This window comes from Pelorhabdus rhamnosifermentans (assembly GCF_018835585.1).
Classification (GTDB): Bacteria; Bacillota; Negativicutes; order UMGS1260; family UMGS1260; genus Pelorhabdus; species Pelorhabdus rhamnosifermentans.
Genome location: NZ_JAHGVE010000017.1, coordinates 57,672 through 109,221, shown reverse-complemented (window position 1 = coordinate 109,221; position 51,550 = coordinate 57,672). Strand labels below are relative to the sequence as shown.

Below are 51,550 nucleotides of genomic sequence, written 5' to 3'. Positions count from 1 at the left end.
TTTGGGGCAAAAGGTTACGCAGATGCCGCAGCCTTTGCAGCGTTTTGTTTCGATTTTTAAGCTCATACTTTCACCTCCTAAAAAATTTTCATCATTACAAACATCATTAGTAATTTTCATGGCCCACTATGAGCTTCTATTACTATTTTGAAGGCTATTGCGGAAAAGTTCCACAAAATTCAGCCTAAATGTAATAATCAGTTACTGAACTGCACGATAACATACTGAGTGACACATAACGACAACTCATTCTAGGTCCATTCGGCACAGGAACAAAAAATCCTTGCACCATGATCTTCCATCATGATACAAGGATTTTTTCGAACATCAATAGAACTGATTAACAAACACCTGAATCTACCTGTTTGCCTTGATGAATAAATAAAATTTGATCCCCCATATTCTGAGCCTCAGCAAAATCATGGGTAACTAGGACAAACGGAATATCCCACATTTTCTGCAAATGTTTCAGTTCTGACTGTAACTCAGCACGTGTGGTTTGATCTAATGCAGATAGCGGTTCATCTAACAATAAAATCTTAGGTTCTGCCATCAAAGCACGTGCCAGTGCTATTCGCTGCTTTTCTCCACCCGATAATTGCCCAATGGAACGCTTTTCAAGCTGTTCAATTTTTAATAATTTCATAAGCCTCTGATACATAGTGTTAGCTTGTTCCCCCCCCTGCTTGACTCCATACCAAATATTTTTCTTCACGTTCATATGGGGAAACAGAGCATATTCTTGAAACATATAACCGACGTTTCGCTCGCGTGGTGGAACAAAGGTCGCATTCTTGGAATCATAGAAAATCTGATTATCCAAACAAATTTTTCCTCCATCCGGTTTGGCAAGACCGGCAATACAACGCAGCGTCGTTGTTTTGCCACAACCTGATGGCCCAAATAGCACCAGAATTTCCCGACTAATTGAAAATTCAATGTGCAATAGAAACTCAGGCAACTGTTTTTGGATGGAAATTTGAAACATCAATATCCCCCCCGAAAGGGCCAGGTCTTAAACCTAGCTTGTGCCCAAATATTCATTCCAAAGATTAATAAAAAGGTCAATACGCTAATGATCATGACATAAATTCCGGCAGTGGTTAAATCATTAGATTCAGCGGCAAAATAGATTGCTAAGGGAATAGTTTGCGTTTTGCCAGGAATATTCCCGGCAACCATAATGGTCGCACCAAATTCTCCAAGAGCCCGTGAAAAAGATAAAACCATCCCCGCTACAAGACCTGTCCAAGCCAAAGGCATCGTAACCGTCCAGAATACTTTCCATTCATTGGCCCCGAGCGTGCGGGCTGCATCTTCCAAACTGGTGTCAACACTTTGAAAAGCAGCCTTCATACTGTGATACATTAACGGAAAAGCTACAACCGTGCCCGCCAGAACCGCCGCATAAGGCGTAAAAATTATTTTGGTATGAAAATGTTCTGACAATAAGTAACCAATCGGTCCATTTTTACCGACCAACAAAAGCAATAGAAAACCTGTAACAACAGGCGGTAAAACAAGGGGCAGGGCAAAAATAGCTTCTAATGCATTTTTGCCCCAAAAGTTGCCTTTTCGCATCATAGCGGCAAATAGAACACCGAAAATAGTAACAAAGATTAACGACAGACCTGCAACTTGCACAGATAAAATAATGGGTTGCCACTGAATCATAGAAATCACCCTATATCCCTCCATGCCTCACCAAAATTCCCCCTCTTAACATCAACCTATCAGAACAATTGGCTATTTATCATTCTTACTCATAACAAAGCCATACTTTTCAAATATAGCTGCGCTTTCAGGATTTGTAAGATAAGTCAAAAAATCTTCAGCCGTTTTTGCTTGTTTTGTTGCTGATAAAATCGCCATAGGATATAAAATCGGTTGATGCGTTCCTTCAGGAGCCGTTGCAACAATTTTTACTTTATCACTTGATGCTGCATCTGTTTTATAAACAATACCTGCTTCAACATTGCCTGTTTCTACATAAGCTAAAACTGTTCGAACATCTTTCGCCAAAACAGCTTTGGCTTGTACGTCATTCCAAATACCCAGCTTTTTCAGCACTTCTTGGGCATATTGGCCAGCAGGAACGACAGAGGGTTCACCCATACTCCATTTTTGCACACTTGCCTGCGTAAGATCTTCGTATTTACTAAGAGCCAATGTGGAATTTTGCGGAACAATCAAAACTAATTTATTTTCCACTAAATTCTTGCGTGTAGCCTTATTGATAAGATTTTTTGCCTCAAGCTCATTCATTTGCTTAGGCGCCGCCGAAATAAAAATATCGGCTGGTGCGCCTTGTTCAATCTGCTGCTGCAAAGAACCTGATGCTCCAAGGTTATACACAATCTTGACATTCGGATGCTTTGCTTGATAGTTTGCTTGAATCTCAGCTAATGCATCCTTCATACTCACAGCTGCTGATATGTTGAGTTCAATCGGTTCTGTCTGAGACACATTTTGCTGCGTCCCACCACCACAGCCTGTGATAAATAAAGCAACAAATAATAAACTGCTTACTAAACAAACTAACCTGTTTTTCATCATCTGCCTCCTCATATGAAACTCATTTTGGTAAAGAACTAAACTCTTACAGGGAAAAAATTTATGATAAATTGTTACTAACAACCCCAACAAAATATAAATAAATAAAAAATTTCATTATCTTCACCAATCAGCTTAAAATACCTTCAATTTTTATAACTAGAACGAACATAAACAAACAAAACCTATATACCATGTATTATAGGTTTTGTTATAATATAATTGCAAGAATTTTTTTATCCAAATGCATCATATTTTTTACTCACTACTTGCAAATACAAAGATCGGAGTGCATAAAATGACTGAAATTATTTCTTATACACCAGATGAAGTTGCCAAGATTTTAAAAATATCACGATTTACTGTGTACGAAATGATTAAACGTGGCGATTTACGGGCCTATCACATTGGTCGCAAAGTACGTATTGAAGCCCCTGATTTAGAAATCTACATCAACAATTCAAAAACTTCTTTACCTTCACTACCAGCGCAACCTGCTCCAACTGATCCATTCCCTATCTCAACTGATCATGATCTGATATTATGCGGTCAAGATATCATTCTAGATATCTTGACAAGACATTTAAAAAAAGTCATGCCTAACGTCCGATTTTTGCGTAATTACATCGGCAGTATTGACGGGTTGCTTGCTCTCTATCGTGGTACGGCCAATGCCGTAACAACCCACTTATGGGATAGTGATACAAATACGTATAACACGCCTTATGTTCGACGTTTATTACCTGGCCATCAGACCCTTATTGTCAATCTAGCTTATCGAATTGAAGGCTTTTATGTCGCCAAAGGCAACCCCAAAAATATTCTAACTTGGCAGGATCTTACCAAACAAGATGTGCGTTTTGTCAATCGCGAGCGCGGCTCAGGTGCCAGAGTGTTACTTGATGAAAAATTGCACAGTTTAAATATTGATCACAAAGCCCTGCAAGGTTATGAATGCGAAGAAATGAGTCATTTAGCCATCGCCAGCTATGTAGCCCGCGGCGAAGCCGATGTCGGTTTGGGAACGGAAAAGGCTGCCATGCAAGTAGCCAATATTGATTTTATTCCTTTGCAAAAAGAACGCTATGATCTTGTTATTCATAAGGAAGACGCAGATCTTCCACTATTCAAAGCCCTTTTTGCCATTCTTCAATCAAACAATTTTCAAGCAGAAGTAGCAGGCATGGGCGGCTATGATCTCTCCCATACTGGCAGAATTATGGCCGAAGCATAAAAAAAACGGTTTATTTCTTCGCGCGACTGAAAATAACACGGAGTCCCAACAAAAAAAGCATGGTGCTTGTAAATAAAAATACTGGCTTAATACCGATCCAAGAACTCATAAATCCTCCCACAAGAGGCCCCACCATGGAGCCCAACTGATTCGCTGTTGTCATAAGACCGAAAATACGGCCTTGAAAATTCGTTTCAATCCCTGTAACAGCAATCGTGTTAATAGCCGGAAACACACCGACAATAAATAAGCCAAATAAAAATTGCAACACACTAAACTGATAAATATTGCATGCAAAAAACTGTCCGAAATTAAAACAACCTGCACCGAAAAAGGCAGCAGCCAATATTTTCATAAATCCACGTGTCTGCCCAACTTTCCCCCATGTAGGAGCCGCAATGGCACCAGCAATTCCCGCCAAGCTATAGACAATTCCTGCCGTCAATGCAACGCCTTCCATGCTTCCCTGTAGTTCGGCAACATAAAGAGCAATAAGCGGCTGCAACGTCATGGTGACCATTTGAACGGTAAACAATAGCAATAACATATTGCGTAGTTTACGATTTTGAAAAGCCATTTTTACATCTTCTAGGATGCCACCATCTTTTGACACCTGAGCACTAGGCGGTTCTGTTACAAAATACCCCACTGCCAGGGTAGCTAAAAAGATAATACCCGCCGCAATAACAAAGGATAAACGCATACCAAAAAGGTGAGACAACGTCCCACCCAAAAGAGGACCTAAAATTCCACCACTTACTAAGGCTGTTTGCATAAATCCCATGCTGAAACCCATTTTATCTTTAGGTGTTGACGAAGTAACAATGGCCATTGACGCAGGTACAAAACCATTTGCAAAACCTTGTAGAACCCTGACAATGAGTAACTCCAAAGGACTCCGAACAAAGGCACCCAAAAAATAGACGATGGCCAAACTAAAACCCGCTCGCATAACCATTCGACGCTTGCCTGTCCGATCGGCATAACGTCCCCAGTAAGGCGCCATCACACCTGCCACAAGAAAAGTTGCTGAAAAGATGATGCCTGACCACATATTTACACTAGCAGGACTCACACCGATATCAAGTAAATATAATGGTAAAAATGGAATAACCATAGTATAACTAGAACCGGATAATAGCACGGCAATAGATAAGGTCCAAAGATTTTTCTGCCAATTCAACATAGAACTCCCCCAAAAGCAACTAAAATTTCATGATTAATCATACCATAGGACAATAAAAAAGCCTACACTCCATACTCGCTTAGATACAATCAATCGTCAGGAGATGGACGTATGAATAGCCTTACTCAACTAAAACCCAAACGTCTCTGCCCCGGTGATACAATTGGCGTAATTACTCCCGCCAGTCCAGGTAACTTAGAATCCGCTAAACAGGGAATTCTTTGGCTCGAAAATCAAGGATTCCATGTGAAATTAGGCAAATCAGTCAATCAAGCCGACGGTTATCTGGCCGGAACGGATGCTGAACGGGCGGCTGATATCCATGACATGTTTGCAGCACCTGATGTAGATGGAATTATTTGTATGAGAGGCGGTTATGGTACCATGCGGCTCTTGGAACAGCTGGATTATTCGCTCATTCAGTGCCACCCAAAAGTATTTGTCGGCTACAGTGATATTACCGCCCTCCATACAAGTATTGGTCAACGTACAGGGCTTGTCACATTTCACGGGCCCATGGTATCGTCTGACATTGGAAATGACTTAACTGATTATACAGGAAATGCTTTGCTCCGTGCCATTACTTCTGCGAAACCACTCGGACTCATTGACAATCCGCCACTTTTCCAAGCACCAGAATTTATCGTACCTGGAATAGCGGAAGGCTGTCTAACGGGAGGAAACTTAAGCCTGATCACCTCCACACTTGGAACGCCTTACGAAATCAATACACAGGGTAAAATTTTTTGTCTGGAAGACGTGGGCGAAGAACCTTATCGTATGGACCGTATGTTAACGCAGTTATTACTGGCCGGAAAACTGCAAGAAGCGGCAGGTATCGTAGTGGGCGTCTGCGCTGATTGTGATCCTAAACCCGATGCCAAACCGCCTAATATTCAGCTGGAAGAAGTGCTGCAAGAACGGTTAGGGAACTTAAAAAAACCCGTCCTCTATCAGTTACATTTTGGGCATACGGAAAATCAGGTGACACTCCCCTTTGGTGTCACAGCCATATTAGACACAAATGGCTTGGTTATTACGGAAACAGCCACAAGCTGCTAACGGTCCAATAAGTTAAAAAACCCCCGTAGTACGCAACTCCTGCCAAAAGCAATCGCGCACTACGGGGGGTAAACCTACTGAAATCTTTAAAGATCCATTGCTGCCTGTGCCAACTTTTGAGCAATGCTAGTCATTTCTTCAATACTCGCATTGACTTCCTGTGTTGTCGCCGCAGTCTCTTCCACTACAGCTAAGGTAGACTCCGAAGCAGTTGCTGTCTCATGAATTGATTTTTGAATTTGCTCCGTAAGTACTCTAATTTGGGCCACTGTTTTTTTGGATGAATCGGATAACTTACGAATTTCTTCAGCAACGACACTAAAGCCCCGACCCATTTCACCAGCTCGCGCCGCCTCAATGGCCGCATTGAGCCCTAACATATTTGTTTGTTCAGCTATTTCCTTAATAAAAGTCATAACATCATTAATTTTTTTCACTAACTCTTCCACTTGTCGAATTTCATGATGCAATTGTTGCTGATTGCCACTCACATCATTCGTTGCCGACGTAATTTGCTGTACAGACTCCGATACTCCTGTCAGACCTTCATCAAGAGAAATGACAATCTGTTGGAGATCATAAGCTAATTTTCTTGGCAAAGCGAGTCCAAAACAACCAACAGCTTCACCACTTTCGTCATCAATCAAGGGAGAAGCAACGGCACGAACAGGAAATCCATAAACAGACTCATCCACTTCTTGTAAAATAGATTTTTTTTGTTTCACAGCCTCATCAGCTGTGCTCCCCGTCCTAACCTGCGCACCCACTTGCAAATTAGGCATATCAAACTTAGATGATGCTTGCCTTTTTACAAATTTTTCTTTATCTGCTACATATAAAAATCCACCTTCAGGCAATAAGTCTGCCAATACAGGTGCAAATGAATCAAAAGCATTCACAATTTTATGCTGACGGGGAACTGTCAAAACCCAGGCACCGACAATTTCTGTATCGCTCTCATTCCAGATAGGTCCCGCGACAGCGAACAGACGAACGCCGTAAACATTGCGCGCAATACGCACAGAAACGACTTTTCCGGCTGCTATGGTCTGAGCTGCAGGTCCACTTTGACTAAATGGGGCACCTACTTCCATCCCCTGAATAGTGAACTTATTCTCCAGCTTAAAAATTACTTGGTTCAAATCGGTAATAAAAAAAGAGGCTCCATCTTCATAGGATAAAATAGCAATATTTAAAAAAGACTTTAAAAACTTTAACTCATCCTGATGTACAGACAGATTCGTTAACTCCATTTTTATATCACTCCTTTTATCGTGATTATCCTATTCGATAATTAATTATCTATTTATTCTGCTATTATAATTCGCTGTCATCCCAAAAAATTCCTTGTTTACCAGACAAACAATTACATTTCTTCCAGCTTTTTTACTATTCATACAATATTCGTCTTTGAACTGCTCGATATTTGCAAAAAAAAAAACACCTATGCTACTATAAGGAACATAGGTTATTGGTGAATGAATCAGTTTCTAGCGTAGTATTATCCGAGCTAGAAGGTCTTGCCATGTCAGGAAAAAAAGAATTTAATTGTTTAGCCCAAGTCCGGGTAAATAAAAGATTTCCCCTCATACACCGTTCGAATGACCCGGACAAGCATTCCTGATTCAATATCTTTTAATAGATAGCCGGAAGCGCCGGCTTCGATCAATTCCAACACATCATTTTCATCACTATTAATTGTTAAAATAATCACTTTGCTTCGTGAGTGTGACAGCATTAATAGCTTCGTCACTTCAAGACCATTGAATTTTGGCATATTCATATCAAGCAAAACAATGTCTGGTTTTTTTCCCTGAACTATTATCATCGTCTCTTCTCCGTCAGCTGCTTCACCGACAACACGCATATCAGGTTCTAATTCCAGGACACTTTTGATACTCTGCCTTAGCAGCACATGATCATCAGCAATAACAATGTTAATAGACATAATTGTACCCCTCTTTACTAAAAATATTTCAAGAATGCTTTACGATCGGATTTCACCTAATCCCTCTATCCTTTCTTGGGACTAATCATAGATATAAGTTTAGAATTAAACCTAATACGCCTTAAATGCGGCAGTCTAAACCAATACCAACACCATTTTTCGTACCATTATGCCTTACATTGCGATAATTGAAATTAAGAGATACAGAATCTGATATTTTACTAGTAGCTCCCAACTGGAATTCTTGAAGATTTGATCCAGCAATCAGAGATGTATAAGCGTCCAATCCTTCAGCCAAAGGAACTGTAATACCCACACCTCCATAGGTTGTGGCCCCAGTCTTTAAGTCTCTGCTGCCAATGATTAGTTGCGGAACGCCACTCGAATTGCTTGGATTATCTGAACTTAATCCATTAGAAAGAGCTATTCGTCCATAAAAATCAATATCACTATTGATAGATTGAATTCCTATCGTTACATTATTTGAAACCTTATTTTCAAGATAGTAACAATTGGTGGTATTTCCACCTACGATACCGATAGACATCTGTCCTTGATCCAGGGTATTGATGGGAGCTGCAAAACCATTGCTGCCATTCATAAAAAGAAATACGATCAAACTTAATATTATTTTTTTCATTTAGAAAAGCCTCCTCTGTCTGTGCGTTATTTCACAAATCAATAAAGTTTACCATCCGCTGTATGGGGTAGGCTTATCTGTTTGTTCGTAACATTTTTTTTCCTTTTCTACTATGAGCGATTTCATGTAAAATTGAACTAAATGTTCATCCCCTGATATTGTCAAGACTATTTCAGCTCTCGCAGTTCTCCAAACCAATCGATTAAAACATGGATTAGTTTCTATCAAGGTTGGATTTCCCAGTCTCTTTTTAATAAATTCAGCTAATTCATCAAATTTATCATAGCCTTGACTATAAGCACTAACAGCTTCAAATTTATTTTGCCAAAAGAAATAGAAAATATCGAACGAACTAACTCCACCAATGACATTATCATGATTAAATCGTTTATATGCGAATTCGTCCTTCCCTAATTCCTTGCCTCGTAATGGTACAGATACGTCCTGCATACTATTCTTTTCTGAAAAATCATTCAAGGTTTGTCCCCAAACTAAGCCCTGAAATCCATTTGCTAATGATGATTTAGCATGTACAATCGTAATTAAATTGAACATCAGCAGAATGCAAAACAAGAAAGAAAGCTGGATACGTTTCAAATTTATCTCCTCTTTAAGTAAAATCAACTATTCATAAATAAACTAAAAATTGTAGACAAGTCCACCGTAAGGCCCCTTTACAGTAATATCATCAGAGGTCAATCCTTTATAGTTTGCGTTGCGGTAGTCCAAGTTAAGTTCAATATTTTGAGCGAAAGTATATCCAATACCCATTTCATAGCTATCCACATAGGTACCAGTACTTACAGTAGCATAGGCGTGAGTGTTTGGCATAATAGGTACAGTACATACAAGACCTGCAACTATACCATTTTTCGCGATATCACCAATTATTTGAGTCTTAGATTCTCCTATAAAAGCTGAGATATTGCCAAATTTATTCACTTGATTAGTAAGTAGATTGATTTGCTGTGCTCTGATTTCGCGGATGCCGTTGGGAGTTTTTGGTTTGAAATCATTATAAATGTATTGCCCGGCAAATCCAAATCCCATACCTGCTGTAACATTATAACTGGGATTCAGATTTGCCGTCGAACTCCAATTATTAGAAGTTAGACTCGGAGTTCCAAAGTTTACGTTGATTGATACTTTTCCTAAAGAATAGTCAGTCAATGGACTAGCCAAGCAAATAGTAGATGCCATAATAAGTAAGATAATTATTAATCCAGCTATTTTATTCATCACGAAATCATCCTTTCTTTATATTTTTGCTATTTCTTTATAAATTTCTTTAGGTTTTTGCACTTACGCGCTTAATTATTTTTTATAGATTTGCGCTTAGATTGACAAAATTCGGCTTGGCATACATTACTGTCAGCTTGCAGACAATAGCCAAAGCCTCGCACTGTTTTAATATAACGTGCACCCAACTTTTTGCGAAGATTGTAAATATAGAAAGTAGTGATCAGGTTTAAAATTATTTTTTTCATTTAGAAAAGCCTCCTCTGCTTGCGGGTTTGTTGCACTTACGTCCTTAACTATTTTTTCATGGATTTGCGCTTAGGTTGACAAAATTCGGCTTGGCATACATTACTGTCAGCTTTCAGACAATAGCCAAAGCCTCGCACCGTTTTAATATAGCGCGCACCCAATTTTTTGCGAAGATAGTAAATATAGAGATTAACATTATCTATTGCAATATCCGAATAATAACCCCAGACTCTTTCCAAAATACGCTCTTTGCTCAACACGATACCATAATTACGCATTAACAATTCTAGGAGTGATGACTCTTTGACAGTCAGTGTAATATGTTCCGTACCCTTTGTTACCCGACCTGATAGGGGCTCTAATATCCAACCAGCTGCTTCCACTTTTTCATTTAACAGATTTTGATTTTTCCGACGAGTTAAAACACGAAGACGAGCAAGCAACTCATCTACAGAAAAAGGTTTAACAATATAATCATCCGCCCCCGCGTCTAGAGCTTTGACACGATCTTCGGGGGCATCTCTTGCCGTTAAAAAAACGACAGGCGTGTCCAAATTGGAACTACGGAATTCCCGCAAGAGCGACATGCCATCCCGTTTGGGAAGCATATAGTCTACAATTAAAATATCATAGTCACCTTTGAGCGCCATGTCTAAGCCTTTATCCCCATTCACCGCTTGATCAACTTTATAACCTTTTTCCCTCAAAATATGGGATACCGCTTCTAACAAACACTCTTCGTCTTCTACTAAAAGAATTTTCATGTTCACACCTCTCCATTACTATAAAAACGTGCTAAAGATCTATACACACCCTACCGGTCAGATCAACTATATAGATGTATAAATGCTATTATAAAAGTGAGCCAAAAAGATTGTTGTTGCTCACGAAAACCGGAGCAGCTTAATTTCCAATCCTTTGCAATAGATATGTAAATATCTATTGTAGGAACGGACTTGGCATTTCTCGCAATACTGTCCGGAAATATTTCGAGAGTAATACCATGCCGAGCCAACATTACGAATATCATCGAGTTGCACTTGTCATTAATAAACTTTATCCAAAACAGCATACCAGTATGCTGTTGTACTTTTGCAAGATGAACTCAGCTATCTGAGTTCATCTTGCAAAAGTCGGAATTATTATTTAAGATAATTTCTGATCGTTCGGAAAGATCAAGCACAATTATATTTACCAATTTAAAACAAATAGTATTTTACCCATTAGCTTGTTTTAAATTGGTCTTTGATTCATGGGCTACGCTACAAATACCGCCATGATTATTGTGTAAAAATGTCATGAAACATTCCAGCTCTTCACACAAAATAGGTTGTTGCTCTAATAGTTCTATGGCATGAGAAAGTTCCAGTCCAGAAAAGTACAAAATTTTATAAGCTTTCTTTAAAATTCGGCGATTTTTTTCAATAATACCTGCGCGTTTCATACCAATATTATTAAGGCCAAAAGCTTTTACCGGATTACCACTAACCATAAGAAAAGGGGGTATATTTTCAACGACTTTAGAAATACCGCCTACCATAACGCCCCTTCCGATTTTTACATAGCTATGAATAGTTGTTATCCCGCCGATTGTTGCACGATCCTCAATGGTCACGTACTCTGCAAGATTTACAGCATTCGACATGATCACAGAGTTTCCAATAATACAATTGTGAGAAACATGACTATAGGCTGATAATAGACAATTCGAGCCAATCTGTGTTTCTTGTCCACTTCCAATAGATCTAGTAATCGTAACATATTCACGAATTTGTGTATTATTACCTATTCTGACAGAACCTTGCTGATCCTTAAAATTTGGATTTGACGATTCAGAACCAATGGATACATGTGAATGAATAACGCAGTTTTTTCCTATCGTTGTCTGACCATCGATAACCGCGTATGCCCCAATTTTAGTACCATTTCCGATAATAACGTTTTTCCCAATGATAGTGCCATGACCAATTTCAACATTTTCCCCAAGCATAGCACCAGGGCAAAGTATCGCTGTTTTGTTTACTTTAGGAAAAGCCAATGCCATTTCCATATATATTAACACGCACCTCATCTTATAAATTTCATTATAACTGTTGACGCTGAAGAAGTTTTAGTGATTGGCCCCATAAGCTTAAAGCATTTAATTGTGTTTTAGTCAGTAAGGGAGTTAAATTTGCAAATATATTGATATTGTTTAATTTCTTTCTTCTGACTTCCCATGAGAGTGATTTATCTGAAACAATAGACCAAACTTGTTTTTGTGAGAGCATTAAAGATTGAATAACTAATAACTCTTGTTTCTCAGAAAAGTCTAAATTGAGTAACCCTGCCGTTGATATGTTTTGTAATTGCCGTTGCTTTTTTAACTGGCTGTCAAATATGTTTTGTTGTTCTACAGACAGTACTTGCATGATATCGTCATTTACGCGTGATCGTCTGTCATTAAGAAGACTTTCATACTCCATAATGTCAAACATATTGGTGATTACGGATTTTTTTTGAATATTTTTTACATCATGACCTGCTTCTCCAATGATTTCGTCAATTTGTTTTCTCTGCTCCGGCGTAACATCTAAACTGATCCACAATGTTTCTTCATAAATTGAACAAGTATCGACATTCGTTGAGCAAGTTCCAATATTCATATCAAATAAAATGCAACAAAAACAAATAATACATATCATTGTCTTTTCTTTGCTTAACATAACATAAACATTGTCTCCCTCCCTATTTATTGTAGTTTATTGTAATTTGTTGAAGAATTTTGTAAAAGAATGCACTAAATAATTAAGGCATATTATATAATATGATGATTTGAAACCCATTTAAATTTAATTTGATTAATTGATTTATTAATTTATTGATTTATTTACATAATTTTGATATTTTTTCTTGCAATACGATATGAATAGAATTTTTAAGTTTAATGATATGCCGCAACAAAAAGAAGACCCGCCTCTTGAAGAAACAGGTCCACCAGAGTAAAATTTTTCTGTTAAAGCCTTGCCTTCTGGCGCTATTATCTTTCAGTCATCCAGGTCACAAGGAAAGAAAGTGACATTTAAAGTGTGGTTTTCTTCAGAAAATTACTAGTTTATTTTACCAATACGGAATTTATGGGTTCTACTTTTTGTAAATACATGTTTTGCACAGATGCAATGATTTTGTAAGGTATAGTATAATCTCTAAAGCGCTCCCCTTCAGATGTAATATAAAAAAATTTTACGGAAACATCTTTTTTCGTGTCTAGTAAAGCTTGGATTAGAGAACCAGGAAGAAGCCAGGTAAATTGAGCGATACCGTCGCTAGTAAAAGTACCAGAAGATGCCGATGTTATTTCCCAACTCTTCCCGTTTACATTGAATTTTATCATGGGGCGAATGGATATGACATCATACTGAGACGTATCATATTGTAACGTAAAATTTTCTAACGCGATGGTACTACCTTTCTCATAGACCGAGCTAAATATTGTGATTAATTGGTAATGGTTGCTGAAATTAAAGATACTTGATGACTCAGTGTCGATAACAAAATAGGTTCTTGTGCCCTTATAGTCTTCACTACTTTCAATGGTAGCTGCGAATGCTACTGAAGCGAAGAAAAATAAAAATCCGATTATTAAAATACATTTCCTTTTCATAGAATCATCCCTTTTAAATTTATAAACGTTCACGTTAACTTTATTCTGGTATTTTTTTGATAGCAAACATCCCCTTTAGGAGAAATGGGGGCCACTAATTTACTTGATATTCATGAGGAAAAAAGGAGTCGCCTGTGTTGATACACAGACGACTTCAAGAACAAAACAAAAATTCAACTACCAAAAGTATAACTCAGTAAAGCAGTCGTGCGCGTTGACTTCGCTATTTAGCAACATCTATATGTGTACCAAGTGTTTTACTTTTAAATGCCTTAGAATTCAATGGGTTATTCTTCTGATTCGTACTTAGTTGCTTTTGCGTATTATAGGCGATATTTGGATCTAATGCAGGCCAAATTACATGGAAGTGCTTTAACGGTGTATTCGTAGGATCATAAATATCTGGAATGACTGACTTGGCTGTTCTGACAGGGCCATTGTCTGCAGCTTCTCCACCTATTCCTCCAGTATCTCCATCGTTCACTGCGTTTTGAAATTCACCCGCAATATCTAGGTTGTGAATAAATTTTTCTCCATTGCCATTTGTTACATAATCAGTAATAAATGCATGTGTGTTAGCGTAGTTAGAGACATGGCTTAAAGCCTGATCAAGGTTTTCCGTCGGATTATTTTTTAAATTCGTTAATAAATCTTTAATGCCGCCACTATGACCTGCCGCCTCAATCTGCTTATGTAGGTAACGCACTGCCATAGTGGCGGCTGAGTAATGCAAAGAATCACTGACCCAAGTATTATTGGTTCCATCACCTAATGCATTTTGAATGGCTGCCGCACCTTCTATTCCACCACCCTTACGGGATAAATCCGTTGCTACTCTTTCATCAGCTCCGTGAATAAATTCTGCAGTTCCTTCTGCGAACCAAGTAGGCAGAGATTCAAAATTCATCGTTCGCCCCATAATCGCATGAACCATTTCGTGGGTTATAACGCGATCGTCGTAATTTGGAGCTTCTCCGCCGTTAGGCAACGTGGAAGGAAGGGCAGTTGGCACAACAACATGTAAAGATTCATTGTACGCTTTTCCATCAGAACCGAATTCAAAGTTGGTAGAAGCAAGATAGGCCTCCGGATTATTCTCCAAAACGACACTTAAATCTGATCCATCTCCTGTTAGTCCATAGCGTTGAGAAATTACATCTTCCGCTTCTTCTAACCAATCATCTTTTAAGCAGTTAATAATATTCTGATCATCCTGAGCCAATGACAATGCAAAAGATGGATTGCTATTCACAGTTTCCCTTTGCGGCGAAGATCTACCCTCTTGAATGGCGGTTGATTGTTGTGTGGAAATTTGATGCTGCTTTATTATGTTTTCAGGTATCTCGAGTGTAACAGCATCAACAGAATTCAATTTTTCTTTTAAATCAAAATCTTGTCCAGTATTTGAATCTTGTTTATTTTGATTTAATAAAGAATCTGAAGATCCATCTTTGTTTCTAATTGATGTTTCCATCCGCGTACTTGTTTTGGAAAATTTTTGAATTAACACAGCCATAGAATCAGACCCCTTTCACTTATATAATTCTTATAACGAAACAATACATTTGAATTGCATTCGAAATACATTTAAATGTAATTTAAACTACATTTAAATTACATTTTTTTTAGAAAGGCTTGATTAGATTGTGTTATAAAATAAGCATTTTAGAAAAGAGGCTAGAACTCTCTTCTAAAACGCATGTCACTTGTTGAATCATACGCATTAAAAGTACTGCTCTTTTTTACGAATCCATGCATCAGCCCCTGAGCAAGCGGCAAATATCAGCTAACTCCAGAAAAAATTCCACCTAAAAAATATTTCGAACCGTCAGCTTTTTGTGACAAAATACGCCAAGCCCCCGCTTCCATTCTCATAGAGCGGGGGCTTGCGCCATTCCTTAAAGTGATTTTTAGTCTGTCCAGTGGATGTGGTAATTCAAACATTTAGAATTCTTATGTGATATTTCCGGAAAAAATTTGGGCATGATAGTAAGTACAATAATAATACTGCTTAGAATTATAGTGAACGTAGGATAGTTATGATATAGTGCGAAAGTAATAAACATACCAATAAAGATTAATATCCACTTTACGCTGCCAAGAAACTTATAAATCATGGAGAAAATGATTCCTACTATAACTAAACCGAAAAAGATGCCTGTTGCATAGTCGAGTAATTCTATGATGCTCATCTCCCTAATTCGTATTTAATAATTACATCGAATTAAGTTATTTGTAATGCATTTGTAAAGCATTTGAAATATCATTAACTCCAACTTTCGCAGTAAGAAATAAACAAGCCTTGATATAACTGGGCAAGGCAGCCAACATTGGCCTTATCATATAATGAAAGAAACAGACCTCTCAGACTGCAAGAGACTGTTTTAGGTGTGAAAGTTGAGTTCATAAGTAGTTAATATATACTGGATTAGTGTAAAATCTCATGCTAATTACAATTAGATTCATGCTGCTGATTGAAAATATAAAGCTAGCCTAAGTTTGCTCTGAATTAGTATAGGATCCATTAATAGAAAAAAAAGATTAGAGTCTATAGGTAACGAAAGTCCAGCAATGCAATAGCGAAAAGAAAACATAATATAATCAATGGTTTGCACCTCCTGAATTAATACCATTTTATACTAAGTTTGTGACAAAATTATGTCAAAAGGTAATAATAGACGTCACATTTTTGTTATAAATATAAGTTAAAATGGAAAGAAATTGATTCATTTTCTTTTATTCAAGGTGCTGCCGCATTAGCGATATAATTCTTTTACATAAAATAGGCTATCCTTCTCTCTAAAAAAGAAGGATAGCCTATTTTTATCGATGTAACACAAATTGCTTTTTACATTATGGCTTAACTGTTTCCTTAAACATCTGTTTTCCGTCTTTCATTTCAATAATCACGACGTTTTTAACAGCATCATGTGTATCATTAAGCGTCGTGGGCCCTGTCACAGCTGGATAATCTTTCGTAGCAGCAAGTGCTTCGCGAATTTTACTAGGTTCTGTGCTATTCGCCCGCTGAATGGCATCAATCAGAACATTAGCAGCATCATAGCCAAGCACAGCCAAAGCATCTGGTGCCTGTCCATATTCTTTCTTATAAGCTTCAACAAAATCCTGCGAAGCAGTACTCGTGTCATCTACAGAATAGTGATTCGTAAAATAAGTATTATTCAAAGCCGCAGCCGTTCCAACTTCAACGAGTTTCGGTGAATCCCAGCCATCACCACCAATAATAGGTACAGTAATACCAAGCTCACGAGCCTGCTTTACAATCTTACCGACTTCTTCATAATAACCAGGGACATAAATCACTTCTGGATTTAAGGCTTTTACCTTCGTTAAAATGGTCTTAAAGTCCTGATCTTTCTGTAAATAAGCTTCTTCACCTAATACAGTGCCGCCGCCCTTCGCAAAAGCCTCTTTAAAGAAGCTAGCCAAACCTTTACTGTAATCACTACTGTTGTCAACTAACATCACAGCTTGTTTCAATTTCAACGTATTCAATACAAAATTAGCACCGACTGTTCCCTGGAAGGGGTCAATAAAACAAACACGGAAGGTATAATCTCTTACTTTATTCGTTTTTTCATCAAGCGTTACTTTGGGATTTGTAGCACCCACAGCAATAAAAGGAACTTTCGTTGCTTCAGCTACACTGGCAGCTGCAATGGCATCAGAACTAGAAAATACGCCTGTCACTGCCACAACCTTATCCTGACTGACTAATTTCGTCATGGCATTGGCCGATTCAGAAGGCTCGCTTTTATTATCAGCAACAACTCCCTGAATTTGTTTACCAAGCACACCGCCTTTGGCATTGGCCTCTTTAATGGCCATTTTCGCCCCATTGGCAGCGGATGTACCCATAGTAGCATTGCCACCTGTCATTTCATTCAAAATCCCGATTTTAACATCCTTTGATGATGAACCTCCGCACCCCGCCAATATTCCAGTCATAAATAAAGCAACGAGTCCGACTGCTACAACTTTAAAGCCTCGATTACGCATAAAATTTTTCTCTCCTTTTCTTTTCCTTAAAGCTCACTGTCTACACCTGTACTCTGCAACCCGAATTTTCATGCGCATCAAAACAAAAGAGTCAAATCATAAGATGATTTGACTCTGGACAAACAACAATAAATACCCTTAGGCATTTCATTGCTACACTTCCAAAGATAGCGAGTATTCTTTGGATTGGTTTTGTCTCTGTCCTTTTGCCTGAGAGCTTTGTCAGCAATCTACGATTACTGTATTTCACCTTCGGCGTCCTAAATCAGGATCTCTCCAGAGTCTCGTCCATTTACGGTTCTACTTCACAATCAAAGTACCTGAGAGTTTTACTCCTTCGGTGGGCCCTAAGCCACTCTTCCGCAAATATCATCCGAAAACACATATGTAGTTGTAAAAAGTACATATAAAACAGATTTTATTATAGAACAATTTCATCAATTATTCAACAGAAATAGCTAAAGTTTTTATTATTCTTTTCCTAAAGCTAAAATACTCCTTGCGAGTACTTCTACTCCCTTTGTAAGGATAGATTCATCAAAATCGAAAGAACCATTATGATGTCCAGCAGCTAAATCAGATCCAAGCAAAGCATAAACAGACTGCCCGCCCTGTTGCTGCACGCGATTCATAAAAAAAGTAAAATCATCACTGCCACCCATATTTGCTTGAGTGACAACCTGGCTAAACAATCCCGATGATTCAGCCACTGACTTTAATACAGTGGCCAGTTCCTCGTTGCCATGACCGCCTAAGGCGGCACCCATCTTGGTTATTTGTGCCTCCACGCCATACATGGCAGCAGAACTTTGAATAATACGAGTAGCCTCTTGCTGCATATATTCGTTAAGTGCTGAATTTTCACCCCGTGTTTCTAGTTTTAACAGAGCATCTTGCGGAATAACATTGCGCCCAGTCCCAGCCTGTAAAATGCCGACATTTACCCGTGTCATCCCTGCACCATGCCGCGAAATACCATGTAAATGAAGAGAAGCTGTTGCAGCTGCAAGCAAGGCATTGCGTCCTTCCTGCGGCGCAAAACCAGCATGAGCGGGCTTACCATGAAAACAGGCATCAAGCTTCGTCGTAGCTAAAAATCCCCCTGCACTACACACAAACTGCCCGGTCTGATTTGCAGCCGTACCAAGATGCAAACCAATAGCGTAGTCCACATCGTCAACAATACCAGATTCCACCATGGCCCGAGCTCCGCGAACGCCTTCCTCGGCTGGCTGGAACACAAGTTTCACCGTACCAGAAAGTTCATGACGCAGCAACATAAGCAGCTTAGCCAGCCCCAGGCCAATCGTCGTATGCCCATCATGACCGCAAGCATGCATGGCTCCATCATGTACCGATCGAAACCCCTCGCGGCAAGGCCGATGAGTTATGGCTTCATCCTCAACAACATCGTTGGCATCCATATCAAAGCGTAAAGCAACCGTTGGACCGGTTTTTCCCGTGTTTAAAATACCCACGACACCCGTTTTCCCACCTGCCATTTGATCCAGATAAAAGGCACTGGCTCCCTGTTCTTCAGCTTGCTTTCTACACTTTAACAACACAGAAGCATCAGGAACCCCCATCATGGCCTCTTCCTTTATAACGGCATCACCTAACTTCACCTCATAACCTAGGGCAGTCAATCTTTCCGCAACAATCGAGGCCGTACGAAATTCTGTCCAGCCCGGCTCTGGATATTTATGAAAATCACGGCGAAGTTTAATCAGTTCTTCTGCCATATCCGTTACATTTTGATGAATATCTTGTGTCAAAATCATTCAGCTCCTCATGGATATCTCCCATTCTTCTTTACTTATTCTATCACAGTTGCCACTTTTTTTTCCATTACATAACTTTTTTGGTTACAAAGCATACTAACAAAAATAAATAAGGAGGTTTTTATATGACATCCTGGATCGTCGGTGCGATCATTGGCATTATTGCCGGATGGCTAGCAGGAACTATCTCACACAATCATGGATTTGGCATTTGGGGCGACTTGATTGTCGGCCTAGTAGGATCATTTGTTGGAAATTTTCTGTTGGGCATGCTAGGCTTTGCAGTCTACGGCATTATAGGTTCCATTATTGCTTCAACACTTGGTGCCTTAGCCTTTCTGTGGCTCATCCGTCTCTTCCATCCGCAAGTACCAGCCTATAAAAAAAACTGAAAACTGGATAGTGCCCTCTTTTCTTGTTAAAGAAAAGAGGGCACTATTTTTTTATGATTGCGTCACCTGTGGACCGCTTAAAAGCTTACTTGATTGAACATTTTTTTCAACAGCCCGCTCCTTTACATCTTGTGGAATCACGACATCGGGTGCACTGTTATACTGTGAAAAAGTAACATCCATGATGAATTTCATATTTTGAAACATTTCTGTTATAGCCTGCTTTTGCTTTTCTGTCGTCTTCATTTTATCAGCCATATGAGTACCAAATTGAGCCATAAAGTCAGATAAATCCATATGGCTCGCGGAAATGTTACCCGTGCTCTTATCAATGGTTATGGAGTAGGATAGATCCTGAATATCTGCTAAAAAATCATCTGATACAACAAGCTTATTCATTCCCATAAGCGCCATTTTTTGTTTCAGCGTATTTTTTAAAACTTCGCCACTTGCAACAACACGAATTACCGTTGAATTATCGTCATCACTCTCAATTTCAGCGCTCTTAATCGCTTTTATATAACTCCCATAATCACGAAGGGAATCAACACTTTCTTTAGGAAAACTCTGCTTAATCCAAGAATTATCAACATTAGAATAAATGATGATCTGATTACCGGATTCTTCTATGTATTGCACAAGATTTTTATCTAATGTTTTAGAATCCGTATAAACACGAATGTTCATATCCCCTTTGCTTAGCATGGGCTTCGCTTGTATATCAAATCCACCCTCCATTGCCATACGAATATTTTTTCCTTGAACCGACATCGTTGCAGTAGAGTCTAATGCCATATGGTAATTATTAAAATTCAACATTTTTTGATAGGCTGTAACAACCATTTCTTTGGCATCTTGCGGTGCTGCTGCAACCAAACTATACATGCTGCAAATAGAAATAAATACAGTCATGACACAAAGGATAAATAATCTCGATACCATTGAAAATTTTCCCATCGCTCTCATTCCTTTCTATCCTTAAATAACTTACTTGGTTTCTATTATAGCATTATTAAGACACGTCGAGTAATTATATAAGTATCTTCGTATAAAATTCCGTATCAGAATAATCACTATTTTTTATAAAAGTAAAAAAAAAGAGGGAATTTAAAAAGAACGTCAAATATCCTTTGTGGAGAAATTATTTTTCATTCATGATATGTATGAAGATTTTCTCCGGACGTTGGAGGTGATAGATTTGTCTCTGTTTACACGCATTCGATTGCAAAGTAATCGCTTTACACCGGCCCATGAACGCATTGTACACTTTTTGCAGCAACATGCACAAGAAGCACTGACTATCCCCATTAACGAACTGGCCAAACACTGTCAAGTGGGTGATGCCACAGTGATTCGATTCTATCGATTACTTGGCTACGAAAATTATGCTATGTTCCGGATTGCTCTCACCAAAGAATTAGCCGAAAATGAGATTCGCCCTATCTATGAAGAAGTAGAGAATCAAGATGATTTGCCTGCCATTATTCGAAAAGTCATTCATTCTTCTGTCCAAGGAATTGCCGATTTAGAAAAACAGCTTTCTGTCTCGGCCTTACAAGACATGGCGGAGCATTTCAAAAAATCTTCTCTCATCCACGTCATCGGTCTGGGCGCTTCTGGTGTCGTGGCCCAAGATGCCATGCATAAACTCATGCGATTAGGGCTAAAAATCAATGCCTATAGTGATTCTCATCTCATGACCATTGCGGCCTCTGTAGCACAAGCTGATGAAATTTTTTTTGCTATTTGTCATTCCGGTGAAACAACAGATATTCTCTACACGTTAGAATTAGCCAAACGACAAGGTTGCTACACTTGTGCCGTTACAAGCTCTATCAATTCTAGCATTACAAACAGCGTATCTGCCTACCTATTAAGCTGTACTCGAGAAACGAAAATGCGGTCTGATGCCATGACTTCCCGCATCGCTCAACTCATCGTCATTGACATTCTCTATGTCAAACTAGCCCTCGACATCGGCGACGCGGCCATTGAAAGAGTCCATCACTCTCGTATGGCCTTAAAACATCACAGGACAACGCATTAAGTATGCCCAGACTATATACAATAAAAGGACCTGATGCTTTTGAACGAACAAGCCAAATCCATGATCATTATTGCTGACGATTTAACTGGCGCAAATGATACAGGAGTACAATTCGCCAGACAAGGAATGCACACTGAAGTGCTATTAGAAGGCACGACTTTATCCGCTTCTTCTGACGCAGCTATTATCGTTATCGATACAAACACTCGCGCTAGTGTCGCTGATAAAGCTTACAGACAAGTACAACAAATTGCCAAACAGGCCCGGGCGGCTAGATTTTTACATTACTATAAAAAATTGGATTCCACCCTGCGTGGCAATATAGGCGTGGAATTACAAGCTATTCTTGATCTTCACCTCCATGATTTCGCCTTCGTCATGCCAGCTTTTCCAAAGAATGGTCGCACCACCGTGGGCGGAAATCATCTGCTCCATGGTGTTCCTCTATCAGCAACAGAAATAGCCAAAGATCAGAAAACTCCTGTGTTTGAGACAGTTCTACCAGAACTTTTGCGCAAACAAACAGGTGCAAAAGTTGGACATATTGGCATTACTGATCTTTGTCAAGGTCAAGCTGCTATCACAGCCTCCATAAGACAACATTTAGCAGCAGGGTGCACTTTCATTAGCTGCGATGCCTGGTTAGAAGAACATTTTCTTTTAGCGGCTCAAGCAGTCCTAGAAGTATCTGATCACATTCTTTGGGCAGGCTCAGCTGGTCTTGCTGAATGTCTGCCACAGCTCTTTGGTTGGAAGGAAAAGCAAAAACCTCAATACCCCACTCTTGTTGTGGCTGGCAGCATCAGTGCCATTACGCGAGACCAAGTAACTCAATTGTTGCTTAATGATTATGAATTAATCGAAATAGATGTGGCTAATTATCTTGAACAGCCACATCTCCCTCTTCCGTGCCTCGAAAAAGCACTGGCGCTCCTTAAACAGGGTAAAAACATTGTACTTGCCTCTGGCTACCATCTGCAAGCTATTGAAAGATCCAAAGCAGCAGGAGCCAAACGTAGTATGTCAGCCTTCGAAGTCAGTGAAGTGACTGCGAAAATTCTCGGTGAAACAGGAGCCGCCATTTTACGTCAACAAGACGTCGCTGGCGTCATCCTCACCGGCGGTGACACAGCCAGTGCGGTCTGCCAAGCCCTTGGCGTCACAGGCATTCGCATTCTTGAAGAAATAGCACCAGCCATTCCCCTCGGTAAAATGAAAACACCTGAGGGAAAGTCATTCTGGGTCATTACCAAGGCAGGCGCTTTTGGTAACTCTGATGCATTAGTCAAAGCATCACAAAAACTTACAACAAGAAGGTTACCATAATGAATAAGAAAAATGTACGACCAATTTTGGCAATTACCATGGGGGATGCCGCTGGTTGCGGACCCGAAGTCATCGCTAAAGCGCTGACCAATGCACGCATCTATGACGCGTGCCGTCCTCTCGTCTTTGGCGACGCCAAAAGAATGGAACTTGCTGCAAAGATTGTAAAAAGCCCACTAACGATTAAAAGCCTATCGAATGTAAAAGAAGGGTCCTATCAGCATGGCGTCATTGATGTCCTTGATTTTGCAAATATTCCAGCTGACCTTCCCTTCGGCAAGGTAGATAGAAGGGCTGGGCATGCCGCCTTTACATACATTGAAGCCGCCATTGAGCATTCCATAAATAACAACGTAGCAGCCATCGTCACAGCCCCCATCAATAAAGAAGCCCTTCACAAGGGGGGACACTTGTTTCCTGGTCATACTGAAATTTTAGCTGAACTTAGCCATACAAAAGATTATGCCATGATGCTTGTCGGCGATGTGCTACGCGTGATTCATGTCACCACTCACGTATCCATGCGACAAGCTGCTGACCTCATAAAAAAAGACCGAGTCCTACGCGTCATCCGACTGGCACATCGCACGCTGCACCAATTAGGGCTGGAACAACCGCGCATTGCTGTCGCTGGCTTCAATGCTCACGCTGGGGAAAATGGCTTATTCGGACGTGAAGATATTGATGAAATCGTCCCGGCCGTACTTGCAGCACAACAAGAAGGAATCAACGCCACTGGCCCCATTCCACCTGATACGGTTTTTTTCCGCGCCGTGTGCCGCAAGGAATTTGATATTGTCGTTGTAATGTATCATGATCAAGGGCATATCCCTGTCAAACTGCTTGGTTTTGATAATGGCATCAATGTGACTGTGGGCCTGCCTTTTGTCCGCACCTCTGTTGACCATGGTACAGCCTTTGACATTGCCGGACAAGGCGTTGCCGATGAATCCAGCATGATTGCTGCCCTTAACTTTGCCAGTCATCTAGCCAAGGGTACTCAAAAATAATTTAGAAAGAAATTTGAAAGGAAGTCTGCTTATGTCGAGTGTAAAAATAGTCCTACCTTATGGTTCTGACAACATGGAAGTGTCTGTTCCGGAAAAAAATTTAATTGGTATTTATTCGCCTCAGGATATCGCCAGTGTGCCTGATGTCAAACAAGAAATTATGCGGGCCCTCAGGCATCCGATTGGTACCCCCTCGCTTGCTGAGCTTGTCCATGGGAAAGAAAAAATCGTCATTCTAGCTGACGACAACACCCGTTTAACACCAACAAAACAAATTATTCCACTCTTGCTTGATGAAATGAATGCAGCAGGAGTTAAAGACGAACAAATTACCATTATTATTGCCCTTGGCACACATCGCTTTATGACACAAGAAGAAATCGTCGAAAAATTTGGTAAAGCTGTCGCCGAGCGTGTTACAATCAAAAATCATGACTTCAAAAATCCCAACGCTTTAATCGACCTTGGCAAAACAGCCAATGGTACCAGTGTCTGGGTAAACCGTGAAGCCTATGAGGCCGATTTCAAGATTGGCATCGGCAGTATTGTCCCTCACCATATTCCAGGTTTTTCCGGGGGTGCCAAAATTGTTCAGCCAGGTATTTCAGGTGAAAACACGACAGCTGAAACACATTTGCTCAGCGTAAGATCCCCACGCTCCTGCTTGGGAATGGAAGACAGTCCCGTTCGTCGTGAACTCAATCTGATGGCTGAAAAAATTGGCATGAATACCATTTTAAATACCATCCTCAATCGTCACGGCGAAGTTGTGGGTGCTTTCTTTGGTGATATGGAAGCTGCCTTTAAGGAAGGCGTTGCCTTATCGCAAAAAATTTATGCTGTAGAAATTCCTGAAGAAGCCGATATTGTCATTTCCGGTTCCCATCCTTGTGATATTGAATTTTGGCAAGCACATAAGACTCTCTATCCTTCCGATTTAGCTGTCAAGGCAGGAGGCACGATTATTATTGTCACTCCCTGTTATGAAGGTGTTGCTGTAACTCACTCGGAAATCGTAGATATTACGGGCTATTCCTCAGCAGAACTCAAAAAGCTTGTGGATAACAAAAAATTGCCTGACGAAGTGGCAGCAGCCTTAGCCATTGCCTGGGCACAAGTGAAAGAACGCGAAACAGTCTATATCGTCTCACAAGGAATTGCTCCAGACGATGCAAAAAAACTAGGCTTCGTTCCATTTTCTTCAGTAAATGAGGCGCTCCAATCGGCCTTTGCCGAACAGGGTGCTCATGCTAAAGTCACTGTTCTCACTCATGCCCCAGACATGCTCCCCATTATTTCTTCCAAAAGCAATATAAATACAACTAACGCGTCTAGCGGAAAGAGGAACTAATTATGGATCAGTCATTCTACATGCTCGCCACTCTCGGAATTGCCATCCTGATGATCATCGTTCTTAGTATTAAGTTTCGTATTCACGCCTTTATCTCCCTCACAGCAGCCTGTTTTTTAATTGCTTTTGCCACAGGCATGCCACTCGCTAAAATCGGCCCCTCCATTGAAGCAGGGATGGGAGGAACCTTAGGCTTCCTGGCCCCGATCCTGGCTCTCGGTGCCATTATCGGAAAAATGATGGAAATATCAGGCGGTGCAGAAAAGTTATCGCGTACATTGATTAACTTCCTTGGTAAAAATAAAGCTGCCTGGGCTATGATGATTGTCGCCTATATTTGTGGCATTCCTGTTTTCTTACAAGTTGGCATTGTGCTATTAACGCCTATTCTCTTTTGCGTTGTCATTGAATCGAAACAACCGCTAGTACAAGTCGCTTTATCCATGCTTGCTGCATTGACTGTTGTCCACTGTGTCATCCCACCTCATCCAGCTGCCATGGCTATTGCTCTCGCCCTCAAAGCCGATGTAGGTAAGGTCATCTTTTACGGACTTTTAATCGGTCTTCCCGCTACAGCTATTGCAGGTCCCTTCTTCGGCAAGATTATTTCAAAGAAATATGATTTTCAGCCACCTGACCGCTACTGCAACATTGAGCGTGTGCCAGACTCAGCCTTGCCGCATTTTGGCGTCACACTCTTTACAATTTTATTACCGCTTCTGCTCATGATTGGCAAAACAATTATCGAACTTGTAGCTGATAAAAATGCTCCCTTTATGCCCATCGTCAACTTTATCGGCAGCCCCATTACAGCCCTATTTATCGCCGCCATCTTATCCTACTATGTAATGGGCTGGAAGCGGGGTCACAGTTTAACTGAACTCGCCAAACAAATTGATTCCGCCATGGGACCCATGGCATCCATTATTCTTGTCATCGGTGCTGCCGGTGCTTTTAATCGTGTCATCCTTGACAGCGGTATTGGTGATGTACTCAAACAAGTTTTAACAACCATTCAAATCAGTCCGTTAATTATGGCCTGGGTCATTGCCATTGTCATGCGCTTTGCCATTGGCAGCGCAACAGTAGCCATGATGACATCGGCTGGTTTTATTACACCCGTTCTTGCTGTATATCCCAATCTTGACCCCGCTTTAGTTGCCATTGCCATTGGTGCCGGTGCTATCGGTGCTTCCCACGTAACAGATCCTGGTTTCTGGTTTGTAAAAGAGGCGCTAGGCATTCCAATGAATAAAATGTTCGGTATTTATACGGCATCAACAACCATTGCATCTGTCGTCGGATTGATCGGTGTCATGATCCTTGCACAATTCTTAGGATAACCAGGCACTTGTTAAATAAATTGTAACAAAAACAGCCTTTGCTTGATTTAAGCAAAGGCTGTTTTTTATTGTAACCAAACAATAACTTTAGTTGTTCTCACTTGTTTTTAAAGCAACAGTCAGTTCACGCACACCTTCAAAGACACAATCAGGCTGAACATCGGATTGCTGCAAATCGCTAAAATTCGTTTCGCCACTTAGCACTAAAATACCGCAAACTCCCGAATCTTTGGCCATTTTAATATCCGTGTAAAGACGATCCCCTACCATCGCTGTTTCTTCTCGCTTACAATCCATCTTAGCAATTAAGACATCAACAATTTCACGATAAGGTTTACCAATAATTTTGGGTCTCACGCCTGTGGAAGCATAAATCAGTTCCAACATGGCTCCGACATCAGGAATATAGCCAGACCGTTCATCTGTTGGGCAGTTAATATCAGGATGCGTGGCAATAAACGGCACGCCCTCGCGAAGTAAATGACAGGCTTCAGTCAACTTAGCATAAGTAAGAGTCTGATCAAATCCCAAGACTACATAATCTGGCTGGGCGTTTGTCAAGACAAAGCCATGAGCTACAAACTCTTGCTCTAAATCGAGTGTTCCCAATAAAAAAATGCGTGCTCCCGGTTTGATCTGATTCAGATACAAAGCTGTCGCTTCACCAGAGGTTAATATTTGTTCACTCGTGGCTGCAATTCCCAAGTTCCGTAACTTTGTCACATAAGATTGTTTATTTTTCGAAGAATTATTGGTTAAAAACATATACGGCCTACCGCTTTGTCTTAAATACTGAAGAAACTCCAGAGCACCAGGCAGAAGTTTCTTACCCAAATAGATCGTACCATCCATATCTAGTGCAAAATATTTTACTTTACGTAACCATTCGCTATTTTGCGGTATCATTATACTATTTCTTTCGGCTTTGCATTCCATACCAGCAGCGCCAATAAACAAGAAACGACGGCGGCGCCTACCCAGAAATCACCTGCAAGCGTAAAGTCATAAATTCTTTCGCCATTAACAATTGTCATATGCGCATTAATAAGATATCCACTAATAACTTCCTGTAACGCTGCGCCCGCGTAACTTAAAAGACCAATCATCCCCATTGCAGCACCTGTTGCACGTTTAGGAACAATATCGACTGCCATAAGGCCACCCAAGTAACATACAAGAGCTCCCATCACCCAGCCGTATAAGCACAAACTAAACATATCCATAGCTATACTTGGTGGTGCCCAGAGGAAAAGCATAACCGATATAATATATATAATACCATAGATCAATGCTGGCTTATTGCGTTTATGATTGAAGAATTTATCGGATACAAAACCGCAAGTCAATGCCCCGAAAATTCCCGCAACCTGCATTATGCCAAGTATACTGCCAGCGCCCATAGTCGAATAACCTTTTTCTGCTGTTAAGTAAACAATCCCCCAGCTTTCAATCGCATAACGTGTGATATAGCAGCAAAGACTGGATAAGCCAAGAATCCATACCGCTGGGTTTTTAATAACTTCCCATTGTAGTTGGCTTACAGTCTTAGTACTTTTTATAGCTTCTGGTTGCACTCCCCCTTTATATACTTCTACATTTGGCAGACCATTTGTTTCCGGACGGTCATGCATGCAGAATAATATAGCAAAAGAACCTGCCAGGCAGACAAGGCCCGGAACAATAAAGCCCATTTGCCAACTGTAAGAAGTAACCAGTACGGCTGTTACTACATATGTAAAGGCGGCACCAAGATTATGGCTTGTAAACCAAACGCCATAATATGTACCACGTTCTTTATTCGTAAACCATTGATTCAATGCAACAATGCAAGGCCCAGCACCAAAAGACTGGAACCAGCCGTTGATGCCCCATAAAACCAGAAGCGGTGTAAATGTATTACAAAATCCCATGCACACACTAGCGATAGATGACATAAATAGGCCAAAAGCAAAAAAACGTTTATTATTAAATCGATCAGCCAAAAAACTATTGGTAAATTTGCCAAGACCATATGTGATAAACATGGCTGATCCCATAAGACCCAATTGCTGTGCATCCAATATACCTAAAGACATAAGCTGCTTTTTAATTACCGAAAAATTAAGCCTCAATACATAAAATAAACCATAGCCGATTGTAATAGAACCAAATACCTGCCAGCGCATTGTGTTAAATAGAGATTTAATTTGTTTTGCATCCGTAAGCATTGGCATATTCGGTCCAGTTTTGAAAAAGTTCCAAAGACTTGCCATAATTTTGTACCTCATTTCTTTAATTTCTTTGACAGTTGCAACATTATCATAAAACTTCAGTAATTTGTGATCAGTCATTCCTCCTTAATCATTTTTTTGTGTCCTACTAATAAATTATGATGATTTCATGCAACATTGTATAAACATCATATGCATATTATATGTATATGATGTCCGATTTTTATTATTACACCAATTTTTAGAATAGTCCATGTTTATGATGCTAATTGATTTTTTTATGCCCTAAATCAGGGCATAAAAAAAAAGAGCCCATGTTAGAGACTCTATCTTACCTTAAATAATTTGAATATCATTTAATTTAGCAAATTCTTTATATACATCAGGAAACTTGTCATCAACAATGAATCCAGTAAATTCTTCTAAATCAGTAAGACTTGCTAGTGAAACACAATCGTATTTCGAATAATCAGCAACTAAATATTTTTGTTCCGATATATCTAGCATAATGCGATTATTTTCTATTTCTTCTAAAACAGGATGCATAATGCCTTTTTTAAGATTTATGGCCGCTACACCAAAAAAGCACTTGTCTACACTAAACTTTTTAAGAAATTTTTCCGTACCATTACCGTAAAATACGCCTGAAGAATTGCGCAATTTTCCGCCTGGCATATAAACGGTAACATAGGGAAGTCGCGCAGCCTTAGCCGCAACATGCAAACAGAGAGTCACAACATTTAACTGTGTAATATTTTCCAAATAATCAAGGATATACTCCACTGTACTTCCTGCGTTTAACGCAATAGTTTCGCCGTCTTTAATTAAAGCTGCCGCTTTCCGTGCAATCACCTGTTTTTCATCAAAATGCATCATGCGTTTATTCGCAAGATTAATCTCGACAATGGAATAGCATGTTGTATTTTTCTCAATAAAAGCACCGCCATAAGTAAGCGTAATTTTATGATTTTGCGATAAGTATTTCAGATCCCGGCGAATAGTTGCCTCGTTTACTCCATATTTCTCAGCCAAATCCGTCACTTTGACTGAGCCCAGCTTAAATATAAGATTGACAATATCATTCCTACGCTGTATATTCGCTAACACCGATTCTACTCCTAACAAATTAATATCATTTTATAACTTTATTATATATAATTTTTGTCTATATTATCATATAATTTTAAGATATTTTCAGTAAGTTAGTGTTATTTTTAAAATATCGCACTTTATGATAAATGGCCGCATCATTTGTTGTAAATCTTCAGCTAATTTCGCCAAAGCATGACTCGATGCAACGATTTGTTCCATAGAAACTGATTGTCTTCCGTTAATCACTTTACTCATTTCTTCCATTTCAACAAAAGATTGTCCACTAACTCCTCCATAAAAGCTCCTCAATAACCCTAATATTATCAGTCTTCCGTCGGATTCAGCGGTCCTCTAAGTTCGTACTGATAAAAACATAAATCAAGCCACTTACCAAATTTATAGCCTGCTTTTCGAATGGTACCTGAATAAGTAAATCCTAATTTTTCGTGCATGAGCCTACTTCCTTCATTATTACCATCAATGCCAGCAACAAGGATCGCATAACCTCGTTCATTTAATATCCCCATAAGTTCGCCCATCAGCTTGGTACCAATTCCTTTTCCGCGGTGTTTTTTATGGACATAAACAGAATGTTCCACCGTATATTGATAGGCAGGCCACGCCCGAAAAGGCCCAAATGTTGTAAACCCAATAACAGACTGGTTTTCTTCAAATACTAAGATAGGAACCCCTGCTTGAACTTTCTTGTCATACCATGCAAGTATATTTTCAATCGTATGAGGTTTATAATCGTATATTGCTGTTGTATTCATGATCGCTTCATTATAAATTTCCAATATAGCATTCACATCACTGCGTTCTGCCAAACGAATCATCACGGACCTCCTTAAATTATCCCTACTATTCACTGCAGGATATTTTCTAAATGCTTTTTACCATATCAATATGTTCAATGCCTGCCTCCAGATAGGTTTCGCCCTGCGGCTGATAACCCAGTCCTTCATAAAATTTTCTGGCATGTAGCTGCGCCGCGAGTTTCAATCCTTGATAGCCTGCTTTTTTAGCCGTAGTTTCAATGGTCTCCATAATCATCCTGCCAGTACCTATTCCACGTTGTTCCTTTAACACTGCTACACGCTCAACTTTTAGCACACCTTCACCATAAGGACGAAATCGGGCTGTACCCACTGGTTTCTCCTCTTCATTCATTATAAGAATATATTGCGTATCAGCACGCTCATCAACTTCATCAATTTCCATTTCGTCTGGTACATGTTGTTCTTCGACAAAAACTTTGCGTCTAATAAGATACGTTTTTTCCCGTTCTTGTTGCTCATTTGTAATAATAATCCGCTGTCCCATTTAGTCTCCGCTCCCATCACTTTTCTCGCCCAATTGCATTCAATCTTCAATTCTTCACTGATTGTTCCTGTATCGTTCTATATGTATATTTCTCCATCGATCCTTTATTTCTTGCTAATTCTGTTCAACATTTTTACCTAGCTATTTTAGCAAGTAATATACAATCATTTTTATCGAAAAAGCAAAAAAATCCTCCTTAATAGACAAGTTATCTACTCAGAAGGATTTAAATGATGTTCATGCAATTTTCAATAGTTTGCTTATAAAAAAATCGAATTGACATCATAGGAATTGATGGCCGTAAGCGTTTGGTAATTTGCATTACTTGCATTACTTTGGAGCAGCTGGTTTTGTTTAGCCGCAGTAATTTTGCCACATTGCCCACAACCACTACAAGTGGCATTCCCTAATGGACAAGAGCTGCTTTGTGATGTACTGCCAGTTCCACCGCTGCCGCCACTGCTACTTTGGCTTGTCGAATTAGTCGCTGTTACAGACGATGAAGTACTTAAGTCTAAAGTAGCCGCTGCACCCACACTTGTACTGTTACTGCTATTATCAGTTTGTTGCTGATTTTGCTGTATTAATTGTTTTTGATAATACGAAAGAGAATCGTTGCTGACTGATGTAACGCTCACACAAATTACCTCCCTTATTAGCTATACTTTATAAGGCAAATGACTTCTTCGCCACGCCCTTAGCTAGCTTTTGTCGTTGCTTGGTTATTCTTTGGATTCACTTCTAAAGAATAAGCTGGACCGACATTTAAACTGGATGTCATATTTGAGATATCACCAGAACTTTGATCTTTGCCTAGCTGTACAGAATAGGCTGGACCAGCAGCTTGGCTAGCCGATGATTGCTGCGTACTGTCTGTATTCTGACTTTGTGATTGTTTTTGTTCAATTTCTAGTTCGATTTGCTGTTCTTCTTGTTGAAGACTTTGAATTTCATCTTTGTTCTTTGTCGCATCTTCTGTTTGCAATTTTTGAATTTGAGCTTCGATTGTTTTTTCTTTTTGTTGCAAACTATTAATACTTGTTTGACTGGAACTACTTTGTGATTGAGTCGAGCTAATTGCCATATTCATAAGTAACATCTCTCCTTAAAAAAAGATTTATTATTTTATCTTATACTTCTCCTTATGAATTAGTATAACAATAGAATGTTACAAGATTGTTACAAGTTTTTCTAAAAAAATATGTTTTGCTATACCTAACGAAAACAACCGACGTGAAAGAAATCCAGCAGATGTTCTGGGAATACTAAAGCAGCGCATAAACAAATTTATAGCAACAAAAAAGAGTAAATTTCTTGAGAGAAATGTACTCTTTTTTACTATGCAAATTTACCAAGCAGCCAAACCAGCCGTAACAACAGAGATGTCTTCTTCTACAGAACCGCCACTTACCCCGATCCCACCTACTATCCGACCATTTTCAACAATTGGCAATCCGCCACCAAAGATAACTAACTGTTCATCAATTGTATTGATTCCAAATAAAGGTTGATTCGGTTGAGTTAAACTCGCCAGCTTTTCAGTAGGCATCTTAAGAGCTACTGCAGTATAGGCCTTACCTTTAGATATAGCAATGCTGGCCAGAAGTGCCCCATCCATACGCTCCTGAGCTATTAAATTACCACCTTCGTCAACTACAGTAATAACCATCGGAACATTAATTTCTACCGATTTCTGCTCAGCAGCAGCAATCATTTTTTTTGCTTTATCCAAATTTAAGCTGGGAGCCGCCTGCACTACCGCCCCAAATCCCATTACAATGACCATACAGAGTACTAGCATATAAATTACTTTCCTTTTCATTTTGAATCCATCCCCTCTCTTAGCTCTTTGGAAACTTGCTGTAATTTATTTTTGTATTTACATCCCCCTTTATATTCCGATGTCATCGTACGGATAATATTTAAAATATTGCAAATAGCGTGCCAATATAGAAGAAAATAAAAAAAGCCTTTAAAGATGTATGTTATAACGATATTTTATTTCCTATACGCAGTTAAAATAAAAGGTTACATATTCTTTTTTGTATAAAATATGTAACCTCTTATGTTTCGCGAGGTTACATATTTTATACATCTTTAGGTACTAGTAGCTTCTTAGCCCCTAATTCTGCCTTCAATAATCAAAGCTTTTATATTTCAATGGTTCTAAAATGTTATTTTTATGATCCTTTTACCACGACTCATTGCCATTGACCTACATCAGTTCGTCCTGTAAAGCTTTCTTCACTCTTTCCACTACTTCTTGCCAATCCCCCAATTTACGCTGCCGAAAAATTCTGGCTGTGGGATACCAGGGACTATCTTCTCTATCCAGCTGCCAACGCCAGTCAGGATCCGATGGCACCAGTATCCACGTCTTTTTCCCCATCGTCCCTGCCAAATGTGCCATAGCAGAATCAACGGTTATTACCAAGTCAAGTGTTTCTACCAATCCTGCTGTTTCCATAAAATCAACAAGATCCTTGGAAAAATCGATAACATCACAAGACGTTGCGGCCAAATCTTTCGCTCGCAGTCCCACTTGCAAATTGACCCAGCTAACTTGTGAAATATTCAATAAGTTACGAAATATATCAAAAAGGATCGAACGTTTTTTGTTATTAAGATGTTTGGGGTGCCCAGCCCAGACCACCCCTACTCGATACCTTTTCCCATGATCGATCTTTTCAAGAGCCTCATGCCAAACGACTGAAGCTGTACGGCTAGCAGGTAAATAGGGAACAGGCTGAGGAATGGTTTCATTACAAGTATTAAATAGGACAGGAAGACTCATCAAAGAACAGACATAATCATACTTTCCTTCCGGCGGACATTCTTCTGCTGAAACTTTCAAATGGGGATATGCTGCTTTGATTAAACGTTCTAAGGATTTTTGAACCCACAGAGTCGTTTTAGCTGCTAATTTTTCTACCAATTGTGCATATCTAACAAATTGTATCGTATCACCAAATCCATATTCCCAGTACAATAAAATACTGCACCCTGTTAAATCTTCTCCGTGCCATTTGGGCATTTTCAATAGTTCGTATTCAGTTTTAGGCCGTGAATTTTCATACATACCCCAGCCATTTTCAAAATCCCCACACAATAGATTGAAATTTGCCAGTGAACACTCTGCTTCAGAATAATTAGAACGCAACTCGACAGCTAAACAAAGATGTTCTTTTGCCTCTTGAAAATGCTTCATCACCCGCAACAGCGTTCCCAAATTATAATGAGCTTCGGGATAATGAGGATTGAGCTTGAGTGCATAACCATAAGCCTGCTCCGCTTCAATAAAACGATGCATTTCTTCTAAAACTATTCCTAAATTATTATAAATAGGCGGATAAGACGAATGCAATTCAATCGCCTGTTGAAAACATTCCTTCGCTCTCTCCATCTTTCCAAGATCCATTAAAACCAAGCCTAAATTATTATAAGCAGAGGAATCACGGGAATTCAGTTCAATGGCTCGACAAAAACAGACTTCTGCTTCCTGAAAATGATTCGTATTTCTTAAAGCCAAACCCAGATTATTATAGGCTGGCGAATAGGTTGGATTTAGTTTTATTGCCGTACAGAAAGCCATAATAGCACTATCTAAATCTCCTTGTCTAATAAGCCTTATTCCTGCCTCCAGATGCATTTTTGGCGTCAGTTTCATTTTCATAACCCCTTTAAACTGATTCATTTACACAACCTTTGACTTTTTGAATCAGTATACTCTATGATTATTTAAAATGAATTATCGTAACAGCTTTTAGAAAGTAGTTATTTTTGGCCTATTCTCTATTTGAGGATTTCGTTTAATTGCCTGGCGAAAAATTACTTCTGCACCATTTAAATCGCCCTTATGTGCTAACTGGATTCCTCTATCAACTAGTGTCGTTATTTTTCGCCTCCTGGCTTTTCAATTTTCCGGTTCTTAAATTTCTCTTGATTCACCTGAAAAAGGGTATTAATCACATTAAAAGACGACCCACTATAAATTAAAATTCCAATACAAGTAAATTCTTGAATAATTTTCATACCAAACTTACGAATATGTCCGGGAATCTCCAAACAATGGAATTCCTGTATAATTAAAGCTTTCATTTCCTCCCAACTAAATTGTTTTTTATTTATTAAACTTTTTAATACAAAAAATTTAAAATGATTCTCTGCTTCTATTCTCCCATTTTGAGTAACTCTACAATAAATACTGTCCGGATTTATCTTGTTTCTCGTAGGACGTTCTCTTATATCTGTCAATAATCCATCCAAACGTAGTTCATTCAAAACTTCTTCCCATTTAATTGAATCATTATGAAGCGCTTTCGTTGATAATTGAGCTCCATTATTTACACCGTTTGAAGCATAAATATACAATAATACAACCATAGCATCCTTACTAAGCACAATTGATTCTCCTTTTCTGCAATTACAAAATGCCAAGATCATTTAGAGCAGCCTTTACCTGTTCCAAAACACTTTGCCAATCACCTATTTGCTGTTGACGAAACAAGCGCATCGTCGGATACCAGTAACTGCTTTCACCTGACAACCCCCAGCGCCAGTCCGACCTGAAGGGTAAAAGCAGCCATGTCTTTTTTCCCATAGTTCCTGCCAAATGAGCAACAGCTGTATCGACAGCAATAACCATATCCAGATTATCTACGACTCCGGCTGTTTCTGCAAAATCGACCAGTTGACTAGAACAATCTAGTACATTTTGTGATGTTTGTGTTAAATCCTGTGCCCTATTTCCCACTTGTAGACTAACCCAAAAAACTGTATTGTAAGCGAACAATTGACTAAACAATTTAAAAGCAATGGATCTGTTGTGATCATCAGAATGCTCAGGATTTCCCGCCCAAACCACACCGATTTTATATTTTTTACCCGCCCGGTCACAGATTATTCTTCGCCATTTTGCTAAAATGTCATGAGAGGCGTGAAGATAAGGAATATCACGAACAAGCAAATCGGATCCAAAATCAATTTTCGCTGGCAGACTAAATAACGAACAGGCAAAATCGAATTGACTTGGATCGATATTTCTGCTCCTGACACAGACGGAAAAAGTGCTTTGCGTACTGCCTAACAATCTTTCCAACGGTTTTTGAATCCATACAGTTGTTTTTGCCGCAATCGCGGCGACTTGATAGGCATAACGAAGAAATTGAATCATATCACCGAGACCCTGTTCATAAAACAGCAGGACGTTACGTCCTGTCAAATCTTCACCTTGCCAAATCGGGATATCGAGGCGGAATTTTTCTTTCCACTCAAGGCGTGAGTCATATAGTTTCCAGCCCTTATCATATTGCCTACGCAGCAAATATAACGTTGATAAAGAAAAACGTGATTCTTCAAAATCAGGCTGCAACTCCAACGCTCGAAGATAGGAGGCCTCAGCCTCATCAAAACATTGGGTCAGTTTAAGACAATTACCCAAATTATGAAAAGCCTCAGCATAATCCGGATTTTTTTCAATCGCCTGACGATAACAGGACTCCGCTTCAATTAGAAAATTTTTATTCTTTAAGACTACACCTAAATAATTATAGGCTTCTGCAAATTCAGAATCTAATTCAATAACCTTACAAAAACAAGCTTGGGCATGATCCCATTCTTCCAGTGGTATCAATACTTCACCTAAAAGTTGATACGCCTCCGGTAATTTCGGATCCAGTTTTATAGCTTGGCAAAATGCTAAAGCAGCTTGTCGCCATTTATGCATTGCCGCCAACGCAAGACCTTCAACAATACATTTTTTTACCATCCTATCCTACACCTGCTAATCTATAACATAATCAGTAACAAAGTTATTACTCTACTAAAAACAAATAAGGTTTACTAGCCAGATCTTGTTTTTTTATGAATCCAAAAACGCGCCCAGGAGACGGGATAAAATAAAAAAGTAGCAGCCATCTTTGCGACATCCAACCGGAAATAGTATATGAATTAATCAAAGAGAACCACTACCCATATTCAGTTGTAAAGATGTGCATAAAATCAAATATTGCATAAATTGAAGGAAATCCTAACTATATAGTGTCTGGTTTATCGGGAAAAACTCATAAATTAAAAATTTTCATGAATAAATTAATTAAAACTAAAGAAAATAATGAGATGATAGTAATGAAATAAATATTATTTACGAGGTGAAAAACATTATGCTAGTATTAGGAAGAAAACCTGGCGAATACGTTATGATCGGGAAAGACATCATGGTTAAGGTCGTCAAGAATGATGGTGGAAACTTAAAACTAGCAATTACGGCACCAAAATGTTTAAATATTATTCGCGGGGAAATATACGAAGATAAATTAAGATATATGCCGGAAGAAAAAATGTTGCCTATACAACCAGCCAATTCCAATGGCGTCTCACTTATAGCAAATAACTGGACGCTACAAGAAACATCGACCTAAGATCGGACTCATTTATCATTTTGACTGTCCCGCTAAAATCAAAGAAAATTATCTACTTTATCGTGATAAGCATCAAAAGCTTGTGAGAATATTCATTATAACTCTTGCAGGCTTTTTATGTTATTACCAATAATATTTTTCTGCAAATAATAGCCAACTCCCCGTACCGTCTTCAAATTAGATATGTTAATCTTTTTGCGCAAGTAATGAATATATATGTTGATTGTACTTTCTAACGCATCAGAATTGTAGCCCCATACCTTTTCTATGATCCGTTGTTTAGTAACTACTTGTCCCTGGTTACGTACTAATAGTTCTAAAAGTTGCGATTCTTTGACCGTTAAATGAATGACCTTGCCTTTTTTAGTCACTTGGGAACGTTGGGGGTCAAAAGTCATATCGTCAACAGTTAAGATAGTATCCACTATATCTTTGCTATTCCGACGGGCTAGTGCGTGCAATCTTGCTAGTAATTCCACATTGAAAAATGGTTTAACCAAATAATCGTCAGCACCGGCATTCAACCCTTCCGCCCGATCTTCAGGGGTATCTCTGGCTGTTAAAAAGAGGACGGGAGTCTGATATCCTAGTCCGCGAAATTCTTTCAACAGCGAAATGCCATCTAAATAGGGCAACATGCGATCCAAAATAATAATGTCATAAATTCCAGTACAGGCCATATCAATGCCAGTTTTACCATCCATAGCAACATCTACTACGAAGCCATTCTTTTTTAACAAATAGGATAGTGCTTCCGTTAATCTGCTCTCATCATCTACTAATAGCAGTTTCATTAAAAACACCCTTTGAAACCACAGCCTTGTGAAAAATTATCCATCCTTGGACATTTATGTATCAATTTTGACATATTTTTATTTATTTTTTATTTACTTTTTAGCTTTTATTTAATTTTTATTTAATTTTTATTTTTACAAAATGAGATTAACATTCTCAGCAACGCTTCAAACGCTACCCGAAAGTATCCTACACTAAATCACCAAATCACCTTCCAAAAAAGCAAACCTTAATAATGCGCTAGCAAAGACAATACTAAGTATATTGGTATTATCTTTGCTAGCGCATTATAGATTGCTTGATATATTCCACTGATCAAATCCTCAAGTTCTTTATAATTCGACATTTTTTCCACTTATTCCTATACAATTTAATTTTTTTGCACAAATTAAAATAAAATTTAAAATTTCCTCATTAACTAAATATAATCTTAATAATTGACCGCGATAATTCTATTGAGAAACATGAAAGGGGGCATTTCCTCAAAATAGTGAGGAATATTTATTTAGGTAATGGACTTCACGTTAGAGAGTCGCTTATTTAAGTAAAAATCTAACGAATGGTGCACGGATGCTAAATTTTGTTTAAAATCAGGGAGGAATAATTATGTCAATGGTAATTAGTACAAACATGTCTGCTTTAAACACTACAAACCAGTTAAACAAAAACACTACGCTCATGAATTCATCGCTGCAAAAGCTGTCATCAGGATATGCCATAAACAGTGCATCTGATAATTCAGCAGGACTTGCCATTTCTGAAAAAATGCGTAGCCAGATTCAAGGTCTCGACCAAGCCAGCAGCAACTCTCAAGATGCCACATCGTTGACCCAGACCGCTGATGGCGCTCTCGACGAAACAACGACCATCCTAAAACGCATGCGTGAACTTGCTGTCGAGGCTTCATCTGACACATTAACTGACGATGATAGAACGTCCGTCCAGGATGAAACAAACTCACTCCGCCAGGAACTGGACCGTATCTCGAATGACACGGAATATAACACAAAAAAGTTACTTAATGGCGATAGCGGTGCTTCTACTGCTGTATCAGGCCAAAATTCAGCTGCAATTAATGCTGCTCTGACTACAGCCGGAAATAACACAACATCGGGTGACTATATAGTAAATTACACTGCCGTTGCAACGCAGGCAACTACGGGTCTTACAACTACATCTACTTCGGGTATTACGTCTGAAACTGCTTCGGCAACTGCTTATGCCGGGGATGTCTCCATTAACGGAACCACCATAACCATCGCATCAGGCGACACGATCGAAGGTGTTCTGAAAAAAATTAATGACCTAACGACTACTACTGGCGTAACAGCTACACTCGATACAACGAGTGCTAGTAATAACTATATTAAATTAACAGATTCTACCTACGGCAGCAGTTCTTCCGTTACTTTATCTGCCGATACGACTACATTACAGAAACTATTTAACGCAGTATCAAGTTCTTCTACTGACACAAGTGTTACTGTTACCGGGACTGACGCAGCCGGGACAATTAACGGAGCTGCTGCAACTGCTGATGGCAATACATTAACGGCTTTCGACCTCACTGTTACTGGTGACAATACAGCTCTAACGAAACAGCAAAGTATTAGAAATGATTTAGCGACCGCTACTGGTACTGATACTTTAACAGCTGCTGCTACTGCTGCTGCTACTGCTGAGGGTACTGCTGAAACTGCTTTGGCTGCTAGTACTGATACTGATGTTACAACTGCTCTGACTGCCCTAGAGTCTGCTACTGCTTATACTTCGGACTATAATACAAAGGCTGCTGCCTTAGCTACTGCCGTTGCTTCCAGTACTGATTCTACTGACGCTGCTAACTATGCGACTTACATTGCCGCTAAAAAGCTTGCTAATGGTACAGCAGCAGCTGCTGCTGATTCAGCTACTCCTGGTACTACTACAGTAGCTGATTATCTAGCTAATAAGACTCTGGCTACTGCTGATGTTACTGTAGACGCGACTAGTGCCCTGACCTTCCAGGTCGGTGCGAACTCCAATCAGACCATGACGCTTTCCATCGGTAATATGAGCGCCAGCAGTCTGGGAGTAGCAGGCAGTACTTCTACAACGGGTATTGATCTAACTTCAGCAAGCAGTGCAACTTCTGCTATCACCACAATCGATGCGGCGATTAAGAAAGTTTCTGCTGAACGTTCCAACCTCGGTGCCGTTCAGAACAGTCTAGATAGCAATATCACGAATCTGGACACAGAAAGTGAAAACCTGACTTCAGCTGAATCCAATATTCGCGACACCGATATGGCAACGGAAATGGCCAACTACACCAAACTGAGTGTCATTACCCAGGCCGCTACGGCGATGTTGTCCAAAGCCAACTCGCAACCGCAGAAAGTATTGACTCTGTTACAACAATAATTATAACTAGGAAAAAGGTTGCCTCGCTTTTTGAGGCAACCTTTTTTATGCACTTCATTAATCAATTCCGAAAGTTACAAACAAAAAGTGGTATAAATAGCAATCATTAATTGCTATTTATACCACTTTTTGTTTGCTTCTTTTGTGTCAGTCTATAGTTTTCTTCAGACAGTTCCTACACTTTTTTATCGACAATTGCACCGATATAGTCCCTTAAATCCTGTAATCTGGCCGCCATATCCAACAACTCGTGCGGCGGACATTCTCTGAGTATCTTGTGATTCTTGACATCTTCAATCTGTATCATTAACGTATTAGTCTTCGTATGCAATACAAATTTGATATCCGTATTCATTGACTGCATAAAATCGTTTAATTCTTCCGTACCCTTTTTTACTTCGGATTCACTGGGCTGACTAGTGTCAGCAGTAAATCCTGCATTTTGTTTATTATCGGCATTTTGTACAGCACTGATCGTAGACTCATTCTTAACTGCTATACCTGAGCCTGATGGAGTATTTACTGCCGCTTCCACTGTCGAAGTTATACTACTGTTATTAACACTCGTAATGTCCAATTCACTACACCTACCTCTGCTTTTTACCTATATGTTAAAATGCGAAGACAATATCCGTTATATATTATCTTCGCATTTTAGTTTTTTTGGCACAAACTGAAATATCAATTATATACAAATCTCAGTTTGTGTTTTCAAGTTAGTTGCTTCTTTATTTAATTTTTTATCCACAGACACCTTTTTCATGGCTTGAACCCATGCATCCCGAAATTCTACCAGCCATCTTTTTGCTTCTTCAAGTTGATCTTTCTCTTTTTTCATATTGCCCTGAATCAAACAATGTAATATATATTCGTCAATCAACAGCCAATTCTTAGAAATTTCTTGCTTCATATCCATGGTCACCATAAATTCACGCATGATATTTTGAGCCCGCATATTTGCACTATGTGCCTTTTCAATATCCTTCTTGTCAATAGCTATCATGCTCTCAGTAACAAAACGGATGGCTCCGTTGTACAGCATCAGTGTCAACTCTTCGGGCGATGCTGTCATGATTTGTTGTCTTTTATAGGCATTGGCAGTATTCATGGCATTCATGACTATTCCCCCTTTAGGCTTTCAGAGTTACAGATACAACATTTATATCATAAGAATTAGCCTCTTTCATTGATAAACCGCCCCCACGCTATACTAACCCACGGATTTACATACCCGTTTTTTACTTGCTGTCCGATTTTGTTGATTTTCAACTCTTCGGCAATGAGGGAACGCTCAGCTACCGCTTCCTGTAATACTTGCTTGCTGCGTTCCAGCAGTTCCTGTTGCTTATGGGTTATTTCTTGAATCATTGGCGCTAGCATCGGTATGTTTTTCCAAGTAGAGTCTTTTGTCAATTGCTGATTTAGCATGGCCAGCTCTTCGAGAAAATTCTCTCTTTCTCCTAGCACTCGACCCAGACCTCGCATTTCTCGCTTATGGATAAAACGGCTCTGTGTTTCAGTATTCGCGGCAATTTGTTCCAGTATATTCATTTTTCGGGCTAAGTAGTGCTTTGCTTTTTCCCACTGTCCCATATATTTCACTCCTTGAAAATATCTCAATTAATGAACTCAACTGCTACTAGACATGGATGATAAGGATGAAAGCTGTGTATTCATTTTATTGATATACGTTTCTAAATTACTGTATTTGGTATAAAGATTGTCTTCTACAGTATTCAGTCGCGCTTTCTCATCGGAAATTTCAGTTGTATATTTATCAATCAGTGTAGTTAACGTGTTGTCCGTGTCGGAAGCATCGTCCGTAATACCTGCTTCTTCTAATAATGTGCCTTTATTGCCTGCGCTATCGCGGATACTTGAAATATTCTTCTGTATCGTATCATAAAAACGGTAAGCAAGGCCTTCTTCCTTGTACCGGGTAGTCAAGTCACTCGAAGATAGCGAACGAACAGTCGTAGTTCCCGCAAGCGACGTACCCGAAGATGTCTTAGATGTAGCCTGCTGCGTAAAAAGTTCCATAACCCCTTCGGGATCACTCGCAATAGCCGCCTTTAACGTGTCTTCATCTATCGATAGCTTGCCTTTTGTATCGTAGGTGCTAGTGGTAATGCCAATGCTATACAGAGTGGTCGACTGCCCAGAAACTGAGTCAATCAAAGACGTCCGCAAGTCACTGATGAAGCTTTTCAAAGTCGAATCACTTTCTAATAGTCCTACTTTTGCTTTTGTTTCCCAATTGGTGATTTCTGTATCAGTCATACTGCTTTTTTGATCATCCGTGAGTGGCTGGTAGTCCGAATCATAACTTTCACTCAACTCGGTGTTAATGGTACTAATCAAAGTATTATAATCATCGACGAAACTCTTGAGCAAGTCATAAACGCCATCCGTATTTTGCGTTACATTTACCGTAGCAGCCGTAGAAGAATCAGTTGCAGAAGCAGCAGAAATAGCAGCGGTTACAGTCTTTTGATTGGTAGTACTATCACTAGCAGCTTCAGTAGTGGCTGCATCATTAATAGCGGTACCCGCAGCCGTATTATAAGTAGTTAGAGCACTACTTAACGTACTATCCGCTAAAGTAGAAATCGCAGAATCTAACGTAGTCTTAGTGTCTACAATAGTCTGAGCAGTAGCAGCCGTCGTACCGCCAGCAGCAAGAGCTGCTGCATAAGCCGTATACGCAGTGGCAACAGCAGTTTTTTCCGTAGTGGTTGAGCCACTCGTAGCAGTCGTAATTGCAGTTGCAAAAGTATCTTTCGCAGACGCAGTGGTCGTTGTCGCGTTGGCTGTATAGGTTACTCCATCGACAGTGATGGAATTGGAACTACGGGTCAAAGACTGACCATCCAGCGTTATCTTGGCATCCAGACCGGCAGTGGAAGTATTCAACAGCACAGATACAAAGTTGCTGCCAGTTTCAGTCACGTCCAACGTATTGCCGGCTCCAGTACTATCGGCAGTCATACTAAGCTTACCTGTAATACTGTTGTAGGCCATGGTGACCCCAGCAGCACTCTTGTTGACCGTGGACATCATACTAGCTAAAGTAGTTGTTTTGTCAAAAGATAATGTTGTCCCATTAATTGTTAAATCAACTTGTCCATCCGTATTGAATGTCAACGCCGTCGATGAACTTAATTGATCGGCAATTGTCGATAACGTGCTGGACGTATCCAGTCGATTAGAAAGTACGGCAGTCGTACCGAAGCCAAGACTTGTTAAGGCACTGGTACTCGAACTTGACGTGGGAGCACTAATGGAAATGGCATTCACTCCGCTGTCGGCAGCCGTAATAGACAAATATCCGGTGCTCGAATCCGCACTGACTGTGACTTTACCTGAACCAACGGCATTATCAATCGCTGTTTGCAGCGACGCGAGGTCGGTCACCGTAGAATCAAGAGTGATTGTCTTCGCTGTACCATCCAGGGTAAGGACCAAACTTTCACCGCTAAGACTCGTATAAGTTGGCGTCGTCGACCCTTGAACATTCTTAGAAACGCTGGCGCTGCTTGTAAGTGTAGCCTTGGTGGCAAGTTGAGTGACTTCTATGGTGTGACTCCCGGTCGCAGCGGTGCTAGCGGCAGTCACCGTGACAGCACTATTACTGCTGCTAGCATTGTACTTTAGAAAATTACTCGAGCTCATTAAGCTGCTTGACGAGGATACATCGAAATACTTACTGCTAAAAGTTTGAATGTCAGAAATAATTGTACGGTAATCGGTCTGTTTCCATTCAGCTAGTTGCTCTTTTTGTTCCAGTTTATTTAATTTTTTTGCTCGTTCCGCAGTCATCAGTCCTGAAACAATAGAATCCACATCAATACCGGAAGACAGACCAGTAGCTCTGGTGACTCCGTTAATCGTGCTAGTAGTTACACTACTACTGGACATTTTTCTCGCCTCCTTCGTATACCCATTATCCTGTATAATCTATCAGCGTCTTAGAAATGGCCTTGGCTCCAACCGCAAGGGCTGCTTCATAACTATACTCAGCGGCAGTTTGTTCCGTAGCCGCTGAAGCCGTATCGACATCCTCATTGTCACTCATCAGCGTTTTATACGCTGTATAGGCATCTCCAAGGCTACTTGTTACACTATCCACATAATCCATGCGAGCTCCCAGCGTAGCTTGAGCTGACTCTACTCGATCTGCGTCTGTAGTTAGGTCGGTAAGTAAACCACTTATGCTTAGCGAATTTGTTGTAACAGTCACACTTCCTGACGAATCTACTGAGGCTGTCTTATAGCTGGTATCACCATCTAACGCAAGAAGCAGTTTAGAAAAAGTATCGAACAAATTGTTGCCAGTACCTTCGCCGACCACGTCTTGCCCTTCCGTATTTACAGTCACGTCGCCGTTGTTAAAACCAATGTTGTATTTAATATCCTGGTCTGTACTAGTACTCGCACCAGCTAAGGTATCTGAAGTCGTCTTAGCAGCTACAGCCGCAGCAGATAAAGTAGTCGTACCACCATAAGTCGTAACTGCAGCCGCTAAGGTGTCCGATGTTGTCTTAGCAGCAGTAGCAGCTGCTGCTAACGTAGTGTCGCTGGAAGAGGCAGTAGCCGCTGCTTCAGCCGTATTATAGGCCGCGAGAGCCGTCGCCGCTGCGGCAGATAGAGTAGTCGTACCGCCATAAGTCGTCACTGCCGTTGTTAAGGTATTATAGTCAGTCTTGGCAGAAGCAGCAGCAATAGTCAAATTAGTCGAACCACCATAGGTTGTAACAGCAGCAGCTAAAGTATCTGAAGTTGTCTTAGCAGATGCCGCTTTAGCTGCTAGAACAGTATCTGTTGGGGAGGCAGCTGCTAAGGACTCCGCCGTATTATAAGCCGTCAAAGCCGTCGCTGAAGCCGCAGTTAGGGAATCGTAGACGGAACTGGTATTTGCGGTATAAAAAGATTTAATGGTGTCATCTGACACATCCGATGACACAACGCCGCCCAGACTCAAATAGTCTCCCTTATATGTCACGCTGCTGCCAATCGACGTAGATGTCGACGCATAGGGCGCTTCACTCGTACTGTAGCCGCCAAAAATATAGCGTCCGGAATAAGTCGTGTTCATAATCGAAACAGCCTGCGTCTGCAGGGATTCAATCTGGGTCTTAATACTGGCCTTGTCCGTATCGCTGCACGTGTCACTAGCCGCTTCTGTTGCCAATTCCTTCGCACTTGAAATAACATCACTCAAGTCGCTCAAAGCCGTATCCGTTGCTTTTTGCCAGCCTGTGGCGGCAGAAGCGTTATCCTGGTATTGTGTTATCTGAGAAACATAGCTACGGTATGTTATCGCCTTTGTCGCCACAACGGGATCATCGGAAGCTGACTGAATTTTTTTTTCCGATGACACAGCCGCATTGGCCACTGCTAGTCGATTGGCTGCGGCATTAATATTATTCAAAGTACTTTCCATTGTCATATTATTGGTTATACGCATAAAAAAGCCCCCCTTCTAACTACTTACCACCATGTCGATGGTTTCATCATATATTTTACTCCAAGTGCTGGTAGCAGAAGCCGACGCGGCATAGGCTGCCTGATATTTAGTCAAATTAACTGTCTCTTCGTTACTGGAAACGGCCGATACAGAAGACCGGCTGGTATTGATATAGCTTGTGATCGTGCTCTTGCGGTTGTATTGTGTTGTTGCCGAGGCGCTGTCCGTACCAACAGTGGAGATAATTGCACTAAAAAAACCTGTAGCCGTAGCATTTCCGAAAATGTCAGCACTTGTACTAATACTAATAAGGTCTGCAAGATTTGTACTATTGCTAGTCGCATTGGCTGTTGAGGATGCCGCAATTTTATTTGAATCATTCTGAATGTCTTTTGATACCGTAATATTTGCCGCAGTAATATTTTGGTAGGCTGCGTCGATAGTGCTGGCACTCGCTATCAGATCTGCTGATGATTTGTTATCATAGGAAAAAAAACGAACGTCTGTTGTATTATCAAGCCCATACCCATCGGCATTGCCGCTATAAGTGGTAGTGCCAACAGTAATGCCTTCATTAAAAGCTTTGGCAAAGGTCTGTGCGAATTCATTCAATTGATTGGTATAGTAAGGGATGCCTTTACTATCTGAGGTAGCGCCATCCCGAATCTCAAGATATCCATTGAGAGAACCGGAGTCACCTGTAGTGACATCTTGTCCGGTAGCTTCATCGCGGATTCCATACATGCCATACTCGGCACTGGTCGTGTCTGTTACGGTATAGCATTCTAGTTGTTTGGAATCACTGCCGTCCACTAATACAGAATTTCCAACGGTGATCTTAAGAACGCCATCATCGTTTTTCGTTACATTAACACCAACAAGCGCGGAAAGTTTATCAACAAGTACTCCCTGTTGATCTTTCAATTCATTAGAAGAAGCCCCCGAGGCATTTGCCACCACAATCTGTTTATTCAAGGTGGCAATCTGCGTTGTATAGGAATTAATTTGTGCCACGGTTGTTTTGACATCGTTATTAACATCACTGCGTAACTGAGTTAGTTCTGACGCAGTATCGTTAATCGTTGAGCAGAGTGTATTGGCTTGTTCAAGCACGGTGGCCCGGACACTGGTACTCGTCGGATCAGTAGATAAACTTTCTAAGTCGGTATTGAATGTATTCAGCGCTGTATTAATTGTACTCGTAGTATCATCCGTCGAACTACCGAAAACAGTTTCTAATTGCGACAAGTAAGTGGACTTGGCATCCCATTCATTTGATGCGCTATTTTCCTGCCAATACTTCTGATCAAGGCTGTCACTACGCACTCTATCCACAGAAGTAACATCTACCCCATTACCCACTAAACTACTACTGTAAACCGCAGCCGGGCCAACCGATGTCTGATTCACCAATTGCCTTGAATAACCTGTTGTATCGATATTGCTCATATTATTCGTAGTCGTTGCCAATCCTATCTGAGCGGCATTTAAACCACTACTAGCAATACTAAGTCCCAAAAAAGTTGAAGCCATCTCACTCCCCCCTTATTCTAATCAAATTCACTAATCAATGTGTAAAGCATATTATCGATCGTACTCATAACCTTGGCGCTGGCAGCGTAGGCATTTTGAAATTTGATCATGTTGGACATTTCCTCATCGATGGAAATACTCGAAACAGATTTTCTCTGGGTGTCTACCTGAGTCACCAAAGTTGATTGCGTTGTATAATTACTCGCCGCCGTATCGCCGGCAGTTCCAATCCAATCCGTTATCGCCGCATAAAAGTCGATAATATCAAGCGACGAATTGCTGCTCTTATAGCAAGTAGTATCATCTTCAAGGGCACAAATTTCATTCGCGACAGTATTGTCACCGGAGGCAGCGCTGGAAGCTGCCACGACCTTGCTTGAATCAGCTACAAGCGCAGGGTTAACCTGGATATTAGTGATACTCAGTGGCTGACTGGAATCGATGGCCGTAAAAAAGTCAAGACCTGCATTGCCATCAAGATCGACGCCTGAGGTACTCAGAGAATTAACTTTCGTTGCAAGTGTAGTAATCAAGTCATTGAGACCCTGACGCAGGGTACTGATTGAACTTGTTGCTGTTGTAGTAAAATTATAAGGAAGACTACTTGAGTCGATCGTTGCATAGCCAGTCTGATCGGCATCTTCCATATAAGCCTTGATACTTCCGCTTTGAATACTCGCTTGAGTACCTGAATCGGCCCAATTGACAGTCAACGGATCAGTTATCGTTCCGCTGCCGTCAACAACCAGCGAACGTGCCGTATCGCCATCAACTAGATTTGCTCCATTTAAAGTAACTTTTAGCGTTCCATTGGATTCGGTAGTACTAATATTCGCCAGAGAAGACATCTGATCAAGTAGAACATCCCGCTGATCTCTCAGGTAACTGGCTTCGCCCCCACCCGCCTCTGCCTGGGTAATTTGCTTATCCAAATCCGCAACTTGGCTCGCAAGGTCATTGAGACTGTCTACACCATCTTTAACGCCAGTCACAGCATCTGTCTGCAATTGCTGCAATTCCTTGTCAATATCGGTTAGCGTGGAGATCAAATCAACACCAGCTGCCGTAACGGCTGCACGAGTAGTCTCCGCAGTCGCAGTAGAAGTGGCCGTAGTAATCGCATTCGTTAACGAAGTGGCCGCCGTATTGATCGTTGTCCCCCCATCTGTAGCACTATTATAAGTACTATAAGCGGTAGTAAGAGTCGTATCAGCTAAAGCAGTAACTGCACTATCTAATGTAGTCTTAGTAGAAACGATTGTCTTCGCAACACCACTAGTAAGCGCAGCCGTATAAGCAGAATAAGCAGTACTGACAGCCGTTTTTGCAGTAGAAGTCGTGCCGCTTGTCGCAGTAGTAATTGCACTGGAAAGAGTCGCTAGAGCACTAGACCCATTAGTAATGTCCGCAGATAAAGTGGTAGCAGCCGAATTGATGGCGGTACCCGAACTCGTGTTATAAGTAGTAAGCGCGGCAGTGAGCGTCGAATCGCTTAAAGTAGTAACAGCAGAATCTAACGTAGTTTTAGTAGAAACGATTGTTGCCGCATTCCCACTGGTGAGAGCAGCCTTATAAGCAGAATAAGCAGTGCTGACAGCCGTTTTTGCAGTAGAGGTGGTACCGCTAGTCGCAGTAGTAATCGCAGCCGCAAAAGTAGTTTGAGCAGAAGTACCGGTATTCGAGCTTGAACTCGAACCCGAATCCGTTGATAATGTTTGCCATGCATTAAAAAAATCTTCCAGCTCCGTCTCTACACCGTTACTCGTCGTATCCGTAGTCGAAGTAGAGGTAGTATCATATTCACTCAATATCTTATCCAAGTATTTCAAATTACCACTTTTCACTGACAAATAAGTAGCAGCGGCATTTTGTGTTCGATAAGCACTGTCGAGATATCGATCACGAGCTCGCGTAATGGCCGCCACGCTAACACCATCTCCTGTAGATGTTCCGCCTGACTGGACAGTATCCCGTTCAACACTAGATACTTGCACCTTTGAAGCTCCGGTTGTATCGACATTGGCAAGGTTCGTACTTGCTGTTGCCAACGAGGCCTGATTCACATACATTCCCGAATAAGCGATGTTATAGGTACCGAAAGTCGACCCCATATGCGCGAACCTCCTTTAACAATTGAATTGCATCAATCCACCATACTGATAAGAGACTGTAACATCTGGCTGCCAGTAGAAATCACTTTACTATTCGCCTGATAGGCCCGTTGACTGATCATCATCGAACTAAACTGCGATGCCAAATCGACGTTAGACAGTTCTAGTGCGTACGATGTCATCGTACCTGAACCATTCTCACCAGCAACAACTGTATTATAACTGCCTGAACTGTTACTAGCCGTATAAAAACTATTCCCGGCTTTTTCCAACCCGCTTGCATTCTGGAAAACAGCCAAAGCAATTTGCCCGACGGATCGTGTTAATCCATTCGAGTAGGTAACTGAAATCGTTCCGTCTTTAGCAATTGTATAGCTGCTGTCCGTTGCTGTTCCGGCCACATTCCCATCAGCTGTCGCAGTTAAGCTGCTAGTGGTGCCTGTCGATGTCATCTTGGAAAGATCCATTGTAACAGGAACTGCATTCGTGCCGGCAGTCGTTGATGTCACGGTAAGTACTGGTTTGGAATCAAAAGTAACAGTAGTCCCCGCAGTAACGGTAAAATCCACCGTCCCCGCTGCAAGAGTCGTCGGTGCGGCTAAAGTGACTGTTCCTGACGAAGTTGTAAAAGTAGCAGCGCCCGTAGTTGAAGTGGTTGTATAGGTCTTGCCTGCGGGGTCCGTCAATGTAATATCGTATGTGCCAGTACTTGTAGTAGAAGCTGCCACTTGGACAGTATAATCTCCTGCTGTCAAGCCTGTGCTAACACTCATACTGGAATCAGAATAACCTGTAGTATTAGTAGCAGATGTTATTGCCGCTGTCAGCGGAGTAACAGAAGTAACCATATTACCGTCTGAATCAAAGGCAATATAGCCGCTTGATGGACTAATCGTTGTATCTGTGGCACTGGCTGTCCAATACCAACTCGTTGTTGTATTATCTGTAGCGCACTTTTTTAAATCAACTGTAACCGCAGTTTTATTGCCCTGTTCATCGATAACATTGATTGTGGCTGTTGTATCCGGGGTTGTAATCGTTGTAGTACCGATATTTTTCAGAGTAGCCCCTGTCACCACATCGGCTGAGGTGCTGGCGTTACCCGTAACCGTAGCCGTCGTCGTCGTCGTGGCTGCCATGACCTTTTTATTGTTGGAGTAGTCATCGCTGTAA

The 51,550-nt window shown here is 40.3% G+C and carries 49 protein-coding genes and 2 riboswitches (1 of these 51 running past the window's edge); of the genes, 10 read left to right on the top strand and 39 right to left on the bottom strand.

Features of this window, described 5'->3' with window-relative positions:
* From Ga0466249_RS27830 to modA, 4 genes are all read right to left on the bottom strand, one after another.
* On the bottom strand, window positions 1-66 hold a 66-nt coding region (locus Ga0466249_RS27830), incomplete at its 3' end, for a 4Fe-4S binding protein (protein ID WP_376769308.1).
* 274 nt (window positions 67-340) lie between these two features.
* Window positions 341-988, bottom strand: coding sequence for an ATP-binding cassette domain-containing protein (locus Ga0466249_RS18095; protein WP_215830876.1), 648 nt, complete (start codon window positions 986-988; stop codon window positions 341-343).
* A complete protein-coding gene (gene modB / locus Ga0466249_RS18090; RefSeq protein ID WP_215830889.1) occupies window positions 988-1,674 on the bottom strand; it encodes a molybdate ABC transporter permease subunit in 687 nt (228 codons plus the stop codon). Before modB ends, Ga0466249_RS18095 begins: the two co-directional genes overlap by 1 nt.
* A 72-nt stretch (window positions 1,675-1,746) precedes the next feature.
* The gene (gene modA, locus Ga0466249_RS18085) at window positions 1,747-2,556 is read right to left on the bottom strand and encodes a molybdate ABC transporter substrate-binding protein (RefSeq protein WP_215830875.1); all 810 of its coding nucleotides are present in this window, start codon (window positions 2,554-2,556) and stop codon (window positions 1,747-1,749) included.
* A gap of 295 nt (window positions 2,557-2,851) precedes the next feature.
* Between modA and Ga0466249_RS18080 the strand changes: the two genes are divergently transcribed.
* Window positions 2,852-3,787 carry a helix-turn-helix transcriptional regulator gene (locus Ga0466249_RS18080; RefSeq protein ID WP_215830874.1) on the top strand — a complete coding sequence of 312 codons (936 nt, stop codon included), beginning with the start codon at window positions 2,852-2,854 and terminating at the stop codon, window positions 3,785-3,787.
* A gap of 10 nt (window positions 3,788-3,797) precedes the next feature.
* Here Ga0466249_RS18080 and Ga0466249_RS18075 read toward each other — a convergent pair whose 3' ends face one another.
* Window positions 3,798-4,973 carry an MFS transporter gene (locus Ga0466249_RS18075; RefSeq protein WP_246588844.1) on the bottom strand — a complete coding sequence of 392 codons (1,176 nt, stop codon included), beginning with the start codon at window positions 4,971-4,973 and terminating at the stop codon, window positions 3,798-3,800.
* Window positions 4,974-5,084: 111 nt separating this feature from the next.
* Here Ga0466249_RS18075 and Ga0466249_RS18070 point away from each other — a divergent pair, with 111 nt between their 5' ends.
* Complete coding sequence (locus Ga0466249_RS18070; RefSeq protein ID WP_215830873.1) at window positions 5,085-6,035, top strand: S66 peptidase family protein; 951 nt, start codon at window positions 5,085-5,087, stop codon at window positions 6,033-6,035.
* 86 nt (window positions 6,036-6,121) lie between these two features.
* Here Ga0466249_RS18070 and Ga0466249_RS27270 read toward each other — a convergent pair whose 3' ends face one another.
* The 13 genes from Ga0466249_RS27270 to Ga0466249_RS18005 all read right to left on the bottom strand — a co-directional run bounded on the left by Ga0466249_RS27270 (window position 6,122) and on the right by Ga0466249_RS18005 (window position 19,555).
* Window positions 6,122-7,288 (bottom strand): methyl-accepting chemotaxis protein, encoded by a 1,167-nt coding sequence (locus Ga0466249_RS27270; RefSeq protein WP_281422668.1) that lies wholly within the window; start codon window positions 7,286-7,288, stop codon window positions 6,122-6,124.
* 299 nt (window positions 7,289-7,587) lie between these two features.
* Window positions 7,588-7,983: a response regulator gene (locus Ga0466249_RS18060; protein ID WP_215830872.1), complete on the bottom strand. Its 396-nt coding sequence runs from the start codon at window positions 7,981-7,983 to the stop codon at window positions 7,588-7,590.
* Between the two features lie 121 nt (window positions 7,984-8,104).
* Complete coding sequence (locus tag Ga0466249_RS18055) at window positions 8,105-8,623, bottom strand: hypothetical protein (protein ID WP_215830871.1); 519 nt, start codon at window positions 8,621-8,623, stop codon at window positions 8,105-8,107.
* Window positions 8,624-8,671: 48 nt separating this feature from the next.
* Window positions 8,672-9,220 (bottom strand): hypothetical protein, encoded by a 549-nt coding sequence (locus tag Ga0466249_RS18050; protein WP_215830870.1) that lies wholly within the window; start codon window positions 9,218-9,220, stop codon window positions 8,672-8,674.
* A 42-nt stretch (window positions 9,221-9,262) separates the two neighbouring features.
* Complete coding sequence (locus Ga0466249_RS18045) at window positions 9,263-9,862, bottom strand: outer membrane beta-barrel protein (protein ID WP_215830869.1); 600 nt, start codon at window positions 9,860-9,862, stop codon at window positions 9,263-9,265.
* Window positions 9,863-9,933: 71 nt separating this feature from the next.
* A complete protein-coding gene (locus Ga0466249_RS18040; RefSeq protein WP_215830868.1) occupies window positions 9,934-10,110 on the bottom strand; it encodes a winged helix-turn-helix domain-containing protein in 177 nt (58 codons plus the stop codon).
* A gap of 48 nt (window positions 10,111-10,158) precedes the next feature.
* On the bottom strand, window positions 10,159-10,875 hold the full coding sequence (locus Ga0466249_RS18035) for a response regulator transcription factor (protein ID WP_215830867.1): 717 nt from the start codon (window positions 10,873-10,875) through the stop codon (window positions 10,159-10,161).
* 452 nt (window positions 10,876-11,327) lie between these two features.
* Entirely contained in the window at window positions 11,328-12,161 is an 834-nt protein-coding gene (gene lpxA / locus Ga0466249_RS18030) for an acyl-ACP--UDP-N-acetylglucosamine O-acyltransferase (RefSeq protein ID WP_215830866.1), read from the bottom strand.
* A 34-nt stretch (window positions 12,162-12,195) separates the two neighbouring features.
* Entirely contained in the window at window positions 12,196-12,816 is a 621-nt protein-coding gene (locus Ga0466249_RS18025) for a hypothetical protein (protein ID WP_215830865.1), read from the bottom strand.
* Between the two features lie 389 nt (window positions 12,817-13,205).
* Window positions 13,206-13,754, bottom strand: a complete 549-nt coding sequence (locus Ga0466249_RS18020; protein ID WP_215830864.1) for a hypothetical protein — start codon at window positions 13,752-13,754, stop codon at window positions 13,206-13,208.
* Window positions 13,755-13,977: 223 nt separating this feature from the next.
* On the bottom strand, window positions 13,978-15,270 hold the full coding sequence (locus Ga0466249_RS18015) for a flagellinolysin (RefSeq protein WP_215830863.1): 1,293 nt from the start codon (window positions 15,268-15,270) through the stop codon (window positions 13,978-13,980).
* 1,337 nt (window positions 15,271-16,607) lie between these two features.
* Complete coding sequence (locus Ga0466249_RS18010; RefSeq protein WP_215830862.1) at window positions 16,608-17,774, bottom strand: ABC transporter substrate-binding protein; 1,167 nt, start codon at window positions 17,772-17,774, stop codon at window positions 16,608-16,610.
* Window positions 17,775-17,962: 188 nt separating this feature from the next.
* A riboswitch (glycine riboswitch) is annotated at window positions 17,963-18,064 on the bottom strand.
* An 8-nt stretch (window positions 18,065-18,072) separates the two neighbouring features.
* A riboswitch (glycine riboswitch) is annotated at window positions 18,073-18,147 on the bottom strand.
* Between the two features lie 97 nt (window positions 18,148-18,244).
* A complete protein-coding gene (locus tag Ga0466249_RS18005) occupies window positions 18,245-19,555 on the bottom strand; it encodes an amidohydrolase (RefSeq protein ID WP_215830861.1) in 1,311 nt (436 codons plus the stop codon).
* A gap of 125 nt (window positions 19,556-19,680) precedes the next feature.
* Here Ga0466249_RS18005 and Ga0466249_RS18000 point away from each other — a divergent pair, with 125 nt between their 5' ends.
* Entirely contained in the window at window positions 19,681-19,947 is a 267-nt protein-coding gene (locus Ga0466249_RS18000; RefSeq protein WP_215830860.1) for a GlsB/YeaQ/YmgE family stress response membrane protein, read from the top strand.
* A gap of 51 nt (window positions 19,948-19,998) precedes the next feature.
* Here the strand turns inward: Ga0466249_RS18000 and Ga0466249_RS17995 are convergent, their stop codons facing one another.
* Window positions 19,999-20,904, bottom strand: coding sequence for a DUF6612 family protein (locus tag Ga0466249_RS17995; RefSeq protein WP_215830859.1), 906 nt, complete (start codon window positions 20,902-20,904; stop codon window positions 19,999-20,001).
* A 232-nt stretch (window positions 20,905-21,136) separates the two neighbouring features.
* On the opposite strand from Ga0466249_RS17995, the gene Ga0466249_RS17990 reads away from it, so the two are divergent.
* The 5 genes from Ga0466249_RS17990 to Ga0466249_RS17970 are packed head-to-tail and all read left to right on the top strand — an operon-like array spanning window position 21,137 to window position 27,024.
* The gene (locus Ga0466249_RS17990) at window positions 21,137-21,994 is read left to right on the top strand and encodes a MurR/RpiR family transcriptional regulator (RefSeq protein WP_312889794.1); all 858 of its coding nucleotides are present in this window, start codon (window positions 21,137-21,139) and stop codon (window positions 21,992-21,994) included.
* A 39-nt stretch (window positions 21,995-22,033) separates the two neighbouring features.
* Complete coding sequence (locus tag Ga0466249_RS17985; RefSeq protein WP_215830857.1) at window positions 22,034-23,320, top strand: four-carbon acid sugar kinase family protein; 1,287 nt, start codon at window positions 22,034-22,036, stop codon at window positions 23,318-23,320.
* Window positions 23,320-24,330, top strand: coding sequence for a 4-hydroxythreonine-4-phosphate dehydrogenase PdxA (pdxA, locus tag Ga0466249_RS17980; protein ID WP_215830856.1), 1,011 nt, complete (start codon window positions 23,320-23,322; stop codon window positions 24,328-24,330). Before Ga0466249_RS17985 ends, pdxA begins: the two co-directional genes overlap by 1 nt.
* A gap of 31 nt (window positions 24,331-24,361) precedes the next feature.
* Window positions 24,362-25,681, top strand: a complete 1,320-nt coding sequence (locus Ga0466249_RS17975; protein WP_215830855.1) for a nickel-dependent lactate racemase family protein — start codon at window positions 24,362-24,364, stop codon at window positions 25,679-25,681.
* 2 nt (window positions 25,682-25,683) lie between these two features.
* Entirely contained in the window at window positions 25,684-27,024 is a 1,341-nt protein-coding gene (locus Ga0466249_RS17970; RefSeq protein ID WP_215830854.1) for a GntT/GntP/DsdX family permease, read from the top strand.
* A gap of 87 nt (window positions 27,025-27,111) precedes the next feature.
* Here the strand turns inward: Ga0466249_RS17970 and Ga0466249_RS17965 are convergent, their stop codons facing one another.
* The 11 genes from Ga0466249_RS17965 to Ga0466249_RS17915 form a co-directional block, all read right to left on the bottom strand.
* The gene (locus tag Ga0466249_RS17965) at window positions 27,112-27,960 is read right to left on the bottom strand and encodes an HAD-IIA family hydrolase (RefSeq protein WP_246588843.1); all 849 of its coding nucleotides are present in this window, start codon (window positions 27,958-27,960) and stop codon (window positions 27,112-27,114) included.
* Window positions 27,930-29,279 (bottom strand): MFS transporter, encoded by a 1,350-nt coding sequence (locus Ga0466249_RS17960; protein WP_376769307.1) that lies wholly within the window; start codon window positions 29,277-29,279, stop codon window positions 27,930-27,932. The genes Ga0466249_RS17965 and Ga0466249_RS17960 overlap by 31 nt, the downstream gene beginning before the upstream one ends.
* A gap of 291 nt (window positions 29,280-29,570) precedes the next feature.
* The gene (locus Ga0466249_RS17955) at window positions 29,571-30,341 is read right to left on the bottom strand and encodes a DeoR/GlpR family DNA-binding transcription regulator (protein ID WP_215830853.1); all 771 of its coding nucleotides are present in this window, start codon (window positions 30,339-30,341) and stop codon (window positions 29,571-29,573) included.
* Window positions 30,342-30,649: 308 nt separating this feature from the next.
* Entirely contained in the window at window positions 30,650-31,162 is a 513-nt protein-coding gene (locus tag Ga0466249_RS17950; protein ID WP_215830852.1) for a GNAT family N-acetyltransferase, read from the bottom strand.
* A 46-nt stretch (window positions 31,163-31,208) separates the two neighbouring features.
* Window positions 31,209-31,649: a GNAT family N-acetyltransferase gene (locus tag Ga0466249_RS17945; RefSeq protein WP_215830851.1), complete on the bottom strand. Its 441-nt coding sequence runs from the start codon at window positions 31,647-31,649 to the stop codon at window positions 31,209-31,211.
* A gap of 260 nt (window positions 31,650-31,909) precedes the next feature.
* Window positions 31,910-32,287 (bottom strand): hypothetical protein, encoded by a 378-nt coding sequence (locus Ga0466249_RS17940; protein ID WP_215830850.1) that lies wholly within the window; start codon window positions 32,285-32,287, stop codon window positions 31,910-31,912.
* Window positions 32,288-32,346: 59 nt separating this feature from the next.
* Window positions 32,347-32,739 carry a hypothetical protein gene (locus tag Ga0466249_RS17935; RefSeq protein ID WP_215830849.1) on the bottom strand — a complete coding sequence of 131 codons (393 nt, stop codon included), beginning with the start codon at window positions 32,737-32,739 and terminating at the stop codon, window positions 32,347-32,349.
* A 258-nt stretch (window positions 32,740-32,997) separates the two neighbouring features.
* On the bottom strand, window positions 32,998-33,471 hold the full coding sequence (locus Ga0466249_RS17930) for a GlcG/HbpS family heme-binding protein (RefSeq protein WP_215830848.1): 474 nt from the start codon (window positions 33,469-33,471) through the stop codon (window positions 32,998-33,000).
* Window positions 33,472-33,864: 393 nt separating this feature from the next.
* A complete protein-coding gene (locus tag Ga0466249_RS17925) occupies window positions 33,865-35,316 on the bottom strand; it encodes a tetratricopeptide repeat protein (protein WP_215830847.1) in 1,452 nt (483 codons plus the stop codon).
* Between the two features lie 224 nt (window positions 35,317-35,540).
* Window positions 35,541-36,050 (bottom strand): hypothetical protein, encoded by a 510-nt coding sequence (locus Ga0466249_RS17920; RefSeq protein WP_215830846.1) that lies wholly within the window; start codon window positions 36,048-36,050, stop codon window positions 35,541-35,543.
* Between the two features lie 22 nt (window positions 36,051-36,072).
* The gene (locus Ga0466249_RS17915) at window positions 36,073-37,416 is read right to left on the bottom strand and encodes a tetratricopeptide repeat protein (RefSeq protein ID WP_215830845.1); all 1,344 of its coding nucleotides are present in this window, start codon (window positions 37,414-37,416) and stop codon (window positions 36,073-36,075) included.
* Between the two features lie 394 nt (window positions 37,417-37,810).
* Here Ga0466249_RS17915 and Ga0466249_RS17910 point away from each other — a divergent pair, with 394 nt between their 5' ends.
* Entirely contained in the window at window positions 37,811-38,068 is a 258-nt protein-coding gene (locus tag Ga0466249_RS17910) for a carbon storage regulator (protein WP_215830844.1), read from the top strand.
* A gap of 95 nt (window positions 38,069-38,163) precedes the next feature.
* Here the strand turns inward: Ga0466249_RS17910 and Ga0466249_RS17905 are convergent, their stop codons facing one another.
* Window positions 38,164-38,862 carry a response regulator transcription factor gene (locus Ga0466249_RS17905; RefSeq protein WP_215830843.1) on the bottom strand — a complete coding sequence of 233 codons (699 nt, stop codon included), beginning with the start codon at window positions 38,860-38,862 and terminating at the stop codon, window positions 38,164-38,166.
* A 607-nt stretch (window positions 38,863-39,469) separates the two neighbouring features.
* Here Ga0466249_RS17905 and Ga0466249_RS17900 point away from each other — a divergent pair.
* Complete coding sequence (locus tag Ga0466249_RS17900; RefSeq protein WP_215830842.1) at window positions 39,470-41,266, top strand: flagellin N-terminal helical domain-containing protein; 1,797 nt, start codon at window positions 39,470-39,472, stop codon at window positions 41,264-41,266.
* Window positions 41,267-41,441: 175 nt separating this feature from the next.
* Here the strand turns inward: Ga0466249_RS17900 and Ga0466249_RS17895 are convergent, their stop codons facing one another.
* The 8 genes from Ga0466249_RS17895 to Ga0466249_RS17860 form a co-directional block, all read right to left on the bottom strand.
* A complete protein-coding gene (locus tag Ga0466249_RS17895) occupies window positions 41,442-41,843 on the bottom strand; it encodes a flagellar protein FlaG (protein WP_215830841.1) in 402 nt (133 codons plus the stop codon).
* Window positions 41,844-41,951: 108 nt separating this feature from the next.
* On the bottom strand, window positions 41,952-42,383 hold the full coding sequence (fliS, locus tag Ga0466249_RS17890; RefSeq protein WP_215830840.1) for a flagellar export chaperone FliS: 432 nt from the start codon (window positions 42,381-42,383) through the stop codon (window positions 41,952-41,954).
* 56 nt (window positions 42,384-42,439) lie between these two features.
* Window positions 42,440-42,859, bottom strand: coding sequence for a hypothetical protein (locus Ga0466249_RS17885; protein ID WP_215830839.1), 420 nt, complete (start codon window positions 42,857-42,859; stop codon window positions 42,440-42,442).
* A gap of 36 nt (window positions 42,860-42,895) precedes the next feature.
* Entirely contained in the window at window positions 42,896-45,184 is a 2,289-nt protein-coding gene (gene fliD / locus Ga0466249_RS17880; RefSeq protein ID WP_215830838.1) for a flagellar filament capping protein FliD, read from the bottom strand.
* 25 nt (window positions 45,185-45,209) lie between these two features.
* Complete coding sequence (gene flgL, locus Ga0466249_RS17875; protein WP_215830837.1) at window positions 45,210-46,733, bottom strand: flagellar hook-associated protein FlgL; 1,524 nt, start codon at window positions 46,731-46,733, stop codon at window positions 45,210-45,212.
* Window positions 46,734-46,748: 15 nt separating this feature from the next.
* A complete protein-coding gene (gene flgK / locus Ga0466249_RS17870; RefSeq protein ID WP_215830836.1) occupies window positions 46,749-48,266 on the bottom strand; it encodes a flagellar hook-associated protein FlgK in 1,518 nt (505 codons plus the stop codon).
* Window positions 48,267-48,283: 17 nt separating this feature from the next.
* On the bottom strand, window positions 48,284-50,377 hold the full coding sequence (gene flgK, locus Ga0466249_RS17865; RefSeq protein ID WP_215830835.1) for a flagellar hook-associated protein FlgK: 2,094 nt from the start codon (window positions 50,375-50,377) through the stop codon (window positions 48,284-48,286).
* Window positions 50,378-50,409: 32 nt separating this feature from the next.
* A protein-coding gene (locus Ga0466249_RS17860) for a flagellar hook-basal body complex protein (protein WP_215830834.1) crosses the window boundary here: on the bottom strand, window positions 50,410-51,550 show its 3' portion. The gene runs 491 nt beyond the window's last position; the window shows 1,141 of its 1,632 coding nt (coding positions 492-1,632); its start codon lies beyond the right edge, outside the window — the gene reads right to left on this strand; it ends in the stop codon at window positions 50,410-50,412.

Excerpts from the sequence above, each read along its gene's own strand:
- Ga0466249_RS17930 (WP_215830848.1), bottom strand. The coding sequence starts at position 33,471 with ATGAAAAGGAAAGTAATTTATATGCTAGTACTCTGTATGGTCATTGTA.
- fliS (WP_215830840.1), bottom strand. The coding sequence starts at position 42,383 with ATGAATGCCATGAATACTGCCAATGCCTATAAAAGACAACAAATCATG.
- Ga0466249_RS17905 (WP_215830843.1), bottom strand. The coding sequence starts at position 38,862 with ATGAAACTGCTATTAGTAGATGATGAGAGCAGATTAACGGAAGCACTA.
- flgL (WP_215830837.1), bottom strand. The coding sequence starts at position 46,733 with ATGCGTATAACCAATAATATGACAATGGAAAGTACTTTGAATAATATT.
- flgK (WP_215830836.1), bottom strand. The coding sequence starts at position 48,266 with ATGGCTTCAACTTTTTTGGGACTTAGTATTGCTAGTAGTGGTTTAAAT.
- Ga0466249_RS17970 (WP_215830854.1), top strand. The coding sequence starts at position 25,684 with ATGGATCAGTCATTCTACATGCTCGCCACTCTCGGAATTGCCATCCTG.
- Ga0466249_RS17900 (WP_215830842.1), top strand. The coding sequence starts at position 39,470 with ATGTCAATGGTAATTAGTACAAACATGTCTGCTTTAAACACTACAAAC.
- Ga0466249_RS17950 (WP_215830852.1), bottom strand. The coding sequence starts at position 31,162 with ATGATTCGTTTGGCAGAACGCAGTGATGTGAATGCTATATTGGAAATT.
- pdxA (WP_215830856.1), top strand. The coding sequence starts at position 23,320 with ATGAATAAGAAAAATGTACGACCAATTTTGGCAATTACCATGGGGGAT.
- Ga0466249_RS18080 (WP_215830874.1), top strand. The coding sequence starts at position 2,852 with ATGACTGAAATTATTTCTTATACACCAGATGAAGTTGCCAAGATTTTA.
- Ga0466249_RS18075 (WP_246588844.1), bottom strand. The coding sequence starts at position 4,973 with ATGTTGAATTGGCAGAAAAATCTTTGGACCTTATCTATTGCCGTGCTA.
- Ga0466249_RS18000 (WP_215830860.1), top strand. The coding sequence starts at position 19,681 with ATGACATCCTGGATCGTCGGTGCGATCATTGGCATTATTGCCGGATGG.
- modA (WP_215830875.1), bottom strand. The coding sequence starts at position 2,556 with ATGATGAAAAACAGGTTAGTTTGTTTAGTAAGCAGTTTATTATTTGTT.
- Ga0466249_RS27270 (WP_281422668.1), bottom strand. The coding sequence starts at position 7,288 with ATGGAGTTAACGAATCTGTCTGTACATCAGGATGAGTTAAAGTTTTTA.
- Ga0466249_RS18045 (WP_215830869.1), bottom strand. The coding sequence starts at position 9,862 with ATGAATAAAATAGCTGGATTAATAATTATCTTACTTATTATGGCATCT.
- Ga0466249_RS17995 (WP_215830859.1), bottom strand. The coding sequence starts at position 20,904 with ATGGGAAAATTTTCAATGGTATCGAGATTATTTATCCTTTGTGTCATG.
- Ga0466249_RS18015 (WP_215830863.1), bottom strand. The coding sequence starts at position 15,270 with ATGGCTGTGTTAATTCAAAAATTTTCCAAAACAAGTACGCGGATGGAA.
- Ga0466249_RS18005 (WP_215830861.1), bottom strand. The coding sequence starts at position 19,555 with ATGATTTTGACACAAGATATTCATCAAAATGTAACGGATATGGCAGAA.
- Ga0466249_RS17915 (WP_215830845.1), bottom strand. The coding sequence starts at position 37,416 with ATGGTAAAAAAATGTATTGTTGAAGGTCTTGCGTTGGCGGCAATGCAT.
- Ga0466249_RS18060 (WP_215830872.1), bottom strand. The coding sequence starts at position 7,983 with ATGTCTATTAACATTGTTATTGCTGATGATCATGTGCTGCTAAGGCAG.
- fliD (WP_215830838.1), bottom strand. The coding sequence starts at position 45,184 with ATGTCCAGTAGTAGTGTAACTACTAGCACGATTAACGGAGTCACCAGA.
- Ga0466249_RS18025 (WP_215830865.1), bottom strand. The coding sequence starts at position 12,816 with ATGTTAAGCAAAGAAAAGACAATGATATGTATTATTTGTTTTTGTTGC.
- Ga0466249_RS18070 (WP_215830873.1), top strand. The coding sequence starts at position 5,085 with ATGAATAGCCTTACTCAACTAAAACCCAAACGTCTCTGCCCCGGTGAT.
- Ga0466249_RS17910 (WP_215830844.1), top strand. The coding sequence starts at position 37,811 with ATGCTAGTATTAGGAAGAAAACCTGGCGAATACGTTATGATCGGGAAA.
- Ga0466249_RS17945 (WP_215830851.1), bottom strand. The coding sequence starts at position 31,649 with ATGGGACAGCGGATTATTATTACAAATGAGCAACAAGAACGGGAAAAA.
- flgK (WP_215830835.1), bottom strand. The coding sequence starts at position 50,377 with ATGGGGTCGACTTTCGGTACCTATAACATCGCTTATTCGGGAATGTAT.
- modB (WP_215830889.1), bottom strand. The coding sequence starts at position 1,674 with ATGATTCAGTGGCAACCCATTATTTTATCTGTGCAAGTTGCAGGTCTG.
- Ga0466249_RS18020 (WP_215830864.1), bottom strand. The coding sequence starts at position 13,754 with ATGAAAAGGAAATGTATTTTAATAATCGGATTTTTATTTTTCTTCGCT.
- Ga0466249_RS17975 (WP_215830855.1), top strand. The coding sequence starts at position 24,362 with ATGTCGAGTGTAAAAATAGTCCTACCTTATGGTTCTGACAACATGGAA.
- Ga0466249_RS18095 (WP_215830876.1), bottom strand. The coding sequence starts at position 988 with ATGTTTCAAATTTCCATCCAAAAACAGTTGCCTGAGTTTCTATTGCAC.
- Ga0466249_RS18035 (WP_215830867.1), bottom strand. The coding sequence starts at position 10,875 with ATGAAAATTCTTTTAGTAGAAGACGAAGAGTGTTTGTTAGAAGCGGTA.
- Ga0466249_RS17885 (WP_215830839.1), bottom strand. The coding sequence starts at position 42,859 with ATGGGACAGTGGGAAAAAGCAAAGCACTACTTAGCCCGAAAAATGAAT.
- Ga0466249_RS17925 (WP_215830847.1), bottom strand. The coding sequence starts at position 35,316 with ATGAAACTGACGCCAAAAATGCATCTGGAGGCAGGAATAAGGCTTATT.
- Ga0466249_RS17935 (WP_215830849.1), bottom strand. The coding sequence starts at position 32,739 with ATGAATATGGCAATTAGCTCGACTCAATCACAAAGTAGTTCCAGTCAA.
- lpxA (WP_215830866.1), bottom strand. The coding sequence starts at position 12,161 with ATGGAAATGGCATTGGCTTTTCCTAAAGTAAACAAAACAGCGATACTT.
- Ga0466249_RS18040 (WP_215830868.1), bottom strand. The coding sequence starts at position 10,110 with ATGAAAAAAATAATTTTAAACCTGATCACTACTTTCTATATTTACAAT.
- Ga0466249_RS18010 (WP_215830862.1), bottom strand. The coding sequence starts at position 17,774 with ATGCGTAATCGAGGCTTTAAAGTTGTAGCAGTCGGACTCGTTGCTTTA.
- Ga0466249_RS17965 (WP_246588843.1), bottom strand. The coding sequence starts at position 27,960 with ATGGAATGCAAAGCCGAAAGAAATAGTATAATGATACCGCAAAATAGC.
- Ga0466249_RS18055 (WP_215830871.1), bottom strand. The coding sequence starts at position 8,623 with ATGAAAAAAATAATATTAAGTTTGATCGTATTTCTTTTTATGAATGGC.